The 57,671-nt window shown below is 72.7% G+C and carries 40 protein-coding genes and 3 tRNA genes (2 of these 43 cut by a window edge); 19 read left to right on the forward strand and 24 right to left on the reverse strand.

The window, feature by feature from the left end:
• Positions 1-735, forward strand: the 3' portion of a protein-coding gene (locus WMF36_RS19050) for a hypothetical protein (protein WP_437581039.1). The gene continues 804 nt to the left of window position 1, outside the view; only the last 735 of its 1,539 coding nucleotides appear in the window; its start codon lies off the left edge, out of view; it ends in the stop codon at positions 733-735.
• Between the two features lie 27 nt (positions 736-762).
• Here WMF36_RS19050 and WMF36_RS19055 read toward each other — a convergent pair whose 3' ends face one another.
• Positions 763-1,464, reverse strand: coding sequence for a PA14 domain-containing protein (locus WMF36_RS19055; RefSeq protein ID WP_437581040.1), 702 nt, complete (start codon positions 1,462-1,464; stop codon positions 763-765).
• A 254-nt stretch (positions 1,465-1,718) separates the two neighbouring features.
• On the opposite strand from WMF36_RS19055, the gene WMF36_RS19060 reads away from it, so the two are divergent.
• Entirely contained in the window at positions 1,719-6,131 is a 4,413-nt protein-coding gene (locus WMF36_RS19060; RefSeq protein ID WP_437581041.1) for a PAS domain S-box protein, read from the forward strand.
• 88 nt (positions 6,132-6,219) lie between these two features.
• Here WMF36_RS19060 and WMF36_RS19065 read toward each other — a convergent pair.
• The 3 genes from WMF36_RS19065 to WMF36_RS19075 all read right to left on the reverse strand — a co-directional run bounded on the left by WMF36_RS19065 (position 6,220) and on the right by WMF36_RS19075 (position 6,638).
• Positions 6,220-6,296: transfer RNA gene (locus WMF36_RS19065), tRNA-Asp, on the reverse strand.
• Positions 6,297-6,446: 150 nt separating this feature from the next.
• A tRNA-Asp gene (locus WMF36_RS19070) sits at positions 6,447-6,523 on the reverse strand.
• Between the two features lie 43 nt (positions 6,524-6,566).
• Positions 6,567-6,638, reverse strand: a tRNA-Val gene (locus WMF36_RS19075).
• Between the two features lie 293 nt (positions 6,639-6,931).
• Here WMF36_RS19075 and WMF36_RS19080 point away from each other — a divergent pair.
• The 3 genes from WMF36_RS19080 (at position 6,932) to WMF36_RS19090 (ending at position 9,886) form a co-directional block, all read left to right on the forward strand.
• The gene (locus tag WMF36_RS19080) at positions 6,932-7,915 is read left to right on the forward strand and encodes an ATP-grasp domain-containing protein (protein WP_437581042.1); all 984 of its coding nucleotides are present in this window, start codon (positions 6,932-6,934) and stop codon (positions 7,913-7,915) included.
• Positions 7,912-9,039, forward strand: coding sequence for a carboxylate-amine ligase (locus WMF36_RS19085; RefSeq protein WP_437581043.1), 1,128 nt, complete (start codon positions 7,912-7,914; stop codon positions 9,037-9,039). The genes WMF36_RS19080 and WMF36_RS19085 overlap by 4 nt, the downstream gene beginning before the upstream one ends.
• Before the next feature lie 82 nt (positions 9,040-9,121).
• The gene (locus tag WMF36_RS19090) at positions 9,122-9,886 is read left to right on the forward strand and encodes a hypothetical protein (protein ID WP_437581044.1); all 765 of its coding nucleotides are present in this window, start codon (positions 9,122-9,124) and stop codon (positions 9,884-9,886) included.
• 42 nt (positions 9,887-9,928) lie between these two features.
• Here WMF36_RS19090 and WMF36_RS19095 read toward each other — a convergent pair whose 3' ends face one another.
• Complete coding sequence (locus WMF36_RS19095; RefSeq protein ID WP_437581045.1) at positions 9,929-11,356, reverse strand: serine/threonine protein kinase; 1,428 nt, start codon at positions 11,354-11,356, stop codon at positions 9,929-9,931.
• Between the two features lie 499 nt (positions 11,357-11,855).
• Between WMF36_RS19095 and WMF36_RS19100 the strand changes: the two genes are divergently transcribed.
• Positions 11,856-13,496, forward strand: a complete 1,641-nt coding sequence (locus WMF36_RS19100) for a hypothetical protein (RefSeq protein ID WP_437581046.1) — start codon at positions 11,856-11,858, stop codon at positions 13,494-13,496.
• A 73-nt stretch (positions 13,497-13,569) separates the two neighbouring features.
• Positions 13,570-14,157 carry a GNAT family N-acetyltransferase gene (locus WMF36_RS19105; protein WP_437581047.1) on the forward strand — a complete coding sequence of 196 codons (588 nt, stop codon included), beginning with the start codon at positions 13,570-13,572 and terminating at the stop codon, positions 14,155-14,157.
• 853 nt (positions 14,158-15,010) lie between these two features.
• Here WMF36_RS19105 and WMF36_RS19110 read toward each other — a convergent pair.
• From WMF36_RS19110 to WMF36_RS19135, 6 genes are all read right to left on the reverse strand, one after another.
• Positions 15,011-16,282: an outer membrane protein assembly factor BamB family protein gene (locus tag WMF36_RS19110; protein WP_437581048.1), complete on the reverse strand. Its 1,272-nt coding sequence runs from the start codon at positions 16,280-16,282 to the stop codon at positions 15,011-15,013.
• Positions 16,269-17,624 carry a tetratricopeptide repeat protein gene (locus tag WMF36_RS19115; protein ID WP_437581049.1) on the reverse strand — a complete coding sequence of 452 codons (1,356 nt, stop codon included), beginning with the start codon at positions 17,622-17,624 and terminating at the stop codon, positions 16,269-16,271. The genes WMF36_RS19110 and WMF36_RS19115 overlap by 14 nt, the downstream gene beginning before the upstream one ends.
• Entirely contained in the window at positions 17,593-20,817 is a 3,225-nt protein-coding gene (locus WMF36_RS19120; protein ID WP_437581050.1) for a sulfatase-like hydrolase/transferase, read from the reverse strand. Before WMF36_RS19120 ends, WMF36_RS19115 begins: the two co-directional genes overlap by 32 nt.
• Positions 20,818-21,119: 302 nt before the next feature.
• Positions 21,120-21,596 (reverse strand): transcription elongation factor GreA, encoded by a 477-nt coding sequence (greA, locus tag WMF36_RS19125; protein WP_437581051.1) that lies wholly within the window; start codon positions 21,594-21,596, stop codon positions 21,120-21,122.
• Positions 21,597-21,713: 117 nt separating this feature from the next.
• Positions 21,714-22,028 carry a hypothetical protein gene (locus tag WMF36_RS19130; RefSeq protein ID WP_437581052.1) on the reverse strand — a complete coding sequence of 105 codons (315 nt, stop codon included), beginning with the start codon at positions 22,026-22,028 and terminating at the stop codon, positions 21,714-21,716.
• Positions 22,025-22,885 carry an outer membrane protein assembly factor BamD gene (locus WMF36_RS19135; protein ID WP_437581053.1) on the reverse strand — a complete coding sequence of 287 codons (861 nt, stop codon included), beginning with the start codon at positions 22,883-22,885 and terminating at the stop codon, positions 22,025-22,027. Before WMF36_RS19135 ends, WMF36_RS19130 begins: the two co-directional genes overlap by 4 nt.
• 117 nt (positions 22,886-23,002) lie before the next feature.
• On the opposite strand from WMF36_RS19135, the gene WMF36_RS19140 reads away from it, so the two are divergent.
• Positions 23,003-24,514, forward strand: a complete 1,512-nt coding sequence (locus WMF36_RS19140; RefSeq protein ID WP_437581054.1) for a sigma-54-dependent transcriptional regulator — start codon at positions 23,003-23,005, stop codon at positions 24,512-24,514.
• A gap of 54 nt (positions 24,515-24,568) precedes the next feature.
• On the opposite strand, the gene WMF36_RS19145 is transcribed toward WMF36_RS19140, so the two are convergent.
• Positions 24,569-26,113: an ATP-binding protein gene (locus WMF36_RS19145; protein WP_437581055.1), complete on the reverse strand. Its 1,545-nt coding sequence runs from the start codon at positions 26,111-26,113 to the stop codon at positions 24,569-24,571.
• Between the two features lie 223 nt (positions 26,114-26,336).
• Between WMF36_RS19145 and WMF36_RS19150 the strand changes: the two genes are divergently transcribed.
• From WMF36_RS19150 to WMF36_RS19170, 5 genes are all read left to right on the forward strand, one after another.
• Positions 26,337-26,987 (forward strand): transaldolase family protein, encoded by a 651-nt coding sequence (locus WMF36_RS19150; RefSeq protein ID WP_437581056.1) that lies wholly within the window; start codon positions 26,337-26,339, stop codon positions 26,985-26,987.
• Between the two features lie 39 nt (positions 26,988-27,026).
• Complete coding sequence (locus tag WMF36_RS19155; protein ID WP_437581057.1) at positions 27,027-28,553, forward strand: methyltransferase domain-containing protein; 1,527 nt, start codon at positions 27,027-27,029, stop codon at positions 28,551-28,553.
• Between the two features lie 195 nt (positions 28,554-28,748).
• Positions 28,749-29,717 (forward strand): hypothetical protein, encoded by a 969-nt coding sequence (locus WMF36_RS19160; RefSeq protein WP_437581058.1) that lies wholly within the window; start codon positions 28,749-28,751, stop codon positions 29,715-29,717.
• A 104-nt stretch (positions 29,718-29,821) separates the two neighbouring features.
• The gene (locus WMF36_RS19165; protein WP_437581059.1) at positions 29,822-33,973 is read left to right on the forward strand and encodes a hypothetical protein; all 4,152 of its coding nucleotides are present in this window, start codon (positions 29,822-29,824) and stop codon (positions 33,971-33,973) included.
• Positions 33,974-34,175: 202 nt separating this feature from the next.
• Complete coding sequence (locus WMF36_RS19170; protein ID WP_437581060.1) at positions 34,176-35,894, forward strand: hypothetical protein; 1,719 nt, start codon at positions 34,176-34,178, stop codon at positions 35,892-35,894.
• Between the two features lie 59 nt (positions 35,895-35,953).
• On the opposite strand, the gene WMF36_RS19175 is transcribed toward WMF36_RS19170, so the two are convergent.
• From WMF36_RS19175 to WMF36_RS19185, 3 genes are all read right to left on the reverse strand, one after another.
• Positions 35,954-36,196, reverse strand: coding sequence for a hypothetical protein (locus WMF36_RS19175; RefSeq protein ID WP_437581061.1), 243 nt, complete (start codon positions 36,194-36,196; stop codon positions 35,954-35,956).
• Between the two features lie 53 nt (positions 36,197-36,249).
• Positions 36,250-37,542: a hypothetical protein gene (locus tag WMF36_RS19180; protein ID WP_437581062.1), complete on the reverse strand. Its 1,293-nt coding sequence runs from the start codon at positions 37,540-37,542 to the stop codon at positions 36,250-36,252.
• Between the two features lie 139 nt (positions 37,543-37,681).
• Positions 37,682-39,049 (reverse strand): hypothetical protein, encoded by a 1,368-nt coding sequence (locus WMF36_RS19185; RefSeq protein ID WP_437581063.1) that lies wholly within the window; start codon positions 39,047-39,049, stop codon positions 37,682-37,684.
• A 305-nt stretch (positions 39,050-39,354) separates the two neighbouring features.
• Here WMF36_RS19185 and WMF36_RS19190 point away from each other — a divergent pair, with 305 nt between their 5' ends.
• Together WMF36_RS19190 and WMF36_RS19195 are read left to right on the forward strand one after the other, a co-directional pair.
• Positions 39,355-41,274, forward strand: coding sequence for a L,D-transpeptidase (locus WMF36_RS19190; RefSeq protein ID WP_437581064.1), 1,920 nt, complete (start codon positions 39,355-39,357; stop codon positions 41,272-41,274).
• A 226-nt stretch (positions 41,275-41,500) separates the two neighbouring features.
• Positions 41,501-42,526: a tetratricopeptide repeat protein gene (locus tag WMF36_RS19195; protein ID WP_437581065.1), complete on the forward strand. Its 1,026-nt coding sequence runs from the start codon at positions 41,501-41,503 to the stop codon at positions 42,524-42,526.
• A gap of 102 nt (positions 42,527-42,628) precedes the next feature.
• Here the strand turns inward: WMF36_RS19195 and WMF36_RS19200 are convergent, their stop codons facing one another.
• The 8 genes from WMF36_RS19200 to WMF36_RS19235 all read right to left on the reverse strand — a co-directional run bounded on the left by WMF36_RS19200 (position 42,629) and on the right by WMF36_RS19235 (position 50,691).
• Entirely contained in the window at positions 42,629-43,108 is a 480-nt protein-coding gene (locus WMF36_RS19200) for an ATP-binding protein (protein ID WP_437581066.1), read from the reverse strand.
• On the reverse strand, positions 43,105-43,689 hold the full coding sequence (locus tag WMF36_RS19205) for a SpoIIE family protein phosphatase (protein WP_437581067.1): 585 nt from the start codon (positions 43,687-43,689) through the stop codon (positions 43,105-43,107). The genes WMF36_RS19200 and WMF36_RS19205 overlap by 4 nt, the downstream gene beginning before the upstream one ends.
• A complete protein-coding gene (locus WMF36_RS19210) occupies positions 43,686-44,471 on the reverse strand; it encodes an anti-sigma regulatory factor (protein WP_437581068.1) in 786 nt (261 codons plus the stop codon). The genes WMF36_RS19205 and WMF36_RS19210 overlap by 4 nt, the downstream gene beginning before the upstream one ends.
• The gene (locus WMF36_RS19215; protein WP_157906757.1) at positions 44,452-44,847 is read right to left on the reverse strand and encodes an STAS domain-containing protein; all 396 of its coding nucleotides are present in this window, start codon (positions 44,845-44,847) and stop codon (positions 44,452-44,454) included. The genes WMF36_RS19210 and WMF36_RS19215 overlap by 20 nt, the downstream gene beginning before the upstream one ends.
• A gap of 23 nt (positions 44,848-44,870) precedes the next feature.
• Entirely contained in the window at positions 44,871-46,220 is a 1,350-nt protein-coding gene (locus tag WMF36_RS19220; protein ID WP_437581069.1) for an STAS domain-containing protein, read from the reverse strand.
• A 553-nt stretch (positions 46,221-46,773) separates the two neighbouring features.
• Complete coding sequence (locus WMF36_RS19225; protein ID WP_437581070.1) at positions 46,774-47,463, reverse strand: hypothetical protein; 690 nt, start codon at positions 47,461-47,463, stop codon at positions 46,774-46,776.
• A 204-nt stretch (positions 47,464-47,667) separates the two neighbouring features.
• On the reverse strand, positions 47,668-50,118 hold the full coding sequence (locus tag WMF36_RS19230) for a DEAD/DEAH box helicase (protein ID WP_437581071.1): 2,451 nt from the start codon (positions 50,116-50,118) through the stop codon (positions 47,668-47,670).
• A 39-nt stretch (positions 50,119-50,157) separates the two neighbouring features.
• Positions 50,158-50,691 (reverse strand): hypothetical protein, encoded by a 534-nt coding sequence (locus tag WMF36_RS19235; RefSeq protein WP_437581072.1) that lies wholly within the window; start codon positions 50,689-50,691, stop codon positions 50,158-50,160.
• Positions 50,692-50,920: 229 nt separating this feature from the next.
• On the opposite strand from WMF36_RS19235, the gene WMF36_RS19240 reads away from it, so the two are divergent.
• Positions 50,921-52,396, forward strand: a complete 1,476-nt coding sequence (locus WMF36_RS19240; RefSeq protein WP_437581938.1) for a hypothetical protein — start codon at positions 50,921-50,923, stop codon at positions 52,394-52,396.
• A gap of 15 nt (positions 52,397-52,411) precedes the next feature.
• Here WMF36_RS19240 and WMF36_RS19245 read toward each other — a convergent pair whose 3' ends face one another.
• Complete coding sequence (locus tag WMF36_RS19245; RefSeq protein WP_437581073.1) at positions 52,412-53,290, reverse strand: hypothetical protein; 879 nt, start codon at positions 53,288-53,290, stop codon at positions 52,412-52,414.
• Between the two features lie 325 nt (positions 53,291-53,615).
• On the opposite strand from WMF36_RS19245, the gene WMF36_RS19250 reads away from it, so the two are divergent.
• From WMF36_RS19250 to WMF36_RS19260, 3 genes are all read left to right on the forward strand, one after another.
• Positions 53,616-55,070, forward strand: a complete 1,455-nt coding sequence (locus WMF36_RS19250) for a TolC family protein (RefSeq protein WP_437581074.1) — start codon at positions 53,616-53,618, stop codon at positions 55,068-55,070.
• Positions 55,071-55,204: 134 nt separating this feature from the next.
• Positions 55,205-56,794 carry a 3,4-dehydroadipyl-CoA semialdehyde dehydrogenase gene (locus tag WMF36_RS19255; RefSeq protein ID WP_437581075.1) on the forward strand — a complete coding sequence of 530 codons (1,590 nt, stop codon included), beginning with the start codon at positions 55,205-55,207 and terminating at the stop codon, positions 56,792-56,794.
• A gap of 64 nt (positions 56,795-56,858) precedes the next feature.
• Positions 56,859-57,671, forward strand: partial view of a protein kinase domain-containing protein gene (locus WMF36_RS19260; protein WP_437581076.1) — the 5' portion only. It continues 744 nt past the right edge of the window; only the first 813 of its 1,557 coding nucleotides appear in the window; it begins with the start codon at positions 56,859-56,861; its stop codon lies beyond the right edge, outside the window.

Here is a 57,671-nt window from a genome sequence, read left to right on the forward strand (position 1 = left end):
GCGCTCATGAGCGAGCTCTACTTCAGCGACGCGGTGACCTTCTCGGGGCGCCGGTGCGAGACGCGGGCGGATCGGACGGCGCGCGACGTCTACGGCAGGCCGATCGATCCCGCCTGCCGCGACCTCAACCCCGCCACGATGCACGTCGCCATGACCGGGCTGCTCGGGGTCGGCGCGAAGCCGCTCACCGGCGAGTCGACCCAGAAGCAGCGGCTCATGTTCATCGTCGACCACACCTGGGACTGGGAGGTGTGGAGCTTCCCCGTCAAGCAGTTCGCGATCGACACCATCGAGGAGGTGGACCCACAGGAGGCCGCGCGGCTCATGTGCGGCGGAGCCTATATCGGCGCCGACTGTTACAATTACCGGTTCAACCCGGGCGCGAGGCGCTTCGTCCGCGTGGCCGCGCGCTTCTGGATGATCTCCGATTCGGTCACCGGCGAGACGCTCCTCCGCCCGCCCGCTCAGCGCGACGTCCCGCTCTCCGTCTCGGAGCTCCACTACGTGCTCGAGCTCGACAACGACCTCACGATCCTCGGGGGCGAGTGGATCAAGAACCCGTCGATCGTCAACGGGATCAACGGCAGGGAGCTCCACCCGGATTACCTGTGGATGCCGATCCGGGCCCAGGGCGCGGGCGAGGACACCGACGATCTCGGGGGCGAGGAGGACAACCCCTACATCTCGTACGCGAAGGTCAAGGCGCTGCTCGCGCTCGCGCAGCGCGGCGGCTGAGGGGGCGCGGCCCCGCCCGCGAGGGGCTCAGAGCACCCGGGAGATGTCGAGGATCTGCCGCGCGCCCTGCGGGGGCGTCACGAAGAGCTGCAGCGCGATCTCGAAGCGCGGCCCCTGGAAGTAGCCGACCCGGATCCGGTGCTTGCCAGGCTGGAGCATCACCGAGCCCTGCGCGCCCTGCGGCTCGTGCCGGCCGTCGTTCTCGACCACCAGGTGATCGTCGATGAAGAGCCTGGAGCCGTCGTCCGAGAGCAGCTCGAACTGGTGCGCTCCGCTGCGCGCGGTCACGAACTCTCCCTCGTACGAGATCTGGAACCACTCGTTGCGGCCGCCGGGCACGCCCGGGAAGCCGCTCTGCCAGGAGCGCGGCGAGATATCGAGCCGCGACGTGTAGAGGACCGCGACCGGGCTCAGCGAGGCGGTGTTCAGGAGGTGCGACGTGCCGTTCGGCACGAAGTACACGAGGCCGCGCAGCGCGTTCACCCCGGAGGCGTGGGGCCCGCCGAAGTCCGTCGCCTGACCGACCACGACGACCCCCGGCGGCGCGGCGGGCACCGCGTCGATCGTGATCACCGCGCCGCTCACGAGGACCGGCTCGGTCCGCTGCGGCTGCGTCACAGCGCAGCGCCCGACGAGCACCGCGGCGCCCAGGGTGACCACCACGACGCACGCCGCCGCGGCCTTCACCGTGACGGATGTCGCCTTCCACCAGATAAGAGATCGACTCATCAAGCGCTCCGTATCTCCGCGGCCGAGCCGGCCGCTCGGCGGCTATGCATGCGAAGATGATGTGATTTGTCAAGGAGAAGCGTCGCACTCGCGCCCGCGAAATGGATTGAAGCGTTCGAGCCACAGGCGCTGTCAGGTGGTCGTGCCACAGGAGATGAGGGTCGGGTAGATCCTTATGAAGCTCTCCTGGCGCGCTTTGTGCCGACGCTCTCTGGCTGTTGTCCCGGACGTGTACTAAACGTCGGAGCGCTTTGATGCGAAGTGACGGTGAGAGCCGCAATACCGCGACGGGCGCCCCGTCGCCCCAGCGACCGCAGGTGGCCGACAGCCTCATCGTCGCTCTCGGAGCGTCGGCGGGCGGCCTGGAGGTCTTCAGGAGCTTCCTCTCGGCGATGCCGCCCGACAGCGGGTTCGTGTTCGTGTTCGTGCACCTCGAGCCGCACAGCGCGGTCGTGATGTCGCAGCTGCTCGGGGCCCACACGGCCATGCGCGTGCTGGAGGCGGCGGACGGGCTGCCGATCGAGCCCAACCACGTCTACGTCACCCCCTCGAACGCCACGCCGACGATCCGGGACGGCGTCTTTCGGCTGAGCAGGCTCGTGGACCCGCGCGGGCCCCGCACGGCGATCGACGCGCTGCTCCGGTCGCTCGGCGAGGAGGGGAAGCAGCGGGCCGTGGCGGTGGTGCTCTCCGGCTCGGGGCACGACGGCGTGACCGGGCTCAAGGTCGTCCGGGAGCACGGCGGGCTCACGATCGCGCAGCACCCCGCGACGGCCGCCCACCCGGAGATGCCGCGCCACGCGATCGAGACGGGGCTCGTCAATTACGTGCTCGCCATCCGCGACATGCCCGCCGCGCTGCTCGAGTACGCGCGGCGCCTCCCCGTGGAGGAGGATCGCGCGAACCTCGTCGAGGAGATCGCCACGCGGCTGCCCGAGATCTGCGCCCTGATCATCGAGCGCACGGGGCACGACTTCCGCCAGTACAAGCGGACCACGCTGCTCCGGCGGGTGCAGCACCGGGCCCAGGTGGTGCGGGCGACCTCGATCGCTGACTACATGGCGCAGCTCCGGCGAGAGGCGGACGAGCCGATGCAGCTCGTCCGCGATCTCCTCATCGGCGTGACCGACTTCTTCCGCGACCCGGACACCTTCGAGGCGGTGCGGGCGGAGATCGTGCCGGCGCTCTTCGCGGACCGCGGGGCGGACAGCCCGCTCCGCGTCTGGGTGCCGGGCTGCGCCACCGGCGAGGAGGTCTACTCGATCGCGATGCTCCTCATGGAGCACATCGAGGCGCTCCCCGCGGCGCCGCGCGTGCAGATCTTCGGCACCGACCTCGACGACCAGGCCATCGAGATCGCGCGGCAGGGCCGCTACCCCAGGGAGGCGACGCGGCTCATCTCCTCGGACCGCCTCGCGCGCTTCGTCGTCGCCGAGGAGGGCGGCACCTGCTCGGTCGCCAAGGCGATCCGCGACGTCTGCGTCTTCTCCCGGCACGATCTCACGAAGGACCCGCCGTTCTCGCGGATCGATCTGATCTCGTGCCGCAACGTCCTCATTTACCTCGAGGGCGAGTTCCAGAAGCGCGTGCTCGGCCTCTTCCACTACGCGCTCGTCGAGGGCGGCTACCTGCTCCTCGGCCCCTCGGAGAGCGTGTCGCAGCGGACCGAGCTGTTCCGCGCGGTCGACGGCAAGCGGCGCCTCTTCCAGAAGAAGCGCGTCGTCGGGCACGCGCTGCCGCGGCTCCCGCTCGACGAGCGGACCGGGGCGGCGCGGCGCGCCAGCGAGCTCGTGCGCCGCAGCGCCTGGTCGCCGGAGCAGAGCATCGAGCGCACCATCGAGCGGTGCCTCCTCGAGCGCTACGGGCCGCCGTGCGTCGTCGTGAACGAGCAGGGCGACATCGTGTACCTGTCCGGCCAGACGGGGAAGTACCTCGATCCGTCGACGGGGGCGCTCGACGTCAACGTCTCGAACATGGTCCTGCGGGCGCTGCGCCCCGAGGTGCGGTCGGCCGTGCACCGCGCCGTCCGGATGCGCGAGCAGGTGGTCCACGAGAACATCGCGGTCGAGACCCGCGGGGGGACGCAGCGCCTCAACCTCGTCGTGCGGCCCCTCGGCGGCCTCGATGACGATCTCGGCCTGTTCGTCGTCCTGTTCGACGAGCTCCTGCCGGCGGCGCGAGGCGAGGCGCCGCCGCCCGGCCCGCGGCGGGAGAGCGCGCCGCTCCTCGACCAGCTCGAGCACGAGCTCAAGGCCACGCGGGAGCACCTCCAGACGACGATCGAGGAGCTCGAGACGTCGAACGAGGAGCTCAAGAGCTCGAACGAGGAGCTCCTCAGCATGAACGAGGAGCTCCAGAGCCTGAACGAGGAGTTCGAGACGCTGAACAGCGAGCTCAAGGCGAAGATCGAGGCGCTCGACGCGACGAACGACGACCTCCAGAACCTCCTGCTCAGCACGCAGATCCCGACGGTGTTCCTCGACGACGAGCTCCGGATCCGGCGGTTCACGCCCGCGGCGACGGAGGTCTTCCGGCTGATCGAGAGCGACGTCGGCAGGCCCATCCTCGACATCGCGGCGCGCTTCGACGCCTCGTCGCTCGCCTCGGACGCGCGCGACGTCCTGCGGACGCTCGCCCCGAAGGAGCGGGAGGTGCAGCTCGACGACGGCCGCTGCTGCTACGTGATGCGGGTCCTGCCGTACCGCACGCTGACGAACGTCATCTCGGGCGTGGTCATCACGCTCGTGAACGTGACCCGCGTGAAGGAGGCCGAGGTGCAGCGGGGCCAGCTCGCCGCGATCGTCGAGTCGGCCGAGCAGGCGATCCTCGGCGCGACGGTCGACGGGGCCATCACGAGCTGGAACGCGGCCGCGGAGCGGATGTTCGGCTACGGCGAGAAGGAGGTGACCGGCCGCCCCGTGCACCTCATCGTCGCGCCCGAGCGCGCCGACGAGATGCGCGCCGTCCTCGATCGGGTGCTCGCCGGCGAGCGCCTCGAGCCCGTGGAGACGGTGGGGATCGCGCGCGGCGGCGCCCGCGTCGACGTCTCGATCAGCGTCGCGCCCATCCACGACGCCGGCGGCCAGATCATCGGGGCGTCGGCGATGCTGACCGACATCACCCGGCGCAAGCGCGCGGAGGAGGCGCTCCGCGCGAGCGAGGAGGACTTCCGCACGATCTTCGAGAGCGCGGTGGTCGGCAAGGTCCAGTGCGAGCCCGGCGCGGGCCGCTTCGTGCGGGTGAACCGGAAGTTCGCCGACATGCTCGGCCACGAGGCGGCGGATCTGCTCGGGAAGGCGCTCCTCGACGTCACGGCCCCGGAGGACGCGAGCACCGTCGCCGAGCCGTACGAGCGGCTCCTGCGCGGCGAGATCAGCGACTTCGCGATCGAGAACCGCTACGTGACGAGGGACGCGAGGCGCCTCTGGGCGAGCACCACGGTGACGGCGATACGGGACGCGGGCGGCCGCATCACCCACACGATGGCGGTGGTGCAGGACATCACGCGCCGCAAGCAGGTCGAGGCCGATCTGATCACGGCGCGCGAGGCCGCGGAGCACGCGAACCGCACGAAGGACCAGTTCCTGGCCGTCCTGTCGCACGAGCTCAGGACGCCGCTCACGCCGGTCGTCACCGCCGCGTCGCGGCTGCTCCGCCGCGACGATCTGGTCGGCGATGTCCGCCGGAGCGTCGAGATGATCCAGCGCAACGCCGAGCTCGAGGCGCGCCTCATCGACGATCTCCTGGACCTGACGCGGGTGGTGCGAGGCAAGCTCGAGCTCATCACGCAGGCGGTCGCGGCGCGCACGGTGATCGAGCACGCGATGGAGATCTGCGCCGATGAGGTCGACGCCAAGAGCATCCGGCTGACGCTCGACGTCGCTCCGGGCGAGCACTGGGTCTCGGCGGACGTCGCTCGGCTGGAGCAGGTGATCTGGAACCTGCTGAAGAACGCGGTGAAGTTCAGCTATCCCGGGTCGCAGATCGAGCTGCGCTGCTACCACGAGGGCGCGCAGGTGGTCATCGAGGTGCGGGATCAGGGCGTCGGCATCGAGCCCGAGGTCCTGCCGCGGATCTTCGACGCGTTCGAGCAGGGCAACGCGGACACGACGCGGCACTTCGGCGGGCTCGGCCTCGGGCTCGCGATCTCGCGCGCCATCGTGCAGCTGCACGGCGGCACGATCACGGCGTCGAGCCCGGGGCGGGGGTCCGGGGCGACCTTCCGCGTCCTGCTGCCCTCCGCGAGGCCGCCTGCGGCCGTGACGCCGGCGCAGGCGAAGGCCGCCGGGACGGCCGCGCCGAGGCGCGCGCTGCGCATCCTGCTCGTGGAGGACCACGAGGACACGGCGGAGATGATGAGCGAGCTGCTCACGCTGACCGGTCACACGGTGCGCATCGCCCGGAGCGTGCGCTCGGCGCTCGACCTGGTCGAGGCGGAGGCGTTCGATCTGCTCGTGAGCGACCTCGGGCTACCCGACGGCAGCGGCACGGAGCTGATCGCCTCGATCCGGTCCGCCGGCAACGAGCTCAAGGCCATCGCGCTGAGCGGCTACGGGATGGAGGAGGATCGCCGCAAGACGATACGCGCCGGCTTCGTGGAGCACCTCATCAAGCCGGTGAGCTTCCGCGACCTCGATGCGGCCATCCAGCGCGTGATGGCGCGGTGAGCTCCGCGCGCTGGAACGCGGTGAGCTCCGCGCCTGCGGCCCAGTGGAAGGCGGCCTGACGGTCGAGCGTCGGAGATCCGAGACGTGCTGGCGGGGTGGACGGGACTCGAACCCGCGGCCTCCGGCGTGACAGGCCGGCGTTATAACCAACTTAACTACCACCCCAGATGTCAGTGATCCGATCGCCCAGCGAGCACCGGCGCTGCTCGGTGCGCGCTGCCCACGAGCCAGATCTCGTCGCTGCCCTGCATCGAGCGATGCAGGGCGACCGAGGGAAGCTCAGGTGAACGGCAGCTCGGAAATACGGAAGAAAGTTGGCGGGGTGGACGGGACTCGAACCCGCGGCCTCCGGCGTGACAGGCCGGCGTTATAACCAACTTAACTACCACCCCAGACTGAACTCATCACAGCTGACCCAGGGCCCTAGCCCTGGGGTGGGCGGGACAGGGGTCGAACCTGCGACCATCGGCTTGTAAGGCCGACGCTCTGCCGCTGAGCTACCCGCCCCGTCGGAGAGGTGCGCGACTCTACTTGCCGAACGGGTTCCGTCAAGATCTATTTTGAGATGGCCTCCGTCCCTGGCGAATCGGGCCTGGGTTTGCCGCCCGGGGCTGAGCGCCTGCGCGTGCCCGGCGAGCTCCATCGCGATGCACCGGACGGACCGGCGGACAGAGCCGTTGGTCCGCCCGCGCGGCCGACTCATCGATACAATTATAGCATAAATTTCCTGAGTATCCGCGCTACGCTGCGCGTCAATCGCGGGGGTCGCGAACCTGTGTGGTGGGAGGAGATAGCAGCGTATGGCGGACAAGATCGGCATCCTCGTCGGCTGGGAACAATCGTTCCCGCAGGCCTTCCTCGAGAGGTGCAACAAGGTGCCGGGCATCCGGGCGGAGATCGCGACGATCGGCGGGACGCCCGAGCGCTTCGAGAGCCCCTACCGGGTGCTCATCGACCGGATCAGCCAGGAGGTGAAGCACTACCGCTTCCACCTGAAGGCAGCGGCGCTCGGCGGAGCGTTCGTGATCAACGACCCGTTCTGGTGGAGCGCGGACGACAAGTTCTTCGGCTACTCGCTGGCGTCGCAGATCGGGATCGCGACGCCGCGCACCGTCATGCTGCCCCAGCGCGACTACATCCCGGGGATCGTCAAGGAGCGCAGCCTCCGCAACCTCGAGTACCCGCTCAACTGGGATGCGATCATCGACTACGTGCGCTTCCCGGCCATCCTCAAGCCCGCGGACGGCGGCGGCTGGAAGGACGTGTCGGTGGTGCGGAGCCAGGAGGAGCTGCTCGCCGCCTACAACGCCTCGGGGCAGAACGTCATGACCCTGCAGGAGTTCATCGACTTCGACGACTACGTCCGCTGCATCTGCGTCGGCAAGGATCGCATCCTCCCGATCCAGTACGACCCGAAGGCGATCGGCCCCACCGGGCTCCGCGGCTGCTACGTGCAGCACGAGGACGAGCGGTGGCTCCCCAAGCGGCTGCACGATCGCATCATCGAGGACGCGATCAAGATCAACAGGGCGCTCGGCTACGACATGAACTCGATCGAGTTCGCGATCCGGGACGGGGTCCCGTACGCGATCGACTTCACGAACCCGGCGCCCGACATGCACATCGAGCACCTGCGGGAGCGCTACTTCAACATCGCGGTCGACTGGATGGTCACGTTCGCCGTGGAGTGCGCGCGCGGCGACCGGCGGACGCGCGACGACTACGCGTGGTCGAGGCTGGTCCGGCCTTCCGTGCAGAAGGTGCGGCTCGGGGCCTCGTCGTGACCGCGGCCATGGGGCTCCTCGACGGCCAGTTCACGCTGGGCATCGAGGAGGAGTTCCAGATCGTCGACGCCGAGACGCGCGAGCTCAAGTCGTACGTGAGCCAGCTGCTCGAGGAGGGGCAGGGCCACAAGCTCCTGCGCGAGCGCGTCCGCGCGGAGATGCACCAGTCGGTCGTCGAGACGGGCACCGGCATCTGCCACGACGTCCGGCAGGCGAGGGGAGAGCTGACCGAGCTGCGCAGCAGCCTGAGCGCGCTCGCGCAGCAGGGCGGGATGCGCATCGTCGCGGCGGGGACGCACCCGTTCAGCGACTGGAAGAAGCAGGAGATCACCGACGGCGAGCGCTACCGGTGCATCGTGGAGGACCTGCAGGACGTCGCCCGGGCCAACCTGATCTTCGGGCTGCACGTGCACGTGGGCGTCAAGGACCGCGAGGTGGCGATGGCCCTCGCGAACCAGATCCGCTACTTCCTCCCGCACATCCTCGCGCTGTCGACGAGCTCGCCGTTCTGGCTCGGGCGGTCCTCGGGCCTGAAGAGCACGCGGAGCGAGATCTTCAAGCGCTTCCCGCGCACCGGCATCCCGGGGCTCTTCGAGTCGTACGGCCACTTCCAGCGCTTCGTCGACCTGCTCGTGAAGACGGGCTGCATCGACAACGCGAAGAAGATCTGGTGGGACGTGCGCGCCCACCCGTTCTTCGACACGGTCGAGATCCGGATCTGCGACATGACCACGCGCCTCGACGACACCGTGGCGCTGGCGGCGCTCATCCAGGCCGTCATGGGCAAGCTCTACCTGCTCTACCGGCGCAACCTCGGGTTCCGCGAGTACCGGCAGGAGCTCATCGAGGAGAACAAGTGGCGCGCGGTGCGCTACGGCATCGACGGGCAGCTCATCGATTTCGGCAAGCAGGAGCAGGTCCCCGTCCGCCTCCTCGTCGGCGAGCTGCTCGAGTTCGTGCAGGAGTCGGCCGAGATCTTCAGGTCCCAGGACGAGCTCGAGCGGATCCGGGCGATCCTCGACGAGGGGACGAGCGCGGATCGCCAGCTCGCGGTCTACGCCCGGACACCGCGCTTCGAGGCCGTCGTCGACGACCTGATCGAGCAGTCGAGCCTCGGCCTCTAGACGAGAATTTCTGCTCGCGCGCCGGCTCTGCTACCGTGCGGCCGTGGGAATCGCTCCGCATCGCTGCGCTTTCGCTCTCTCGGTGGGCTGCCTGGTCGCGCTGTCTGTCACCGCGGGCGCCGCGGGCTGCGCGTCGACCGAGTACGTCAACGAAGGTCCGGGGCAGCCGACGCCGCGGGCCTCCGGCACGCTGCCCCCCGGCTCGACGGGCGTCTGCAAGCAGCCGCAGACGAAGCGGCCGCCCATCGTGAGCGAGGAGCTCTGGGCGCACACGAAGCCGTGCACGCCGCGCACGCCCGCGTCGTACATCCGCCTCGGCTACGCGAAGGACGGCGCGGCGGGCGCCGACCCGGAGGCGGAGCAGCTGGTCGAGCGGGTGCTCACGGCGCTCGCCGAGGGGACGAAGCCCGAAGACGGCAACAACCAGGTCACGAGCGCGATCCGCGCCGTGCGGGCCTACGCGGCGAGGAAGGACGAGCTGCGCGCCCGGATCGTGCGGGAGTCGGCCGACGGGCAGGCGTGCGACGTGACCTACCTGCTCAACACGATGTCCGCGGCGCGGAGCAAGCTGTCCGGGGGCGAGGCCTGCACCGCCGAGGTGTTCGACCCGGAGACGCGCGGCGACGCGTGCCTCTTCGACACGAAGCGGCCCGAGGGGCTGTGGCTCTCGAGCGGCTGGTCGTGCATGACATTCACCGGCGCGCTCGGGAACGAGGCGTCCTGCCATCAGCTCTGCGGCTACGACGATTACTGCGCGCGGCAGGTGTACTGCGCGGCCGGCGACGTCAACCTCCTGCTCTGCACACTCGGGGTCTGCCTGCCCGAGCCGTCTGCCGGCATCAAGTGACGGCCGCCGGCCGGCGCTGACCGAACGCCCGGCGGGCCGGAGCTAGTCGGCCAGGAGGGCGCTCAGCCGCTCGAGCACGCCGCGGAGCAGGTCGCGCGCGCCGCGCAGGAGCAAGCGCCCGTCGCGCAGGACGTCCTGCACTTCGCTGGGTACGGGCAGGAGGCCCGCGCGGGCGGCGAACGCCGCGCCCGTGAGCAGCAGCAGGATCACGAGCAGGGTCAGAAAGACGCGGCGGCGCCACTTCCGCCGGGCGCGGGGCGCCGGGGTGACCAGGGACGGCGGCGCGGACGCGACCGGCAGGGCGAGGCTACCGGGCGGCGACTGCGACGAGGGCTTGGAGGAAGGCTCGTCGAGGGAGACGGGGAGGATGCCGGCGAAGGTGGCGGGGAGGGGCGTGTTCCCGGCCGGCGCCCGCTTGGAGCGCCGCTCGCCCCTCACCGAGGACGCGGTGCGGCTCTCCCCCCGCGACGACATGCGGCTGTCCGCGAGCTGGATCGCCGTCGCGAGCTTCTTCCGCCGCTCGGACACGATGTCTCCGAGCGTGTCGCGGACGAAGTGACCGACGTCGCCGTCCGAGACCGCGATGCCGAGCGAGATCGCGATCTGGTCGATCGTGCGCTGGAATGAGGCGCAGTCGTTCCAGCGGTCCGCCGGATCCTTGGCCAGCGCGCGCTCGATGGCCACCGCGAGATCGAACGGGACGTCCGGCACGAGCTCCCGGAGGGGGACCGGGGCGAACCGCAGGATGTTCTCCATCGTCTTGGCGTCGCTCCGGCCGCGGAACGGGTGGTAACCGCTGAGGGTCGTGTAGAGGAGGACACCGAGCGAGAAGATGTCGGAGCGGCGATCGACCTTGCCCGACGTGAGCTGCTCCGGCGAGAGGTACGGGATCTTGCCCTTGAGCTGGCCGGCGACGCGCGTCTCGTGCAGCCGGCCCGTGGCCTTGGCGACGCCGAAGTCGACGATTTTTACGATGCCGTCGAACGACACCATGACGTTCTGCGGCGAGATGTCGCGGTGCACGAGGTCGACGAGCTTCCCGTCGTCGTCGCGGAGCTCGTGCGCGGCGTGGAGGCCGGCGCAGATGCTCGAGGCGATGCGCAGGAGGATCGGCAGGGGGACGCCCCCGGTCGATTTGACCTGCTTGTTCAGCGAGGAGATCGTGTCGCCGTCGACCCACTCCATCACGATGTAGAGCACGCCGTTCTCGTCGCCGAGCTCGACGATCTCGACCGCGTGGGGGTGCCGGATGCGCGACGCGAGGCGCGCCTCGTCGAGGAACATGGCCTCGAAGGCCGGGTCGTCGCCGAACTCCGGCAGCATCGTCTTGATGGCGACGATCTTCTGGAAGCCCCGGGAGCCCACGAGGCGCGCCGCCCAGACGGCCGCCATCCCTCCACGGGCGACCGGCATGAGGATCTCGTAGCGGCCCAGCGTGTCTCCAGGCTTGAGGTCCGACAAGAGCTGCACGCGGTGATCCTAGATGGGGAGGCGGAGTTTGGAGGGGTGGGGCTCGAGTGCCGCCGTTACGTTCGTGGAGGCACGCAGCCTCGACGTCTGCCGGAGCGACGCAGCGCCATCGCGCTCGCACGTCACGAAGGAGGTCCCGCGAAGCCAGGGTGCCACGAAGGGGACACCGACCTCAAGTTCGGGGGCGCCAGCGCCCGAGGGGAAGGATCTCCGGCGCCCGGCGGGCAGGAGCGCAGGCGCCGAGGAGGCGCGAGGCGGCCGCGCGGAACGGCGGAGGCAGGTGCACGGCGCGAGAGCGGCTCATCGCAGCGGATACTACGCGAGCACCGTCGGACAGGAAGAATGCAGCGAGCGCTGCCGGAGCGATCGACGGGGCGCATCGAGGAGAGCGGCACCGCGTGAAAGGGAATGATTCGTAGCGAAGAGTGCGCCAGATCGCGCTGGAGACGCGGGCGCTGGAGTCGTGATACACGGGGAGCGACCTGCTCGACGAGGCCTCATGGAAGCCAATTTGCGCCCGATCCCGCCGCCGCACGACGAAGACGACGAAGACGTGCACTGGGCGCTGTCGACCGCGACGGCGCTGTGGGGGCGCGGCGAGCGTGATGAAGCGCTGAGATGGCTGCGCCGCGCCGCGGAGCAGGCCTCGGATGCCAACGCCGACCTGCGCGCCCTCGAGCTCTTCAAGGCCGCCGCGGAGGTCGCGCAGAAGATCTCGGCGACCGACGCGGATCCAGGCTCGGCCACGGCGACGGACTCGCCGCCGGCGATCGCGAGCGCGCCGCCGAAGACGCCCTTGAGCGCGCCTCCCCAGGCGCCCGGCGCGGCTCCTGCCACGGCGAGCGCGCCGCCGCCCAGGTCGGGCGCGTCGGGGGCCGGGTCCCACGCGACGCCGTCGCGGCCGCCGGGCGCGGAGGCAGGCCGGGCCGAGCGCGGCGGCGCGGGCACGAGCGCGCCGCCGGCCGCCGCGACGCGGGCGCCCTCGGTCCGCGCGCCTGCGGGCGACGCGCCGGCGGGGCCGATGACCTCGGCGATGGCGTCGTCCCGCGACGCCGGCGCGTCCAAGCCCGTCGGAGGGCTGGGCCGCGCGGTGCCGCTCGCGCCGGGGCGCGCGCCCGCGCCGGCGAGGTCCGTGGCCGTGCACGAGGTGACCCCCACGCAGCTGTCGCCGGCCGCGCGCATGGCCGGCTCCGCGCCGGGGCTCCCGACGCGGCCCGCCGCCGGACCGCAGGCGACCGAGGCGGCCGGCCGTGCTGTCCCGGCAAAGGCGCGCCCGATCGCCAGCTTCACGGCGACCCACACGAGGGTGTCGTCGACCACGGCGGTGACCGAGGAGGTCCCGGCGGTCAAGCTCCCGGGCGCGCTCGCGGGCCAGGAGCCGGGGCAGGGCACGTCCGGCGCTGCGCCCCAGAGCACGACCGGTGAGCAGGTCTGGGCGGACGGGGACCCCCCGCCCGATCAGCGCGAGACGGTGCCGACGGCCATCGCCGTGGCATCGACGCGGCGGCAGGCGGTCCCGCTCGGCGCGAGCTCGTCGCAGGAGGCGACCGAGCGGCGCCCGCGGCTCTGGCCGGATGACGAGGGCACCATGCGCCGGCCGCTGACCGCGCAGGAGCAGCGGGTGCTCATGGAGCACCGGCTCGAGGACCTGGACGAGGAGACGCCGACGCTCGGCCTGGAGCAGGCGGGCGACGACGAGCCGTCCGCCGCGGTTTCAGCGGAGGCGCCGGCGGGGGCCCACGCGTCCGACGATCGCGCCGACTGGACCGAGGCCGAGCCGGACGACGACGATGCCGGCGTCGCCTCTGCGCATCAGCAGGGAGACATGACGCTGGCGGCGGAGCCCTCGGGGGCGATGCAGGCGCGGCCGTCCGAGGGGACGGCGGTGGATTCGGCGTGGAGCGATCCGCCCTACGAGGGCGAATGGCAGGCGCCGCCGCCGCGGCTGCCCGCGTCGCAGATCGAGCCGCTGCCGGCGCTGCGGATCGCGGTGATCGGCATCTCCAGCACGGGGGAGCTCCGGCTCGTCCCGATGGATGGAAGGAACGCTCCGCCGCGGGGCGCGGCGCTCGGGATCCTCGTCCCGCTGAGCCCCGGGGACGGCGAGACGATCGCGCGGTTGCTCCAGCTGCGCGGCTGAGGCGTCGCGGCGCTGCGACGCGCGGGATCGGCAAGAAGTGGGGCATCCCGCGCAATGGCGGTAGCCTCGGGGGATGCATGACGAACGGACCGCCCCGAAGCGCATCCGCGTGACAGGACTGCAGGAAGCCCAGCTGCCGGCGCTTGTCGCGACGGAGCAGGCCTGCACGGCGATGTACCACGAGATCGGCGTTGACGCGGCGGAGGTCCCGGCGCGGACGCACTCCGACATCATCGCGCTGACGCGGCAGCACGACGTGCGCGTGGCGGAGGCGGACGAGGAGGTGGCCGGCTACCTGGCGTGGCGTGACGAGGCGCCCGGGGTCGCGTACCTGGAGGAGCTCTCGGTGCATCCGGACCACCAGCGGCGAGGCATCGCCACGCGGCTGCTCGCGGAGCTGGAGGAGCGGGCGCGGGAGCTCGGCATGGAGCAGATCGTGCTGCGATCCCGGGAGAGGGCGAGCTGGGCGCAGGCTTTCTACAAGAAGGCGGGCTTCGCGCCGCTCGGTGACGACGCGCCCGCGAAGGTCCGCGCGTGGCGGAGCGAGCAGGAGGCCGCCGGGAAGCCGCTGACGCGAAGCGGCGAGGTCGTCCTGTGGGCGGCCATCGCGCCGAAGGCGGCTGATGCGCAGGACGAGGACGAGGCGCTGGGCGACGGCTGAGCCTGCCGGAGGCGGCCGGTGGAGGGCCGCCGTGGGGCGGCGCGCGCCCGATGGGAAGGTGCGCGGCAGGGAGCGCCGGCGGTCGACCGGGGTCGGTCGACCGGGGTTGCCGCGTTGCGGAGCGTGCGTGCGCAGGCGGGGTCCGCTGGGTGAGGGGCTGACCTGGGTTCGGACACCGGCGGGGGCGCCGTGAACCGGCGCGGGTTCGCCGACGGTGCCGTGGACCGACCCAGGTTCGCCGACGGGGCTCGCTCGGACGGGTTTGGCTCTGGCCGAAGGTCAGCCTAGACGCCCGACGACGCAAGTTGACATAATGTTTCTTATGCGATCCAAGACCGGTCCGGGGGCAGGGGGATCAGAACTTGGTTTCACGAGTAATTTCATGAAGTTGGGCTGGATCTGCAGCTGTCGCCGCCGCCGCCGCCCTCAACCGGGGTCGCCGCCCTCAACCCGGGTCGGCCTCGTCGCAACCCACCCCGGGTCAGCTTCGCCACCGCCCTCAACCCGGGTCAGCTTCGCCACCGCCCTCAACCCGGGTCGGCCTCGTCGCAACCCAACCCGGGTCGGCTTCGCCGCCGCCCTCAACCCGGGTCGGTAGGACCCAACCAGAGTCCGTTAAATATGTGGGCCTAGTTCGCTTTTGGCGCACAAGTGGGCACATGTCGCACCGCTCTTCGGCGCGGCCCCCCCAGGCGCCGCGTCGGAATCGCGAGGCACGGCCTCGGATCGTCGCTTCTGCAACGCCGCCCGGAGCCCCAGCCCCCCGTACCGCGCCGACCGCAGGCCTTTCCGACGACGCCAGGACGCCCTCAGCGCGCCGGCTTCAGAACCGTCCCCGAGGCTGAACGAACGCTCAGCCCTTCGGAACCGGTGGCGTCTCGACGTCCAGGCTGAGCAGCGCGCCGCCGTTCGTCAGCACGAACGCCCGCCGACCGTAGGCCGCCGGCGTCATCGCGATGCCGCCGCCGGTCTCGATGCCGTCGATCACGGCCCCGTCCAGCGGTGAGAACAGGAAGATCCCGTAGCGCGTGGTCGTCACCAGCAGCGCCCCCGCGAACGGCACCGGAGCCGAGATGCCACCGTCCGGCAGATCCCGGCGCCAGATCGTCCGGCCGTCCTCCGGATCCAAGGCCCACAGGCCGGTCAGGCCCGAGGACGCGAGGAGCACCTTCCGCTCGGGCACGATCGGGCCGCCTCCGCTGCGAGGCTGGTGCGCAGGCTGATGCCACAGCACAAGCTCGGTGACGCCGACCGCCGCCTCGTTCGCCCAGGCCCGGGTCCCGTTCTCGGCGTCGAGCGCGAAGATACCGCCCGCATAGCCCGCCACGAAGACCACATCGCCCGAGGCGATCTGGCCGAAGACCGGCGTGGTGTCCGTGTCGAGGTACTTCGGCGTCTGGCCACCCGCGCTCTGCTCGGCCTCGGCAGCCAGGTCGACGAGCGCCCACTGCTCGGACCCGTTCTTGAGGTCGTAGGCCATCACGACGCCGTCGGAGAACGCGGTGTAGACCTTGTCCCGCCCGAGCGCCGGGCCGGCGTGCCCGGAGATCTCCATCCCGAACGCCGGCGTCCGGTGCTGGTGCCAGCGCATCGCGCCCGTCGCCGCGTCGAGCGCGATCAACGTGTCGTTCGAGTTCGTCACGTAGAGCACGCCGTCGCGCAGCACCGGCCGCCGCGAGATCTTGGCGTTGGTCATGAAGCGGTAGAGCAGCTGGCCGTCCGAGGCGCGCACCTTGTAGAGCGCGCCGTCGTTCGAGCCGAAGTAGACCGCGTCCGACACCGCGTCGTAGAGCGGCTCGCTCTGCACCGGGCCGAGCGTCTCGAACCGCCAGATGACGTCGCTCGTGTCGGCGCGCACCGCGTACAGGCCGTGATCGCTCGACCCGACGAAGACACGCCGGTGCGCCGCGTCGATCTCGGGGCGGCCGCGCTCGTAGGCCTCGCCGACCTTGCGCGTCTCGGCCGTGAGGTCGCGGCGCATCGTGATGCCCAGCGCGCTCCCCGGATGGTGCAGCCAGAGCGGCGCGTCGGGCGCCGCGGCGACGCCCAGGTTGCCGCAGCCGCCGAGCGACGCGAGGGCCAGCCCGAGGAGCGCAGCGCCCACGGCGCGACTAGTGCGGCGCATCGCCCGCCTTCTTCTCCGCGTTCTCGCGCGCCCGGCGGATCAGCTGCTCGATCTCCTCCGGCGTCATCGTCTGGCCCTTCGGCCCGCCGAACGCGGCGCGGGGCGGCACGGCGGCCGGATCGATCTTGCGCAGCATCTCCTCGACCACGGCCTCGAGGAACTGGAACGAGCGGCCCTCGGCCGACGGCGCCTGGAGCTTCTCGTGCGCGCTCTTGAGCAGCTCCTTCGCCTTGTCGCTGTCGCCCTTGGCCAGGTGGATCCGCGCCTGGTGGTAGAGCGCGAGCTCCTTGTAGCCCCTCATGTCGATCGCCTCGAGCTCCTTGAACGACGCGAGCGCGCCGTCGAGATCGCCCTTGCCCTCCCGCGCGAACGCGATGCCCTCGATGGCGCGCCCCTTCACGTCGGGATCGGCCCCCGCGAGCGGCGACGAGACCACGGCGCTGTACGCGTCGAGCGCGTGCGCGTAGTCCTTCTTGTCGAGCAACACCCCGGCCTGCCCCAGCTTCGCCAGGATCGCCGCACCGGTGCCGCCGTGCTCGTCGATGACCTTGTTGTACGCGGCGAGCGCGGTGTCCGACCGCTCCTCCGCGGTCTTGAAGGTCCTCGTGGCGTCGAGCTCCTTCTCCTCCTCGCTGCGCGTGTCCTCGGCGACCACCCTGCCCCGATCCGCAGCGACGGCCGCCACGAGCGCCGACGACGACACGGCGTCCTTCTTCTCGACCCGCGACAGGTAGAACAGCACGCCGCCGGTCGCGACCAGCGCCGCCAGCGCGCCCCACTGGACGATGTGGAAGTTGCTCTTGAGCCACCGGCCGGCGCCGCTCGTCATGCGGCTGAGCGCGTCCTCGACCATCTCGCCCGGCAGCAGCTGGACCGGGCGACGCCCCGCAGCCTGCTCCTTGCGGCGCGCGAGCAGCTCCTTCGCGCGGGCGTTCTTGTCCTTGGGCAGCTCGTCGCCGGCCGCCTTCTTCTTGCGACGGCGCACGGTGGCCTCGTCGCGGCGACGGGCCGCGCGGTTCGGCGCCGCCTCGACCGCCGCGTCGCCCGCAGCCTCCGCCGGCGGCGCCTCGTCCGGCTCGCCGACGCCAAGCGCATCGGCGACGCGCTGCGCGGCGTCGTCGTCGCCCTCGCCGCCGGCCTCCTTCACCGGAGCGTCGCGCGGCGGCCGCTCCGGGGCCGCCTCCGCAGCCCCGCCCTCGTCGCCATCGCTCCGCGTGGCTTCGTCCTTGTCACTCCCCGCGGATTTCGCTTCGGCCTGCTCTCGGTCCTTGTCCGACACGCGGCGGACTCTAGTCTCGCGGCCTGCGGCGTCAATCTGGCCGGTGAGCGGCAGGCGCTTCATCCCCCGAGCGCGGCGGCGGCGCTCGCTCATCGCGGGCGTCGCGGGCGCCGCCGGGCGACCAGGGCGCAGGCGGCGGGGGCGGGATCTCGTCGCTCAACGGGACGACGGCGCACGCGAACACCTCGACGTTCTGGGTCGCGTACACCACGAAATCGGCGTAGGCGCCCGGCTTCGCGCCCACGGCGAGCGGCAGCGTCGCGAACGCCTCGGTCGGCTCGCTCCCCGGCGGGATCGCGAGCGTGACCGCGCGCTCCGGATCGAGCTCCGGCGCGCTCGCCGGGACGAGCGACGCGCCGTCCCGCTTCGGCGGGCGCGCGCCGCGCCTGGGGCTGCCGAACCGCACCTCGCCGGGGCGGCCATCGTCGGTCCGCGCGCGGCAGAGGACGCGCACGCCCTTGCCGTTTCCCGCCTTCGGGATCACGACGCCGAGCCCCACCCCGCTCTTCGCGAAGCGGCGCAGGCGGCCGAGATCGCGCTCGCGCGGCCCGCCGAGCAGGTCGAGGATGTCGGCCCGGAGCGCGAAATCGAGCCCCCCGGGCAGCGGATCGGGCGTGCCGAGCATGCGCAGCAGCGGCGTCCACAGCTCCGGGCCGGCGCCGAGCTTCACCAGCGCCTCCGCGATCGCGACGCGCGCGGTCTGGTAAGGCTCCTGGCTGAGCCGCTCGGCGAGCGCCGGCCGCGCGGCGTCCTCGCCGATCGCCGCGAGCGCGGCGGCGGCGTACGGGCGGAGCCGCACGTCGCCGAGCGCCGCGATGAGCGGCGGCAGCGCGGCCTTCACCCGGATCTTGGCGAGCGCGTCGACGATCTCGCGCGCCCGCTCGAACGACGTCGCCTCGCCCGCGTCGGCGCCGCCGTCCTGCTCCGGGCCCCGGACCACCTGCCTGAGCCACGCCACGAGCACGTCGTCGCCGCGGCGATCGCCCGCCTCGGCCAGCGCGAGCGCCGCGAGGCGCCGCCACTTGCGGTCGCGATCGACGAGGAGATCGCGCGTGAGCGGCGCGCCCTCGCCGAGCCGCGTGAGCGTGAGCGCCGCCCACCGCCGCACCTCGTCGTCCTCGTCGCGCACGAGCGCGAGCCGGAGCGACGGCGCCGCCTCGGAGCGGCGCAGATCGAAGAGCACCTCGCCCGCCTTGCGGCGGATCGCCACGTCGGCGTCGTCGAGCAGCGCCGCGACCTCCACCACCGCGTCGGCGTCGCCCGCGATGCCGCGGCGGAGCGCGTCGGGCCAGCCCTTGCCCTCCCTCCGGAGGCCGCGGACCTCGTAGCGCCCGTGTGACGCCTCGACGGCGCGCAGCTCCGACCGCATCGCGCCGAGCTCCGCCGGGCGCAGCGCGGAGATGTCCTGCTGCTGGCGCGGATCGGTCGCCACGTCGTAGAGCGCGCACGCGCCGATCTTGCGCGCGCAGACGAGCCGCAGCGTGCCCTTGGCGAGCAGCGTCTGCGTATCGGTCTCGGCGAACGCGAAGCCCGGGAGCGAAGGAGGCCCGCCCGGCGACGCCTCGCCCTGCTCGGCCGCCGCGTCGCCGGAGGCGAGCAGCGGCCCGAGATCGGCGCCGCGCACGCGCGCGGGCCTCGGGATGCCGAGCCCCGCGAGCACCGTCGGCAGCAGATCGACGAGCTGCACCGGCGCCCGCACCACGCGGGGCGAGAGCAGGCCGGGCGCGCTCACGATGAGCGGCACGCGCGCCTGCTCCTCGTACACCGTCGTGCCGTGGTAGCGCCCGCCGTGCTCGCCGAACTCCTCGCCGTGATCGGCCGTGACGATCACGACCGCGTTCGGCCGCTCCTTGCGGATCTCGTCCACGATCGCGCCCACGCCCGCGTCCGCCACGGCGATCTCGGCGTCGTAACGGTCGATGTCGCGGTCGCCGAGCGGGTGCTCCGGGTGCGCCTCGTACGGCTCGTGCGGCTCGAAGAGGTGCACCCACATGAACGAGCGCTGCTCGGGCCCGAGCCCGGCGAGGTAGCTCCGCACCTGCTCCAGCCTGAGCTGCGCGCTCGCGAACTCGATCTTCTGGTACTCGAAATCGAGCGCTCGATCGCGCAGCGCGCCGAAGCGCTCGCCGTCGATGAAGAACACCGCCGGCGGGTAGAAGCCCGCCGTCTTGTAGCCGTAGCGGCGGAGGTGCTGCGCGAACGTCTCGGAGTCGTCCCCGAGCCCCTGCAGCACCAGCGGGCGGATGTACTTGCCCGTCATGAGCGACGAGACCGCGTACGACGTGTGCGGCGTCGGCGTGTACGCCGCCTCGAAGCGCACGCCGTCGGCCGCGAGGCGATCGAGGTTCGGCGTGATCTTCCTGTCGTAGCCGTACGCCCCCACGTGATCGGCGCGCAGGGCGTCGATGCTGATCAGCACGATGTCCCGCTCCCGCAGGTCGATCGCGTGCCCGCTCGCGCGCTCGTCGAGCGGCGCGGCGTCGAGCGGCTCTGGAGGCGACAGCACGGCGGCGAGCTCGACCACGTGGCCGAGCAGCGGGCCGTGCGTCGCGTAGATCAGCCGGATGTTGTCCGCGAGCGCGAGCCGATCCGCCGCGCCGGGCGCGAGCGCCGCGCCGAACGCGAAGAGGACGAGGGCGAGCGCCGCGCGCACGAGCCTCGGGGAGCGCCGCTCGCGCCCGTCGCCCTGGCGGGCCGCCCGCGTGGGCAGCGCCGGCGTGGCGAAGGTCGCCGCCGCGAGCGTGAGCGCCGCGAGCCCGAGGTGGAAGGCGAGATAGAGGCGCGGCAGGATGCGCACGTTCGCGACCTCGAGCAGGACGACCGCGCAGGCCGCCGCGAGGACGAGCCACCTGCCGGCGGCCGCGGCGCGCGCTCGCTTCAGGGCGCGGGCCACAGACGGCGCCGCCGCGAAGGTCACGCCGGCGGCGAGGAGCGAAAGCGCCGCGACGAAGGGCGCGCGCCGGCCGCCCTCGAGCATGCGCCCGGCCGAGACACCGAAGGCCACCGCGCCGCCGAACGCCCCGGCGAGCAGCGCCGCCGCGGCGCGGAACCCCGTGCGCTCGGAGCGTGTGACGATCTCGAGCACCGCGCCGAGGAGGGCGGCGCACGGCGCCGCGGCCGCGAGCGCGAGCGGCAGGAGGTCGCGCACGGCGCGGCCGAGCTCGTGGAGCCCGAGGAGCTCACGCCACCGCAACGCCCCGACGACCAGGAGCTCGGCGAGCGCGAGCGCCGCGAGCGCGAGGTAGGCGTCCGCCATGCGCCATCCGATCTCGGTCTCCAGCTTGCGCGGAGGAGCGTCGGAGCTCCCGCTCGGGAACGTCGCGCGGCTCGGCGCCGGCGCCGGCGTGGACGGGCGCGCCGATCCGGATTGAAGGCGCGGCGCCGAGGGAGCCCGGTGCCCCGGCGCTCCCGGCGCGGCGCCCGCGAGCCCGTCCGCGGCGACGGTCGTGTCAGGCCGGCTCCCGTGGGCGGATCGACCGGGGGGCACGGACCCCCCGGGAGGTCGGCCGGAGCCCCCATGGCCCCGCGGGCGCATCGGAGCCGCCCCGTTGCGATCGGTCATGCGTAGGAGACTTCGAGGATCTCGTAGGTGCGCGGCCCTGCCGGCATCATCACGCGCACCTCCTCACCGACCTCATGGCCCAGCAGCGCGCGCGCGAGCGGCGAGGCGATGGAGATGCGCCCGACCTTGAGATCGGCCTCGTCGGGCCCGACGATCCGGAAGCTCTGCTCCTCGTCCGTGTCCACGTTCGCGAGCTTGACCTTGGCGCCGAACTGGACCTTGCTCCCGCTCAGCTTGGACGGATCGATCACCTCGGCGCGCGAGAGCGTCTGCTCGAGGTAGCTGATGCGGGCGACGATCATACCCTGCCGCTCCTTGGCGGCGTGGTACTCGGCGTTCTCGGAGAGATCTCCGTGCTCCCGGGCCGTTCCGATGTCCTTGACGACCTGCGGCAGGTCGCTCTCTTTCAGCCGTCGCATCTCTTCGCGGAGCCGCGCTTGTCCCTCGGGCGTCATCGGTACTTTCTCGGACATGGTGGGGACGCTTTTAGCATGGCTTCCGGCCGGTCGACGACGGCGCGAGACGCGCCGATCGCTCAAAGCGCCGGACGCCCGGGCCGCAGCGCGCGCTCCGCCCTGCCCCCCGCCGACCTACCCCCGCCAGCGCACGATCTTCCGCGGGGGCCGCCGCGCGTGGGCGTCCGCTGACTTCGTCGCGCTCCGGACGAGGGCCGCCGCGGTCCGGGAGAGCTCCTCGGGGTGCGGCCCGCCGTGCGGGACGGCAGCGGCGTCCACCGCCGCCGTGGCCGCGCCGGTCGCCTCGGCGACCCGCACCTCGACCGGGACGTCCGCGTCCGGGAGCCGCACGAGGCCGCGGTAGATGAACTCGCCCGGCGAGTCGCCGGCGTCGGTCTGCTCCAGCACGTAGCGAGCACCGGAGGACGGCCGCCCGACGGCCTGCGTCACAGCCGCGGCCCCGAGCGGGCCGGGCCCGACGCCGCCTTGGCGGGCGCGCGGCGCTGCCCGCCGGGGCCCATCTCGTCGAGGAAGCGCCGCGCGGTCACGGCGAACGGGCCGCCCCAGTCCCGGATGACCGACTCGAACACGGCGCGCGCCTCGTCCGGCTTCTTCATCTTGAGGAGCGTCTCGCCCTTGAGGACGAGCGCCTCCGGGTCGAGCCCGGAGCCCGGGAAGGTCCGCAGCGCGTAGTCGATCCGCGCGAGGGCCGCGTCGAACACGTCCTCCTTGAGGTAGTAGCGCGCCACGTAGAGCTCGTGGCGCACGAGCCGCCCCGTCACGACCTCGAGCATGTAGGCCGCGTCCTCGCGGTAACGGCTGCGCGGGAACTGCCGGAGGAACGTGCGGATCTCCCTGTGGGCCTCGATCGTGGTCGCCTGGTCGCGCTCCTCGGCCGGCGGCAGGAAGACCGTGTCGTCGATGTCCAGGTAGAGCGCCTTGGCCATCCGGTACTTCGCATACTCGACGTTCCGATCCGTCCGGTGCTCCTGGATGAACGCGCGGTACGCCGAGATCGCCTCGGGGTACTTGCCCTGCTCGAACTCGAGGTCGGCGATCCGGAGATCGGCGAGCCGGGCGTAGCGGCTGTACGCGAAGCGCCGCTTCACCTCGGAGAAGAGGGCGCGCGCGTCCTCCCAGTCCTTGGCCTCGAAGGCGGCCATCGCCTCGTTGTACGCGGCGCGCGCGTCCTCGGTATACGTGAGGGTGGCGGTGCGGCCGTCGTTGAATTCGAAGTCGCAGCCCACGAGCCCGCCCAGGGCAGCGAGGCACCCGGCAAGGGCGAGGACAGCGGCGGAAGGTCTCATCGGGCACGCCTCGTACCCAATCCGGCGCCGGCGCGCCAGGGCTTCCGCCGCGGGCCGCGCCTCCGCGCCCCTGCTCCCGCGTCGTGGCGCACGGGTGAGCTGGGGTATGGTCGGCCCATGCCCGCTTCCCCTCCAGCGCCCCCCACCCCGACGCTGCACCCGGGAGGCGCGGCCTCGCCCACGGTCCTCATCGTGGACGACGAGCGCAACATCCGCCGCACCCTCGCGCTCGTGCTGCAGGGCGAGGGCTACAGGGTCGCCGAGGCCCCGAGCGCCGAGGCGGCGCTGGAGCTGCTCGCGCACGGCGACAGCCCCGTCGACCTCGCCCTGGTGGACCTGCTCCTGCCCGGCATGAACGGCCTCGACCTCCTCCAGCGCGTGCGCCAGGACGACGCCACCCGCGAGCTGCCGGTCATCGTGATCAGCGGCCACGCGACCGTCAACGACGCGGTGAAGGCGGTCAAGCTCGGCGCCTGCGACTTCTTCGAGAAGCCGCTCAACCGCGAGCGCGTCCTCGTGGGCGTCAAGAACGCGCTGCAGAACTCGCGGCTCGCGCGGGAGGTCGAGGATCTGAAGGCGCAGGTGCAGTCGCGTTACGAGATGATCGGCCAGAGCGCCGCGATGCAGCGGCTGTTCAAGGAGATCGATCGCGTCGCGCCCACGAAGGCGAGCGTGCTCATCACCGGCGAGAGCGGCACGGGCAAGGAGCTCATCAGCCGCGCCATCCACCGGCTCTCGCCGCGGGCGCGGGGGCCCTTCGTCCGGGTCAACTGCGCCGCGATCCCGCGCGAGCTCATCGAGAGCGAGCTCTTCGGCCACGAGCGCGGCGCGTTCACCGGGGCGAGCGGACCGAAGCGGGGCCTCTTCGAGCAGGCCCACGGAGGCACGCTGTTCCTCGACGAGATCGGCGACATGGACCTCGCCGCCCAGGCCAAGGTGCTGCGCGCGCTGCAGTCGGGCGAGATCTGCCGCGTCGGCGGCGAGCACAGCCGGCACGTCGACGTCCGCGTGCTCGCCGCGACGAACAAGGACCTCTCGCGCGAGGTCGCCTCGCTGCGCTTCCGCGACGACCTCTTCTTCCGCCTCGCGGTGTTCCCGATCAAGAGCCCGGCGCTTCGCGACCGCATGGACGATCTGCGAGCGCTCGCCGACGCGTTCATGGCGGCGTTCTGCAACGAGAACGGCCTGAAGCAGAAGGCGATCGATCCGGTGGTCTACGCCGCGCTCGAGCGCCGGAGCTGGCCGGGCAACGTGCGCGAGCTCAAGAACGTGATCGAGCGCGCCGCGATCCTCTCGAGCGATGTCGTCACCATCGCCGATCTCCCGGAGGATCCGCACGAGAACCCGTTCGAGGACGACGCGCAGGGGGCCGCCGGGGAGGGCTCGATCGCGCCCCCCGCCCCCGGCGCGGCCGAGCCGCACGCGGGCGCGGCCCGCCACGAGCCGGAGCGCCCTCGCCTCACGCTGCGGGAGTTCCGCGATCGGGCCGAGCGCCGCTACATCGTCGAGGTGCTGGCCAGCCTCGACTGGAACATCTCGCGCGCGGCCGTTTTGCTCGGCGTCGAGCGCACGAACCTCCACAAGAAGATCCGCGCGTACGGCATCAAGCGGGGCGAGGCGCCGCAGTAGCGCCGACGGACCGCGCGCGCGGCTTTGCAGCGAGGCTGCCGCGGCCTTGCCGCGCTACGCGGCCCCCCCGAGCGCCCTGCGGACGGCGCGGAGGAGCGACTCGGCCGTGAACGGCTTCCCCAGCACCGCGGCGTCCGGCCGGGCGGCGAGCGGGCCGTCGAGCGCGTCGCCCGTGTAGCCGGACATGAAGAGCACCCGCATGTCCGGCCTGAGCTTCACGAGGCGCTCGGCGAGCTCGCCGCCGGACATCTCGGGCATCAGCACGTCGGTGAGCAGGAGGTCGACGCGCCCGCGCTGCGCCTCGCAGACGCGCAGCGCCTCGCCCGGCCCGCGCGCCGTCAGCGTGGTGTAGCCGTGCTGCGCGAGGATCCGGCTCGCGAGGGTGACCACCGCGTCCTCGTCGTCGGTGACGAGCACCGTCCCGCCCTCGCCCCGGCGCGGCGCGGCGTGGGGCGCGCGCCCGCGCCGCGAGGCCGCCGCCCGCGCCGAGAGCGGCAGGTAGATCTCGACGCGCGTGCCCTCCCCGGGCTGGGACGCGAGCTCGATGAAGCCGCGCCACTGCTTGACGATCCCGTACACGGTGGCGAGCCCGAGGCCGGTCCCCTTCCCCCTCGGCTTCGTCGTGAAGAACGGCTCGAAGGCGCGCGTCCGCACGTCGTCGCTCATCCCGCTGCCGGTGTCGCTCACGACGAGGCGCGCGTACCGGCCGGGCGGGATCGCCGGGTGCGCGTCGTGCAGGCTCCCCGCGGCGCCGACGCGGACCGCGCGCGCCTCGATCGACAGCCGGCCGCCGTCCTGCATCGCGTCGCGCGCGTTCAGCGCGAGGTTCATGACCACCTGCTCGATCTGCCCCGCGTCCGCCAGCACCCGGCAGCCCGAGGGGCCGAGCGCGATCGCGAGATCGACGCCGCCCCCGACGACGGCGCGGAGCGCGCCCTCCATGCCGCGCACGACGTCCCGCAGATCGAGCACGACCGGCTGCGCGAGCCCCCGCCGGCTCACCGTGAGCAGCTGGCGCGTGAGCGACGCCGCCCGCTGCGCGGCGCCCTTGATCTCGGCGAGGTCCTTCTGCACCGGGCTCTGCTCGTCGAGCTCCTCCATCACGAGGCTCGTGTAGTTCAGGATGATCGCGAGCAGGTTGTTGTAATCGTGGGCGATCCCGCCCGCGAGCCGCCCGACCGCCTCCATCTTCTGCGCCTGGCGGAGCTGCTCCGAGAGCTCGCGCCGGCGCTCCTCGGTGCAGCGCGAGGACGAGAGATCGACGATCGCCCCGACCACGAGCCGCTCCCCGCGCCGCTCCGTGAGCGCCTCGGTCCGCATCACCCGGACCGTCGACCCGTCGCGACGCGTGAGGCAGGTCTCGAGCGGGCTCGCCGGCGGCGGCTTCGCGCCCGCGCCGCCCGCCACGCACCCGCCGAGGACGAGCTCGGCCGCCGCGAGCGCCTCCTCCCGCGAGCCGTAGCCGAGCAGCCGGGCGAGCACCTCGTTGCAGTCGACGAGGCGGCCGTCGAGCGAGGCGACGTAGAGCCCGGCCGGCGAGCAGGACGCGAGCAGCGGGCTGTGCTCCACCGGGTCTCTCGACGATCGTCCGCTGCTCATCGACGCGCTATCCGTGCGGAAACGTTCAGTCGGAGGGAGATCCCCGACTACCCGAACTGAAGCGCGGACTCCCCTCGACTGCAACGCCGTTCACACCGGCAACACGCATGCGTCGCGGGAGGGACGGCCGGCGAGCCGCGCAGCGTGGACGGTTTCTTCTTCTCCATCCCGGCAAACTGGCCTAGACCCCGCCGGGGCTCGGGCGAGCCCTCAGGAGCGCGGCATGTTCTTCCTCGACAGCTCGAACCCGGCCGAGATCAAGGAGATGTTCTCCTGGGGCGTGCTCGCGGGCGTGACCACGAACCCCCTCATCCTCTCGCGCGACGCGGGCTGCGTCGATCTCGAGCAGCGCATCCGCGAGGTGCTCTCGGCGTCGGCCGGTCCGGTGTCGGTCGAGCTGACGAGCGAGACCGAGGCGGCGATGCTCGAGGAGGCCCGCGGCTACCACGCGTGGGCGCCCGAGCGGATCTGCATCAAGGTGCCGTTCAGCGACGTCGGCCTCAAGGTAACGCACGCCCTCGCGAAGCGCGGCGTGCGCACCAACGTCACGTGCGTGATGAGCTTCAATCAGGCGTACCTCGCGGCGCTCGCCGGCGGCGCGTACGTCTCGATCTTCAGCGGGCGCATCCGCGACATGGGCTACGCCGCGACCCCGGTCATCGAGCGCACGCGCGTGCGGCTCGAGCGCGAGCGGCTAAGCGCCGAGATCATCGTCGGCTCGATCCGCCACCTCATGGACGTGAACGAGGCGCTCGACGCCGGCGCGCACATCGTGACCGTGCCGCCGGTCATCCTGCGGAAGATGCTCCACAACCCGAAGACCGAGGAGACGATCCGCGAATTCAACGCCGCCTGGGAGAAGCGTGCTAAGTAGCCGCGCGTGAACGCCGAGCCCGGCCGCGCGCGAGGAGAAGTGGAAGCTCGAGGGCCGCGCCCCCCCGGAGACCTGAGAGACGAGGACAACCCCGGCCGCCGCGCGCCGCTCCGCGCCCCGGAGGAGGCCCCCGCCGGACGCAAGTACGCGGTCGAGGAGGTGAACCGGGCCCTCGTCGCCGTCGCCGGCCGGCCCCGGACGGTGCTCGACGTCGGCTGCGGGATCGGGCTCAACGGCGCCGCCGTCAAGCGCACGGGCGCGCGCGTGACCGGGATCGAGATCGCGCCCGGGTCGCGCGCGCGCGCCGGGGAGGTGCTCGACGAGGTCCTCGCCGCCGACATCACGAGCGACGCCGCCGTGCGCGAGGCGCTCGGCGACCGGCGCTTCGACCTGCTCCTGTTCGCCGACGTCCTCGAGCACACCGCCGACCCGCTCGCGGTGCTCTGCCGCTTCCTGCCGCACCTCGAAGAGGACGGTCACGTCATCGTCTCGCTCCCCAACGTCGCGGCGTGGCCGGTGCGCCTCGGCCTGCTCGCCGGTCGGTTCGACTACGCGCCGAGCGGCATCCTGGACGACTCGCACCTCCGCTTCTTCACCCGCGCGTCGGCGCTCCGGCTCGTCGAGCGGGCCGGGCTCGAGGTGCTCCGCGTCGAGCAGAACCCGATGCTCGTCCGCGCCGCCAAGGGGCTCATCCTGAGCGGCCTCGGCGCCGGCGAAGACCCCACCGATCTCGCCCGCTCGCTCCCCTACAAGGCCTACCAGGCGCTCGTCCGCCCGCTGGAGGACGTCGTGGCCGACCGCGCGCCCGGCCTCCTCGCGTTCCAGCACGTGATCGTCGCCAGGAAGCCGCCGCGCCCCCGCCGGATGCGGCTCACCGTCGGCATGCTCACGATGGATGAAGAGGAGAGCGTCGGCGCCATGATCAGCGAGATCAGGAAGGCCGCGCCCGACGCGGAGATCCTGTGCGTCGACAGCTCCACGCGGGACAGGACCGCCGAGATCGCGGCCGGTCTCGGCGCGCGCGTGCTCCGCCAGGTGCCGCCCCGCGGCCACGGCCCGGCGATGGAGCTCCTCATGTACAGCGCCGCTGCCCGGAGCGAGCTGCTCATCTACCTCGATTGCGACTTCACCTACCCCGCCGAGAACATCCCGGTGCTCCGGCGGCTCGTCGAGGAGGAGGGCGCCGACGTGGTGAACTGCGCCCGCACCCGCACCAGGCCCGCGGCCATGCCGGTCCCGAACTACCTCGCCAACCGCGCCTTCGCCGCCATGGCGCACGCGATGCACGGCATCCCCACCTCGGACGTCCACAGCGGCATGCGCGCTTACCGGTGCTCGGTGATTCGCGCGTTCGACTTCGACGGCGAGGGGGACGCGCTGCCCATCGACACGCTGCTCTTCCCGGCCAAGTGCGGCTATCGCGTGGTGGAGATGCCCATCGAGTACAACGAGCGCGTCGGCACCTCGAAGCTGCGCAAGGTGGCTGGCACCGTGTGGACCATGATTCGCCTCCTGCGCGCGCTCCCCGTCGGCGACCGCCTCGGCGATCGCTACGAGCGCCGCTAGGCGTCACGTCGCGCGCGTCACGTCGCGCGCCGTCAGGCATCGCCGCTTCGGAGATCAACGGCCATGAAGCGGTGGCGACGCGGTGCGGCGTCACCGCTCCCGCGTGGTCATCGCATTGCGGTCGCCTATACTCCGCATCTTTGACTCCAGAGGAGGCAAGAGATGCGGTTTCTGAAGGTAGTTTACGTACTAGGTGTGTCCGCGCTGACGGGCGCGGCCGCGGTGGCGGGCTGCGGAGGCGACGACGCCGGCGGGACGAGCTCGAATTCTCCGGGGGCGACCAGCGGCGGGGCCGAGCGCGACTGCTCGCTGAAACACCCGGTCTGCACGGCGGTCACCTCGGACTGCGTCGCCGTCCACGACAATCAAGGCGCGACCACGCTCGGGCTGCGCATGGCGCAGCTCACGATCACGAAGCCCGACGTGCTCGCGAGTGGCTATGTCGCCGGCCTCGTCACCCAGGGCCTGACGATGAACCTGCCCCAGTGTAATCTGAACGGCACGGGCACCTTCTCCTGGCTGCTCGAGTTCGACACGACGACGGGCAAGCTGCGCACCGGCGGCGCGATGCCCACGGTTGACCCGCGCGAGGGCTACTGCTTCGCCAACATGACCGCCGGCGAGTTCGAGATCGCGCCGACCGAGATCGACGCCCCCCTGACCGACGGCGCGTGGAGCGGGGAGGCCGAGACGCTCAACGTCCCGATCTTCCTGGAAACGAGCCCGGAACCGATCATCCTACCCCTGCACCAGGTGCGGCTCACCGACGCGAAGGTGTCGGCGGACAACAACTGCATCGGCCGGTACAACGTCGAGGGGCTCGAGTGGGACAACGCCTGCCTTCCCGGCCAGGACGGCGATCCGCCGGCGTTCATCAACGGCGGCAAGCTCGCCGCCTTCATCACGCTGGAGGAGGTCGACCGGGTGATCGTCGACGCTGTCAAACAGAGCCTCTGTGTCGTGCTCTCGGGCGATATCGTAAAATACGGGACCGGTGCGGACACCAACACCTGCAAGCGCGACGAGAACGACCAGATCGTGCTGAAGGGCGACTGGTGCAGCGCGACGAACTCGCCTGCGACGGACGACTGCGCAGACGCCTATGCGCTCGGCGGCGAGTACGCGGCGAGCGCCGTCAAGATCAACGGTCTCTGCCCCCAGTAGCGCTTGCGGGCGGCTCTCCGGGGAGCGTACGCTCTGTCGTGGCGTCCTGATGCCCGCGTTCAGCGGGCTCGGCGCTGCGGGTCGCGCTCCTCGGAGGGTTCCTTATGCCCCGCGTCATCAAGCACTTCTCCTCCATCCTTGTGCTCCTTGTCATCGCCGGATGTGCCGCTTCGGGCGGCGGGTGCTCCGGCTGTGGAATGACCCCCCTCCCCGCCGGCTTCAAGCCCGCGGACCGCGTCGAGAACGCCGGCGCGGCGCGGCTCACGCAGTCGGGCATCGAGTTCCTCGAGCAGAACCTGGGTGTCCTCGGGCGCGCGCTGCTCGGCGGCGGGGACAGCGGCGTGATCACGTTCTCCGTCCCCCGGACCCCGGGCTCCGTGCTCGGTGGCATCATCGATTACACGCTCTGTCCCGGCGGGGCCGATGCGGCGGCGACGCCCCCGGCCTGCACGGCCGAGATCGACGTGGGGCGCGCGGCGCTGCAGATCCAGCCCAAGGCGCCGCACAACCTGGTCATCCGAGGGCCTCTGCCAGTGCGAATGCAGAGCCTGCCCATCTTTCTGGACGGCGGCATCCTCGGAGAGAGCACCCAGTACGTCACCCTCAACGGCAACGGCGCGTGCCCGCCCGACGAGCAGACCTTCACGAACATCGATGTCGAGGTCGATCTCTCGATCGAGATCGACGTCAACCCGCAGCACTCGAGGCAAGGCTACTCGCGCGTCAAGGTCGTCCGGCTCTCGATCGACGAAGATCAGCTGGAGTCGAGCCTGCACCTCGACTGCGGGGGCACGTGGGTCGGCGATGCCCTGGATTTCGTGAAGCCGATCATCACGAGCTTCATGGGATCGATGTCCGACACGCTGAAGGCCCAGCTCGATCAGCAGCTCTGTCAGAAGGCGGATCCGACCCTGGACCCGGCCTGCCCGGACGGAACGAACGACATCGGCGGCGTCTGTCGCTACGGCACGCAGGCGACCGACGAGTGCGCCTCGATCCTGCTCGGCGTCGAGGGGCACCTCGACCTCGGCCGGCTGCTCGCGGGCATCTCTCCCGGCACCCAGGGCGGGTTCGACCTCCTGCTCGCCGGCGGCGGCATGAGCGAGCGCGACGACGGCTCCGATCTCGCGTGGGGCGACCTCAACCCCGTCGGCAACGGGGTCACCCTCGGCCTCTACGGCGGCGCCGAGCCGCTGCCGACGTCGAAATGTGTGCCGCTGTCGGACATCAAGCTGCCAGCGGGCATCCCGATTCCCGATGAGCTCGTCGCAAACACCCTCTCCGGTTGGCCCGCCGACCTCCCCGGCCCGCACATCGGTCTCGCGATCTCCGAGCGCTTCGCGAATTACGCCATGAACGGTCTCTACAACAGTGGACTGCTCTGCCTCGGGATCTCCACGGAGACGGTGCCTCTCCTCAACTCCGGCACGCTGGGGCTGCTGGCCGCGTCGGCGAAGGACCTCACGCTGCAGCGCGAGTCGCAGCAGGTCGCGCTCGTCATCCGCCCGCAGGCCCCGCCGCGGGTCACCTTCGGGAATGGCACGAACGCCAGCGACGATCCGCTGATCCGCATCCAGCTCGACCGGGCGAGCTTCGATTTCTACATCTGGTCGCTCGACCGGTTCATCCGGTTCATGACGGCGACGTTCGATCTCGATGTGCCGATGAACCTCGCGGTCACCCCCGAGGGGCTGACGCCGGTGATCGAGACGCTCGGGGTCACGAACGGCGAGGTGACGAACAGCGGGCTGCTCCGGGAAAACCCCGAGTCGATCGCGGACGCGCTCGGCAGCCTCATCGGCAGTCAGGTCGGGCAGCTGATCGGCAGCGGCCTCCCGGCGATCGACCTCGACGGGCCGCTCGCGGGGCTCGGGCTCTCCCTGGTCGTCCCGGAGTCGGCCGAGGGGGCGGGCTCCCCCGGCCTGCGGAAGCTCACGAAGGGGCAGGACAACTACCTTGGCATCTTCGCGTCGTTCGGCACCGCGGCGCAGCAGCGCGCGATGCGGAGCGAGACACAGGCCGAGCTGAGCCGCAAAGAGGTGCGGGCCGAGGGGCTCCGCCTGCCGACGATGACCCGCGACAACGCGCCCACGGCCCGGCTCGTCATGGGCTCGCCGCTCGACGACGGCACCCGGGTCGTCGAGTACTCGTACCGTGTCGACAGCGGCGTGTGGCGCCCGTTCACGCGCGAGCGCATCGTCGACCTGCGCGACGACTGGCTGCGGCTCCCGGGGCGTCACGTGATCTCGGTGCGATCGCGGATCGCGGGCGACCCGCTGTCGCTCGATCCCACGCCGGCGACCGTGGAGATGGTGGTCGACGTCGATCCGCCGGTCATCTCGGTCGGCGCGGCGGTGGACGGCTGGGTGCCGCTCGAGGTGCGCGACCGGGTGTCGGACGCCGAGCGCGCGAAGGTGCGCGTGCGGCTCGACGGCGGGGCGTGGTCGCCCTGGTCGACGGCGGCGGAGATGCGATCGGTGGACGTCGGAGACGCCGCCGACATCGAGGTCGAGGCCGTGGACGAGGAGGGGAACGTCGGCGCGGCGCGGCAGGCGATCCTCCGCGGCCGCGTCCCCATCGACCCGTCGGCCGGCTGCGGCTGCGTCGTGGCCGGCGGCCCGGGCGAGGGCCCGTCGGGCGGCCTCTGGCTCGGCCTCGCAGCCGCCGCAGCGGCCGTGCGGCTCGCGCGGCGCGGCGGTTCCCGAGGCGCCGCGCCTGCCCGGGGCGATGCGCCGTCGCGCGCCCGGCGTGGCGTGCGCGGCGTGCGGGGCGCGCTGGCCGGCGTCGCCGTCACCGCGCTCCTCGGCTCGCACGCGGGCTGCTCGTGCAGCGATGAGCCGGTCGTGGAGGACCCGGGGTGCGTCGCGCCCGGCTGCATGACGCTGGAGCACGGGCTCATCGGGGCCTACACGTCGGTCGCGGTCGCCGCCGACAAGCGCACGGTCTGGGTCGCCGGATACGCGGAGGCCGACTGGCACAACGCGTTCCAGTGGGGCGACCTCGTGGTCGGCACGTGGGACGGCGAGTCGGTCGCGTGGGAAGCGATCGACGGCGTGCCCGCGGAGCCTCCGGTCGACCCGGCCAGGTTTGACGTGAGCGGGTTCCGCGGAGGCCAGACGGATCCGGGCGACGACGTCGGCCTCTGGACGTCGATCGCGATAGGTCCGGACGGCGAGCCGGCGGTGGCCTACTACGACCGGACCCACCGCGGGCTGAAGCTCGCGCAGAGGCAGGGCGACACGTGGGCCGTGAGCTCCGTGCAGCAGGCGCCGAACAGCGACATCGGCCGCTACGCGAAGCTCCTCTTCGTGAAGGGGCTGCCCGTCATCGCCTACCTCGCGATGGAGCCAGGCGAGGACGGCGCGGTCACGTCGAGCGTCCGGCTCGCGACCGGGGAGAGCGCCACGCCCGGGGAGGGCGCGTGGCGGTTCGAGGATGTGGCGACGGACGAGGCGACGCCGTGCCGGGAGTTCCTCTGCGACGAGGGGACGAAGTGCATCCGGGCCACGGGGCGCTGCGTGAAGCCGCTCGCGAGCGGCGACTGCGCGCCGGCGTGCGCCTCGGGACAGGTGTGCATCGACGAGGGCGGCTCGCCGGCGTGCGCCGCGATCTCCGACGGGAACCGGACCGACACGTACCCCGAGGCGATCGGCGACTACATCGCGATGGCGCCGGACAACGCGGGCGGGTTCGGCCTGGCGTTCTACGATCGCATCCACGGCGACGTGGTGATCGCGTCGCGATCGGCGGGGGCGTGGGAGACCCGGATCGTGGACGGCGCGGCGCCCGACGGGACCGACACGGGCGACGTGGGCATGGGGGCGTCGCTGTTCATCGATCGCGCCGGGGACTGGCACCTCGCCTACGCCGACGGCCGCTCGGAGGGGCTCCGGTACGCGCGGGTGAAGGGCGGCGCGGACGTCGAGCCGTCCGAGGTGGCGGACGACGGGCTCGGGATCGAGGGCGTCCCCTTCGAGGACGGGCAGCACCTCGTCGGCGACGACGCGAGCGTGTTCGTGACGGCGGCCGGGGAGGTGCGCATCAGCTACCAGGACGCGACGAGCGGGACCCTGCGGCTCGCGATCGGAACGAAGAGCGGCGACGGCCACAGCTGGCTCGTGCAGGAGATCGAGCAGGAGGGGTTCGCGGGCGCGTTCTCGCGGATCGTCGAGGTGGACGGGCAGCTGCTCATCGCGAACTGGTGGCGCGTCGGCGGCCAGACCACCAAGGGCGACGTGGCGCTCGTGGCCCCGTGAGGCGCCCGCCCGGGTTGCGGCGCTGTCCCGCGAGGGCGCGGGGCGCCGCGCGCGGAGCCCGCCGCGAGCGCTCCGTCGGCAGATCGCCCTTGATCCGGCGATCCGCCGACTGAGTATGCTCCGGTCGGCGCGACCAGGGCGCGGTGCGTCTTCTGCAACGATGTGCAGGCAGAGCGGAGCGTCACAGGAAAGGCTTGGGACGATGAGAGCGACGGAACGGACGAGCAGCAAGGCGGTGAGCAACGCATCCCCTCTCCCCTCCGGCGGAGCGCAGGACAGGGTCGGCGCGCCGGCGCGGCGCGCCGCGCGCCGGCGGAGGGTCGGCATCCCCTTCTCCTTGTGGATGCTCCCCGCCGCGTCGGCGGCCGTGGCGTTGCAGCTCGCCGGATGCTGGCCGCTGTCCTACTCCGAGGACTGCGAGGACGACTCCAGGTACTGCCCCCCCGCCGGGACCGGCGGCACCGACACGCCCGAGCCCACCTGCGACGCGGATCCGACCCAGGATGCGAGCACGGTGACGGACCAGTGCGCTGTGTTCGCCAGCGCGGGCGCGGCGTCCGGAGGGGACGGGACGAAGGGGAGGCCGTACGCGACGCTCGCGGAGGCGATCGCGAACGCGAACGGCAAGCGGGTGCTGGCGTGCTCGAGCGAGGCGTTCGAGGAGAGCGTCACGATCAAGGCGGCCGTCGAGGTGATCGGCGGGTTCGACTGCGCCGCGGGCTGGACGTGGAGCGATCAGGCGCGGAGCGCGATCGAGGGCCCCGCGAACAAGGTGGCGCTCACGCTGGCGGAGGACGCGAGCGGGGTGAAGCTGCAGAGCTTCGCGATCCGCGCGGCCGACGCGACCGAGCCGGGCGGCTCGTCGATCGGCGTGGCGGTCGCGGACATCGAGGCGGAGCTCGTGCGCGTCGACGTGATCGCGGGCGACGGGATGGATGGCGCGAGGGGCGAGACGCCGGCGGTGGCGCAGGACGGCGTGAGCGCGCCGGATGACGTCTCGGATACGTGCGTCGGAACCGTCTACGGCGGCGTGCCCGGCGTGACGAGCTGCGACGATGGCGAGACGCGCGGCGGCATCGGGGGGCTCGGTGGAAAGACCGTGGAAGACGAGGGGCGCGGGCAGAACGGCACGGACGGCACGCCGCTACCGGGAGAGAACCCCGGGGGGACCGGCCTCGGCGGCATCGGATACGGACAGCCGGATGCGCTGAACAACTGCACGCGCGGCGAAGAAGGCGCGCCTGGCACCCATGGCCAGACCGGCGACCGTGGCAGCGACACCCTGCTGACGCTCGCCAGCGTCAGCGGGGGCGACGGCAGAAGCGGCACGAGCGGGGCGCGCGGCCAAGGTGGAGGGGGCGGCGGGGGCGCGAAGGCGGGGCAGTTCTGCGCGGCCGGCGAAGGGAGGTACGACGACGGCGTGGGCGCCAGCGGCGGCGGGGGCGGGGCCGGAGGCTGCGGGGGGAAAGGAGGGGGCGGCGGCAAGGCCGGCGGGTCGAGCCTCGGGATCCTCAGCCTCGGGACCCGGCTGGTGCTGACCGAGGTGAACATCACGGTCGGCGCTGCGGGCCACGGAGGGACCGGAGGCGACGGAAAGCGCGGCGGCAACGGCGGCAACGGCGCTGCGGGTGGCTCCGTCGATGCGGATACGGGTCCGGGCGCCCGGAAGGGCTGCGACGGAGGCCCGGGCGGCGCGGGCGGCGACGGCGGCCCCGGCGGCGGCGGCCGAGGCGGCCACGCGGTGGGCATCGCCTACAAGGTCACGCCGGCCTCCGCGCCCGCCGAGCTGCCGTTCGAGGGAGGCCCGGCCGGAGACGGCGGTCCCCCCGGGTTCAGTGGCGCGGAGGTCAGCGCCGGCGCGCCCGGGGTGACCGGCGCATGCTGGGACTTCGCCACGAACACGAGCTGCGCGCCGCAGTGAGCCGCGCAGCGGCGCCGTCACGTGCTCACAGTGAGCCGCGCAGCGGCGCCGTCACGTGCTCACACGGACGCCGAGCGGATCTCCGCCGTCGCCGGGCCGCTCACGCGTGCGCGCTCGGCGGCCACGAGCTCCAGGAGCTCCTGCCGGGTCGCCTGCCCGCTGTCGAGCAGCTCGCGCATGGCGCCGTCCACGTAGCCCTTCGTGCGCGCCAGGCGGGGAGCGCTCTCCCCGCCCTCCCGCGCGGTCAGCATGTCGTGCAGCATCCGCCTGAGCCCCGTCATCGCCTCGGTCTTCGAGCGCATCGCCATCACCTCGCCCGATCGGCCTAACGAAGGCGGCGCGATCCGGCCAAGTTTCAGGCGCGCGGCAGCCTGCTCAGCGCGAGATCCGCGGCCGGGCGCTCGACCCCCGCGAGCGCGACCCCCGGCCCCTTCCGCGGGACGAGGACCACACGGCAGCGGCCGCGGGTCGCCGTCTCCGCGTGGGACAGCCCGAAGTCGAGCGCCGCGCCGATGGCGAAGACGAGCGCGCCCATGCCAAGCAGCTCGGGCGACCCCGCCCGCGCGCCGTCGACGAGCAGCGAGACGCCGAGGTATGTCCCCAGCCCCAGCGCGACGAGCCCCGCGTAGAGGCCGAGCCGCGGGTAGCGCACCTCGCGCGTCGCGCGGAGGAGCGCCTCGACCGGGATGTACGTCTCCTGCTCCCGCAGCGTCCGGCCGAACAGCTCGGTCCGGCTGCGGACGGTCACGCCTCTCGGGCCGATCTCCACCGAGGCGGGCCGGCGGTACCGCAGGAGGAGCCGACCGGCGAGCCGGGCGACGTGCGTCACCAGCAGGATCCCGGTCGCGGCCAGCAGCACGAGCGCCACCGGCCCGCGCGGCGGCGGCGACAGCTCGCCCGCGAGCCGCCCCGGCGCCCGGCCGTCGGCATCCGGCCCGCCGGCCGCCCAGCCCTCGCCGCCGGTCGCCCCGGCGCCGCCCAGCGCGGCCTCGCCGTCTGCGGCCGAGGCGCCCGGCGCGCGGCTCGGCCGCCTCCCGGGCGACACGGCGTCGCGCAGCAGCGAGCGCACGATCGGATCGCGCACCTCGTCCACCAGCGCCGCGGCCTCGGCGCGCGCGTCCGGCGAGGCGCTCCCCCGCAGCGCGGCCGCGGCGATCAGCGCGCCCGCCCGGCCGAGCTGCGGCAGCGCGCCCTGGTCGGCGCGCCGCACCAGCGCGGCGACCGCCCGCCAGAGCCCCGCGGCGCGCTCGCCCAGGGCCGCGTCCAGGGCGGTCAGCGCGTCGACCGAGGTGTACGTCGCCAGCCAGACGAGCGCCTCGGCGACGCGCCCTTCCGCCTCCGGCCCCTCGGGCGGCGAGAGGGCGACCCCGCGGGCGAGCAGCGCGGCGAGGAGCACCCGGGTGGCGCTCCCCGCGCCCTCGCTGGTGCCGCGCTCGAGCGCCCGGATCACGTTGCCGAACCGGGTCTCCGCGTCAGCGACCGACAGGCCCGCGCGGTCCACGAGCTCCGCGAGGCCGCCCTCCAGGGTGGTCCGCCGCTCGTCCGCGGCGGCGAAGGCCGCCGTGTGGACGACCCGCGCGAGGTCATCGCCATGGGGGTGTCCGGCAAGCTCATCGAGCGCGGCGTGCGGAGAGTGTTCGGGCGTCATCGGCGCGGGCTGGTCGGATTAACTGAACGCCGCCCCTTTGGCTAGTGTTCCGCGCGGCCCCCGGCGCCGCGGCCGGCGCTCCGCCCCCCTGGCGCGGCCGCCCCCGCCCCGCGCGCCGCCTCATTCCGCGGCCCGCGCGCTACTTCCTCCGCGCTGCGGCCTGGTCCCGCAGCGCCTGCTCCACGAAGCCCATGATCAGCTTGAGCTGCCGGTTCGTGACGTGGAGCTTCGACCAGATGACCTTCCCGTCGGTGTTGAACGTGACCTCATCCACCACGTCGATCTTCGTGATCCCCAGGTTGATGCTCCGGATCGCGTTCAAGGTCCTCGTGAGCTCCTGCGCGTGAGCCAGCGCATCTTCAGGGGATTCGTCGCCCGCCGTGACGGCCAGGTCGGCGCCCCCGTCCTGGGTCGGCGTGACGGTGAGCCGCATCCACGCGATGCTGCGCGGCAGCGCCTGGACCCCGCGGAAGGCGTTCGCCGGCGTGAGCATCGAGATGACGATGCCCGCCGTCGACGATTTATTGAAGCCTTTCATGGACTTCAACTTGGATAGCTGATCTTCTTCTTCAGCAGGAAGGACCACGAGCAGCCGCCGGTTCGGGACCATCGCGAAGATGCGCTCGCTGCGGTCGGCGGTGGCCCGGGCGGCGGGGACGGGGGCGCCCTCGATCCACGACCCGTTCGATCGCTGGACGACGACGTCGACGGCCGCGCGCATGGCCGCCTCGGGTGCCCGGTAGTCCATGACGGCGACGACCTTGCTGGAGTCGCGGAGCTGCGGCCCGGCGATGAGGAGGTGGTCGATGTCCCGGATCGGGTCGATGGTGGTGTCCTGGAAGAAGGACTGCCACTGGGGGATGGTCGTCAGGATCCGGCCGAACCAATCGCCGAGCTCGTGGCTGCGCAGCCGGTCGCCGGCGATGAGCACCTGCACGTTCGGGTCCTTCGACGCGAGCTTGCCCGGCGCGCCCGCGACGCTCAGCGGGGTGCGCAGGTTCGGTTGATCGCCGTCGTCGCCCGTGCCCGCGTCGCCCGCCGCGTCCGGGCCCGCGTCGCCCGGCGGCCGGCGGCGCGGCGGCTTGGGCGCGCCGGCGTCCGGCGCCTCGGGCGCGGCGCTGGCCGACGCCGCGGGAGGAGACGGCGCGGGCGGCGGCGTCGCGCTCGCCGCGGCGCCCGCCCCGCCGGGCGTCGCCTCGCCGCCGGTCGCGGAGGGCGCCGCGGCGACCGCGCTGGGGTCGTCCGCGAGCAGGTCGAGGTCGATCGGGACGATCGTCTCGCCGGCGTCGTAGTCGGTCAGCTCGCCCCGCAGCGCGAACATGGCCTCGAGCCACGAGAACAGCGGGGTCGGGAGCAGGGGCAGGTGCAGGAGCAACGCGACGGCCGCCGCGGTCGCCAGCGCGCGCCTCGATGCGGCGCGGACGAGCGGGATGACCCCGGTGCCCAGGCCCGCGCGCCGGGCCGCAGTCGTGTTGTTCAAGCCACGCCCCGGGGTCCGTTCCGCCACGGCGGTACCCTAGCAGCAGCCGCTCGAACGGCATCCGCGCTGCGGACGGCGCGCCGCCCGCGCGTGCGCCGCGCGTGCGCCGCGCGTCGCGGCTGCGTGGCATGTCGTTCGCTCTGGCGACGGTCATGCGATGCCGCCTGCCCCGGCGCCCGCCGCGGTGAACCGAGGGGCGCGCGCTCCGCAGAGAAGTGGATCGACACGTGAGTGACCAGGTACTAAGACCGCCGAGCCGACCCGACCCTACGGGTCGATCACCAGACCGCGAGGACCGGGAAGGCCAGTCCTCGCCCAACGCTGTGGATGCGATGAACCGCTCTCAGGCGCCCCGACCCCGCGGGCAGAACGACCCCGCACGATCGCACGGCAGCGGCAACGTCCGCACCGGCGGCGCGCGGAAGCCGCAACCTGCGCCGGATCCCGGTCGCTCCGGGGGCGGCGCCAGGCGCACCTCGCTCGTCTCGAGCGCGCTCGGGTTCATCGCCGCGGCGGCCTTCGCCGGCACGGCGGCGTGGGCGAGCGGCTGCCAGGGCGAGGCGCCTCCCGGCCCCTCCACCGAAGGCAAGTCGCCGCCCGAGCGGACGTCGTCCCTCCCCCGCCCGTCGCCCACGTCCGCCGCCCGCGCGCACGCGTCCGCCGAGGCCCCGAGCCCGAGCGCCGAGCCCTCGGCGGCCCCGGAGCCGCCCGCGCCCGACAAGCCCTACACGGGGCCGCTGCTCGGCTCGATCGTGCCGCAGGCGTCGGTCTACCCGACGATGGAGTTCTCGAAGCAGCGGCTCGGCTACATCCGGCTCGGCAGCAAGGTGCCTGTCGATCCGAAGCCGATCAAGGGCGGGAGCTGCGCCAAGGGCTGGTACCGCCTCCTCGACGGCGGCTACGTCTGCGGGAGGTCGGCCACGACCGATCTGTCGAACCCGCAGGTCCGCCTCGGCATCACGCCGCCGAACCTCGAGGAGGTCCTCCCGTACAAGTACGCGTTCAACACGACGCACGGCACGCCGCTCTACCGCTCCGTCCCCTCGAAGGACGAGATGACGCGCTACGAGCCGTACCTCGAGTCCTCGAAGCGCAAGAAGAAGGAAGAGGAGAAGCAGCGCGCCGAGGAGCTCTACGAGGAGACCGAGAAGGAGGTCGCCGCCGCGGCCGCAGCCGCCGCCGCTCGCCCCTCGGCGAGCCCCCCCGAGGCGGGCGCGACCCCCGTGGCCGCGGTCACCTCGGAGGCATCTGCGACGGGGGACAAGGCGGCGGCCGTCGCCGCGGCCGCGTCGCTCGGCATCGCCCCGGCGCCGGTCGAGGAGGAGCCCGAGAAGCCGTGGTGGGAGAACGTCGACGACAAGGGCAGGCCGCTCAACGTCACGCTCGCCGATCTCGACAAGGACGCCGACTCGACGGTCGCGAAGCGGATGGTGAAGGGCTTCTTCGTCGCGGTCGACAAGACCTTCGGCTGGAACGGCCGCAGCTGGTACAAGACGACCGCGGGGCTCGTCGCGCCGAGCGACCGCATGTACGTCATCAAGCCGCCGTCCTCGCAGGGCATCGACTTCCCCGAGGGCGCGAAGTCGGTCGGCTTCATCCTCGCGAAGTCGGCGAGCAAGTATCAGTTCGACGACGAGATGAAGTCGGTCTCCGTGGCCGGCTCGCTGGAGCGCTTCGCGGCGTTCGGCCTCACGGGGGAGTCCCACAAGCACAGGTCGGTCGTCTACCGGAAGACCACCGAGGGCTGGTGGATGAAGGGCGCCGACGGGACGTACACCGAGCTCGGCGCCCCGCCGCCGGACCTCGCGCCGGGCGAGAAGTGGATCGACGTGAACGTGTCGCGCAAGACGCTGATCGCGGTCGAGGGCGACAGGCCCGTCTTCGCGGCGCTCATCTCCCCGGGGAGGCGCTCGAAGGACAAGAAGAAGGACCACCCGACGCTCACGGGGGTGTTCCGCATCCGCGAGAAGCACATCGCGACCACGATGGACGGCGACGGGACGGTCGCGGGCGACCTGCCGTACAGCATCGAGGACGTGCCGTTCGTCGCGTACTACGACGGGTCGTACGCGTTCCACGGCGCCTTCTGGCACTCCAACTTCGGCCGGGAGATGAGCCACGGCTGCGTGAACCTCTCGCCGCTCGACGCGAAGAAGGTCTTCTTCTGGAGCGAGCCCAGCCTGCCCCGCGGCTGGCACGGGGTCTGGGCGACGCCGGAGAACCGCGGGACGCTCGTGTCCATCCACGAGTGAGCGGGCCACGAGTGAGCGGCGGCGGTCCCTCGCCTCGAGTGAGCAGGCCACGAGTGAGCGGCGGCGGTCCCTCGCCTCGCCCGGACGACCGGCCGCCTGTCACCCAGCGAGCGCCGGGCTCGTCGCTGGAAATCCGGGTAGGTCGTTCTCGGAACAGCTTGAACGGTCGCTTTGACGGGGCTCCCTCTTGACTCTGGAGCCCCCTTCGCACACTTGTGGAGCCGCCATGGACCAGTTCTCGGCGCACCTCGATCGCGGGTGGGATCTTGTCCAGCGCGGCGACACGCGCGGAGCAGAGGCGTCGGCCCGGCGGGCGCTCGAGCTCGATCCGAACTCGCCGGAGGCTCACAACCTGCTCGGCTTCGTCGCGGCCCTCGAGGGCGAGGGCGAGGAGGCCATCGAGGCGTACCGCCAGGCGATCGCCCTCGATGACACCTACCTGGAGGCGATGCTCAACGCCGCCGAGGTGTACATCCACCCGCTCGGCGATTTCGATCAGGCGATCGAGATGTGCGACCAGGCGCTCGATCTGGCCGAGGTCGATGAGGAGATCATCGACGCGCTCCTCCTCAAGTTCGACGCGCTCCTCGGCAAGGGCGATCTCGACGAGGCCGCTCAGGTCGCCGCCAAGATCCCCGAGGGCCCCTACGACAACCCGAACCACACGTTCCTCGTGGGCCGCGCCTTCTACGAGATCGGCCAGGCCGACAAGGCCGCCGCGCTCATCGAGGAGGCAGCGCTCAAGGATCCGCGGCACGCCGAGGCCCACTACTACCTCGGGCTCATCCGCGACGAGCGCGGCGACGTCCGCGGGGCGACGCAGGCCTTCCTGCGCTCGCGCGAGCTCGACGTCGAGCTCGGCATGCCCCCCTGGGCGCCGAGCCGCGACGGCTTCATGGCGCTCGCCGAGAAGACGATCGCCGCGCTCAACCCTGTGCTCCGGCGCTACGTCGAGGGGGCGGAGCTCTACATCTCCGACGTGCCCGGGATGGAGCTCGTGGCCGAGGGGGTCGATCCGCGCGCGCTGGTCCTCCTCGACGGCCTCAACGCCGACGAGCGCGAGCGCGGCCTCCGCGGCAACGTCGAGGTCCACCCGTGCGCGCGGGTCTTCGTCTACGCCCTCAATGTCGCGCGCCTCGCGGGCAGCATCGAGGCGCTCGACCGCGAGATCAACCTCGCGCTCGAGCGCGAGATCACCGCGACGTTCCTCGAAGCCGAGCAGAACGAGCGGACCGAGAAAGAGCTCAACTGACGTCGGCGGCCGTCAGCTGACGGCCGCACGGCCGCACGTCCGCACGCGAAAACGGCTGCGGGCGCCTGCGCGCCGTGGCGTCAGGACGACCGGCGTCGCCGCTTACTTCCACTTGATGGCGATCACCTCGGTGCTGATGCCGGGCGACGAGCGGATGACCACGGAGCTCATCAGCCGGTGCACGGCGCCGAGCCCGAGGCCGAGCCCCTGACCGGGCATCCTCGGCACGAGCCGCGCGGAGCTCGACGAGGACGGGCTGCGATCGCTCTTCGGCCCCACGTCCTCCAGCATCGCGATCTTCGGATCCAGGCCGGGGCCGGAGTCGCGCACGATCACCTCGACGCCCCAGCGGCCGCTCCCCGCCGGCGCGTCCTCATGGATCGCGCGGATGCTGATGCTGCCGCCGCCGCCGTGGCGCACGGCGTTCGACACGAGCTCGGCGATCGCGATCGCGAGCTCGTGCTGCGCGCGCTCCGAGAGCCCCGCCCAGCGCGCGATCTGCGCGCCCTCGGCCGCGCAGGCGAAGCGATCCTCCTCGCGCGTGACGGGGATGCTGAAGGCTGGCGGGGTCCGCTGCGTCACGCCGCGCCCCTGTCGCGGAGCACGGCGACGACGCACGTCGCGTCGTCGAACGACTTCTTGTGGGCCTCCACGATCCGGCGCGCCATCTCCTCCGGATCGAGGTCGCGGAACGCGCCGAGATCGAAGCCGCTGGCGATGCCGTCCGAGTGCAGCAGGACGACATCGCCCGTGGCCACAGGGAAGCGAAAGCTGCGGAGCCGCCGCACGCGCCGCCCGAGGATCCCGGCGGAGCAGAAGATCGGCATGGCCGTGCGCGTGATCGCCTTCATCGCGATGTTGCCGACGCCCGAGAACTCGAGCTCGCCCGCGCTCTCGTCGATGCGCAGGAGCGCCGCCGCCGCGCCGCGCGTCGACGCGATGTGCTCCCCTGCCCCTGTCAGGAGATCCTCGAGCGGCATCGAGGCGTGGTCCTCCACGTAGCGACAGAAGGCGGAGGCCGCCTGCGCCGCGTGAGGACCGTGGCCGAGCCCGTCCGCGAGGCCGATCAGCACCCAGGGTGCCTGCCGGACCACCACCACCTCGTCGCCGGCAACCTCTTCGCCGGCCGCGACGCAGCACGCGGTCCCTATCGCGATCGTCATCCGAGATACTTCCTGACCGTCACGGTCGTCCCCGCACCGGGCGCCGTCTTGACATCGAACGCATCCATGAGCGCCTTCGTGCCGCGGAGGCCCGCGCCCATGCCGTGGCGCGAACGGTACTTGCCGCTCAGGATCTCCTGCAGGTTCGAGATCCCGGGCCCGTGGTCCTGCGCGATGATCTCGATCGCCCGCATCGGCGAGGTGAGCGAGCGGACGACGATCTGCCCGCTGCCCGCGTACCTGACGATGTTGCGCCCGAGCTCGGAGATCGCGGTGACGATCTTCGTCTGCAGGACGTCGCTGACGAGGTGCTCGATGCAGAGCTCGCGGCCCGCTGACCGCGCGCGCAGCACGTCCTCCTCGTTGCGCACCTCGATGGTGATCTCGCGCGGCGCCGGGGCCGCGTGATCGAGCTCGCCGAGCTCGGTGATGCACCGATCGAGCTGCGCCTGGTCGCGGACGAACAGCTTCACCCCGCGCTTGACCTCGACGAGCAGCCGCCGCAGATCGCCCTCGCGCGCGTAGAGCGGGTCGACCTTCGCCTGCCGAATGCCGCAGTCGATCACGCTCTTCCTCACCGCGGGCGAGAGGAATTGCGCCAGCACCGTCTCGATCTGATCGGTGATCGAGCGGCCGACGATCTGCGGCGACGACGGCACAGGGCCGCGCGCCGACTGCGGCGAACTCGGCAAGCGCGTCGACACCGGTCCACCGGACCGGCTCGACGGCGGCCCCGTGGCGCCGCCGCTGGAGGGCGGTCCGTCACGAGGAGGGATCTTCATGCGACACCTCGTTCGTGAGCTCCGGCGGCATCATGTCGTCCTCGGCGGACGGCGCGAGCATCTCGACGGCGCGCTCCAGGTTCAGCGCGGTCACGACGCCAGGTATCTCGAGATCCATCTCCACGAGGGCGATCGCGACCGCGGGACGCAGGCCGCACACCGCCGTCCGGACACCCATCAGCCGGGCCGTGAGCGCGATGTCACGGATGGCGCGGGTGAGATAGCTGTCGAGAATCTCGACGCCGGAGAGGTCGACGATGAGACCGCGGGGTGAGCGCGCTTCGATCGACCCCGTCACGTCGTCGCGCAGCTGCTCGACCTGGCCGTCGGTGAGCCCGCCCTGCACCGAGACGATTAAATTCCCGAAGAGGCCCACGATGGGGACCCTACCCGCTTGCATCAAGTGGACGTCTCCTTCCTCGCGCTGAGCTGCAGCTGTGATGTGGTCATCGGACCGCTGCCCGACGGATCGAATGCGGCCTGCATGCCACCAGAGGTGAACGGCTGGCCTGCCTGCTTCTCGTCGCCGTTGGCCGCGCCGCGACGGCCGCCCATGAGGGACGAGAGCGTCGGCTTCTGGCCGGCGAGCGCCAGGCTCTCGCGCAGCGCGTGCTTCAGGTTGCGCGCGGCGCGGACGGTGCCGAGGTTGATGCCGAGCTCCACCATCGTCTGCGCGACCGCGGGCCTGACCCCGGTGATGCGACACCGCGCGCCGAGCAGCTCCACCGCCTTCATCAGCTTCATGAAGTGGTCGGCCGTCTGCGTGTCGATCACCTCGACGCCCGTCACGTCGATGATGACGTAGCGCGACTGGCGACGGACGATCTCGTCGAGCAGCCGCTCCATGATCTGCGCGCTCCTGCGCGAGTCGACGACGCCGATGATCGGCAGCGCGAGGACGTCGTCCCAGAGCTCGAGGATGGGCGTCGAGATCTCGTCGATGGCGTAGCGGAGCCGCTCGACGAGCTCGCTCTTGGCGCTCTCGCTCTCGACCAGATCGCGGTTCTTCCCCTCGAGATCCTCGATGAGGCGCTTCTTCTCGGTCGCGTCGCGGAAGACGGCGACGGCGCCGGAGATCGAGCCGTCCTTGCCCCGCATCGGGCTCGCGCTGACCGTCAGGAACAGCCCCGTCGCGGGGCCGGCCTCGATGCGCGGGTCGGTGAACACCGGCGGCACGCGGACCGAGCGCGGCTCGGCGTCCTCGCCCTGCGGCCCCGAGGCCGGGGCGAGGGTCGGCATGGCGTTGCCCGGCATGCCCTGATGCCGGCGGGCGACCCGCGCGTCGTGCTCGGCGGACCTCCGCGCGAAGAGCTCCACCTGATCGACCGTGTCGCCGCGCAGCGCGCGCGCGAGCGGGTGCTCGGACGCAGGCCAGGGCGTCGCCTGGTCCGGGAAGAACAGCGTGGCGTCGCCGGGCCCCGGGTCGTCGCCCGACGCGAGGTCGAGCGGCGCGCGGCCGAGCATGTGCTCCGCGGCCGGGTTGCGCATCAGGAGCTCGCCCTTGTGGTCCACCACGGCGACGCCGTCCGCCATGCTGTCGAGCACGAGCTTGAAGATGCCAGCCTGCCGCCGCAGCTCGTCCTCCGAGCGGGCCAGCTGCTCGCTGCGCTCGCGCGCCTCGCGCATCGCCCGGTCGAGCTGCGCGGCCTGCTCCTTCGCCGCGCGCTCGTGCCCCTCGATCTGCTGCTCGAGCGTCACGATGCGCTCCGTGAGCCTCGTAACCTCTTGCCGCAGAGCTTCTTCGCTCATCGCGAACTCTCCGTCCTGAGCCCGCGCTCGCCGTGCGCAGCGCTGGGCAGCGCGTCTCTCCGATGCGCGCCGCGACGAGCCGCCTTGCAGGCTCGCCCGCGATCTGCGCACCGGGAGGATGAGCCGCGCGGGCCGGACGAGACGGCCGCGGAGAGCGCCTGGCGCTCCGCCGTCCTGTCCGTCCTTTGCACGCTCGTAACGCTCATGTCTTCTCCTCGCAGGGTGCCCTCGCCCGAACGGGGGCCGTGTCCAGCACCAGTCGAGAAACACAGCTTATCGCTAACCGGGCAACCTACCGTCAAGCTTCGCGTCGGCCGTGCGTGTCGCTTGTGGCGACGGCATCCGCCGTCGCCCAGACGAGGTAGCCCGTGCCCATACAACCTCGCCGTGCTCTGCGTCACGACGGACGTCGTCTGCCGCGCCGCAGCGAGGCCGAGCTCGGCCGCCAGGCACCTTGGATTCCGCTCCGGATGAGCGGATGGAAGGTCCGAACGCACGTGAGGTTCCTCGCGTGGGGCGCTCTGCGTGGGGCGCGTAGAAGCGCGCGGGCCGATCAGTCGCCCAGGCTCTGGCGCTCGCGGGTGCGCCGACGCTTGGCCTTGCGCTTCGAGTCGACCGGGCGCTTCGGGTCCGGCCCGCTCTCGCCGGTGGTCGGCGCGCCGGCGTCGAGCCAGCGCCACAGCGCCATCTGGTCGGCCGTCGCCCCGTGGCGGATGGCGCGCTTCAAGATCTTCTTCGCGAGCACCAGCTTGCCGCACCGGGCGAGCGCGTGGGCGTAGCTCGCGGCGATGTCGGCCTCGCCCGTCTGCGCCTCGGTGGCCTGCGCCAGGAGCGGCAAGGCGTCCTGGGGGCGGTTCAGGGCGACGTCGTAGAGGTGGCCCAGGTTGTGGGCGTACCACGGGTTCTCGGGCGCGATCGCCAGGGCGCGCTCGTAGGCGCGCGCGGCGTAGCGGTAGTTGCCGAGGAGCGACTGCGCCAGGCCGAGCACCGCCCACGCCCCGTCGTCCTCCTCGTGGAACTGCAGCACGCGGCGCGCGAAGAGCGCGGCGCGCCACGGGTCGTGCTCGACGCCCATCTCCGCGAGGTGGCGGTGCGCATAGAGCCACGGGTCGCTGCCGGGCGCCGTCGCGCGGGCCAGGCGCGCGAGCAGCGGGAGGACCCTATCCGCGTCGAGCTTGTCAGCAAGCGCTCGATCGATGTCCCGTCGAAGCCGGTCGATATCCTCCGCTCCACTGCGCGCCATCCCTTCCGTGATACGACCAGTGGGCGAGCTTGGCTAGCGCGTTGCGCGCCGGGAGGCGCCGCCTGGACGGCGTCGCACGCGAGCGCCCACCGACGTACGCTGGCGGGCGGTGTCTGGCGCGCGCGGGGACGGCGGGGAACGCCTGCGCGGAGCCCGGTCCGCCGCCTCGTCGCGGCGGACCGACACGCCGGCGGCGCGCCGCGCTCAGGCGTCCTCCGCCACCTCTTCGGCGCTTGACGTGCGCTCCCGAGCCTGCTCCGCGCGCGCCTCCTTGCCCGCGATCGTCGCGCCGTTCAGCGCCGCCACGACCCGCGCGAGCTCGGCCTTCGGGACGCTGACGAACGCGTTGCGCTCGCGCACCCGGATGCGCCGGATGTCGCCCTTGGACATCCCGGCCTGCTCGATGAGCACGCGCTGGAAATCGGCCGCGCGCGCGCCGTCGCGGCGACCCAGGTTGATGAAGACCTCGACGAACTCGCCGTCCGCCTCGTCGCGCGAGGGCTCGGCGCGCGGCGCCTCGCCGGGCTCGCCGCTCTCGATCTCGACCGCGGGCTCGCCGGGGGGCGAGGGCGCAGCGCTGCTCACGCTCACGCGCTCGCGATCGCCGCCGCGCGACGCGGGCGAGCCGGGCGGCGGGGACGGCGGCTCGCCGAGGATCGGCTCGTCGTCGCCCTCCTCCTCCGGCGGCTGCCACATGGTGAAGTCGGCATGGCGGGAGAACGGCTGGCCCGGCGCACCGCCCTGAGGCCGGCCAGGTGCGGCGGCGACGCCGGCCGCGGCGGGGCCTCGGCGCGCCGACAGCAGCGTCGCGGTGCCGGGACGGTCGCGCAGGCGCTCCGCCGGGCCGCGACCCGGCGCGCCCTCGCCCCGCGGCGACTCGAGCCGCATCAGCGGCTCCGGCCGCGTGAGCGGCTCGACCGAGACGGGCCCCTCGTCGCGCGCCCTCGTCACCTCGGGCCGGCGCGGCTCGAGCCGCAGATCGTCCCCGGCCGGCGCGTCCGCGCCGCGCGGCCCGCGTCGCCCCTCGTCGCGCCGGGGGCGCAGCGATCTGCGATCGCGCTCCCGCGCGCGGTCCCGCTCACCCTCGCGCGCGAGATCGCGCTCGCTGCTGCGCTCCGTCTCCGGCGGACGCGGATCGGCGGAGTCGGCCGCGCGCGGGATCGCGTCGCGCGGCGCGCGCCCTTCGCCCCGCGCGCTCGCGCGCGCCGCTGGCTCGGGCCTGGTCGAGGGCTCGGCGCCCTCGCGCGCCGCCGCGCGCTGCGGCGGCTGGGCGCGCCGCGCCGCGCTCGCTTCCTCCTGCGCCGTCGGCCGCGCGCCGAGGTGGTCGCGCAGGAGGCCCGCCACGATCGCCTCGGCCTGGTCGTGCGTGAGCAGCCGGCGCGCGAGCGAGAGATCGGCGGGGTGCGTGCCCTTCGGCAGGAACGCCTCGGCGAGCATCGCGACGAGATCGGCCTCGGCGCGCGTCTTGAGCTCCCCCTCCGTGGGGAGCTGCTTCTCGAGCGGCCGGATCTTGTACGTCAGCCGGAGGATGTAGAGCGGCCCGACGTCCTGCGGCGTGATCAGCGCGATCGCCGTGCCGGTGCGCCCCGCGCGGCCGGTGCGGCCGGTGCGGTGCACGTACCCCTCGGCGTCCTGCGGGAAGTCGTAGTTGATGACGTGCGTGAGGTGCGAGATGTCGATGCCGCGGGCCGCCACGTCGGTGGCGACGAGGAAGCGCAGGCGCCCCTCGCGCGTCGCGCTCATCACCTTCTCTCGATCCGACTGCGGCAGATCGCCGTTCAGCCAGTCGGCGTCGTAGCCCTGGCGCTTCAGCGCCCCGGCGACGGCCTCCGTCTCGTCCTTTGTGTTGCAGAAGACGACCGCGTTCTCGGGGTTCTCGACCTCGATGATGCGGATCAGCGACGTCAGCTTGTCGCCCGTGATGAGGTAGACGTAGTGCTGGATCTGGAGCGCGCCGACCGCGTCGCCCGAGAGGGTGATGAACTCGGGCGAGCGCAGCTTGCTGCGCGCGATGCGCTCGATGTCGGGCGGGAGCGTCGCCGAGAACAGGAGCGTCTGCCGCTCCGGCGGCAGCTCGGCGAGGATCGCGGTGAGCTCGCGCTCGAAGCCCATCGAGAGCATCTCGTCGCACTCGTCGAGCACGAGCAGCCGGATGTGCTTGGCGACGATGGTCCCGCGGCGCAGGTGGTCGAGCACGCGGCCCGGCGTGCCGACGATGACCTGCGCGCCGGCGGCGAGCGCGTCGATCTGCCGCTGCATCGGCGCGCCGCCGTACACGGCGACCACCTTGATGCCCTTGCGCTTGCCGAGGCGCTCGACCTCCGTGGAGACCTGGACCGCGAGCTCTCGCGTCGGGCACAGCGCGAGCACCTGCGCCTGCGCGAGCGAGCGCTTCACGGCGTGGTCGACGATCGGGAGCCCGAAGGCCGCCGTCTTGCCGGTGCCGGTGCGCGCCTGCACCACCGCGTCGCGCCCGCGCGTGACCGGCTCCCACACGGCGAGCTGCACCGGCGTCGGGTGGACGTAGCCAATCTCCGCGAGCGTCTCGCGCAGCTCGGACGACAGGGGCAGCACATCGAATGTGGGAAGCGGCTGGGGCTTTTCGCCGGTCGGCGCTTCACCCGCCACTGCGGCAGGGGGAGAAGGAACGGTCATGTCGGTCATATCGTCCTGCGTGATCGCCGCGTCGGGGTATTATCTCGGGGACACGGGCCCAAGCTGGCCATCGACGATCGCCCGGACCCGACGCCGTAGCGGAGCCAGATCGCCTGCCTCGCGCCGCGCTGCGTGCTCCTCCGCATAGCGGAGCCGCTCGATGGCGTCGAGAGCGCGCTCGTTCTCCGCGGAGCCCCGGCACGAGGCGGCGACTCCGTCCCGGTAGGTCCACTCCGGAGCGAGCGTGCTCCGGAACCGGGCGAGGGCGGCGTCCTCCCCGTCGGTCCCGGGGGCGGCCTCCCTGGCGCGCTCGACGGCCCGGACCAGCGCCAAGAGGCCCTCCTCGCAGCTCCCGTAGGGCGACGGCGCGGCCGGCAGGAAGAAGACCTGCCGGATCAGCTGGAGGGTGCACGAGACGATGATGAGCGCGGCGAAGCTGTAGTAGGCGACCAGGGCGATGCGCCGGCCGCGGGCGCGAGGCCCGCTGGGGCGCCGCCGCCCGCCGGGCGATCGCGCCTCGGTCCCTGGCACGGCCGGGGCAGGAGCGATGGGCGCGGGAGCTTGGGCGGGCATGAGAGCTGCGATTCCTTGGGCGGGAAGTGGTGCGCGGGTGGCGCGCGGCCAGGCGCGCGGGCCGCTCTTCATTATTTCGTTTAGGTTGTGAGCCGGGGAGCCCTGGAGCCCGGCCCGGCCACCGCAGGTCGGGCTCGCTTCCGCGGTCCCTTCCATGCGGGCCAGTGCTATCACCTCGCCGCGGGCGCGACGAGATGCTGTTGGACCGGAGCAGCGCGAGGTGACCGAGATGACCGCGGCGCGCTGTGCCGCCCGCCGCCCCGCTGCGGCGCTCGCTGCGATGGCCCTCGTCCTCGGCCCGCCGCAGGCCGCGCCGGCCCAGCCGCTCCGGGACAACGCCTACACCATCGACCTCTTCCAGGGGCCGATCCTGGCGCCGCTGCGTGTGACCGGGATCGCCGGCGCTTACGCCGGTTACGCCGAGGGGATCGCCGGTATGGTGGCCAACGCCGCCGCGCCCGCGGTCCGCGAGCCCTTCAGCGTGAAATGGCTCGAGGCCGACGTCGCCGCGTCGATCTCGATACCCATCGAGCTCTTCGAGAACAACGACTTCGATAACAGCGGCGACATCGACCTCGACTACTCGAACTTCGTGTACCTGACCCTCGGCGGCCAGCTCCAGGCGGGCGATTTCGGCGTCGGGGTCAACGCCGAGCTGCAGCGGTACTCGTTGAGCGACGCCGACGGGGTCGAGACCACGGTCGTGACCGGCAAGTACCATTTCCTCGGCGGAGTCCGCCTGCTCGGCGACGCGCTCGTGCTGGGCGCCGGCGCCCGCGCGGTGACGCTCAGCCTCGGCGCGGAGCAGAGCGACCTGACGATCGCCGGCATCGCCCCGGAGCTCGGGATGCTCCTCCGCCCCGACTGGGCGTCCTACCGGCTCGGCGCCACGTTTCGCTTTCCGGTGAACGCGGGCCGGCTGCTCGGCGAGGACGTGGTCGTGGACGGGCAGGTCTGGCGCGCCGGCGGGCTGATCCTGCCGGACGAGGTCGTCCTCCCGTGGGAGCTCGAGATCGGGCTCGCCGTGCAGGTCGGGCCGCGGCCGCTCAACCCGGCGTGGATCGACCCGCGCGATCAGGAGCGGGAGCTCCGCGACGCGATCGCGCGCCGGCGGGCCGCGCGGGAGGCGCAGCGGGAGCGCGAGCTCGGCGCGATCGCGGAGCCGGAGGAGCGCGCCCGGCGGGAGCGGATCTTCGCGCTGGAGCGCGCGCGCGAGCGCGAAGCCGACGAGCGCGAGCTCGCCGCGGGGCCGGACGTCCTCGAGAGGGAGCGGCGCGCCCGCTACTGGAACTGGCCGCGCGAGCACCTGCTCATCACCGCGGAGCTCCTCGTCACGGGCGCGGTGTCGAACGGGGTGAGCCTCGAGCACTTTCTGGCGCAGCACCAGTCGGAGCGGGAGAACGACGCCTCGGTGGTGGGCACCTCGGGCGCGCACGTGAGCTTCTCGCCGCGGTTCGGGATCGAGACGGAGCCGATCCCGGGCCGCGTGCACACGCGGTTCGGGAGCTACTACGAGCCGAACCGCTACGGCCGCCTGGGGAGCGGGCGCCTGGGACGGCAGCACTTCACCTTCGGCGCGGACCTCCGCGTGCTGTCGACGACCCTCTGGGGGCTGCTCCCCGAGGTCGCCTACACGCTGCAGGCGTCCATGGACTTCGCGCCCCGCTACGACAGCGTGAGCGCCGGCATCGGCGTCTGGCACTGAGCGCCGCGCGGCGGCTCACGCCGAGAGGGCGCGCTGGCGGTGCTCCGCGAGGAGCACGCGGAGGTGGCTCATCCGGGCGGGGTCGCGCTTGCCGAACTCGTCGAGCGCCGCGGCGACCGCGACCGGAGCGCCGCCGCGGGGCTCCTTCCGGAGCGCCCGCGCCGCCAGCGCGAGCGCGCGCGGGCGCAGCACCTCGTCGATGCAGAGCCGCACGGGCGGAGGCCGCCACGCGGCGTCGCGGTAAGCCCCCGGCCGCGCGGGCTCCACGACCGACGCGAGGCCGTCCGCCTTGGCCTGCATGGCCGAGAGGAGCTCGCGCTCGATCGCGCTGCCCTCCTCGCGATCGCTGGAGCGCTCGATGGTGAAGATCGCGTGGGGCGCGCCGCGCCGCGCGCCGCCGAGCCAGTCTTTACGCCACCGCACCGCCGTGGCCCTGCTGATGGTCGCCTCGCCGCGCGCGACGAGGCCCGTGAAGGCGCTGAGCATCAGCACCTCGAACGGCGAGAACGCGTCGCGGCCCTGCGCGCCGGCGATGCGCGAGAGGTTCGCGGCGACGACCGGGAGCCCCGCGTCGATGGCGTCCGAGGAGCAGAAGAGCGTCGAGCCCGCGCTCGTGGGGCGGAACTCCGTCAGGCTCACGCCCTCGCCGGCGCCGTACCATCCGAAGAGCGTGCTCACGGTGCCCCAGCGGGCGCCGTCGGCGGAGCAGTACGACCACGTGGTGCCCCAGAGATCGAACAGCGAGCGCACGATCCACCGCGAGAGCTTCATGCCGACCGCCAGGATCGCGACGAACAGCGTCGCGGAGGCGAGAGAGCTGTCCGCGGACTCGGCGAGGCCGGTCAGGAGCAGCAGGTAGAGCGCCGTGTACGCAAGCAGCAGGCCGCTCGTCATCGCGCTCAGGAACAGCTCGATCCTCGGCGAGGCGCCGTGCTGTTCGGACCGTCGCCACACGGCGCGGTGCGGAGGCTCGCCGCAGCGGGCGCAGGGATCCGCGGCGCCGCCTCGCCGCCTCTTTCCACAGCCGAGGCAGATGTCATTCGGGGGCAACCGGCTTGGCATCGGTGATCCAGAATAGTGGCGCATCCGTGTTCCGTCGCCATCACTTGGCCTGCCCCCTGGCCCTCACCTACGGTTTCGCACACGCGCGCAGGCCCGGACCCAGCCCCCGTCCGCTTCGGGCTTGTCGTCGCGCGATGGACAGCGCATCGAGTCGCGCATGCCCCGTCGCCGGCTCCGCATGGTCGCTGTCCGCACCCTCGCCTTCCTCGCCCTTCATCAAGGCGTCGCCCTCGCGCAGCCGGCGCCTCCCCCGGGCCGACCGGGCCAGCAGGCCCCCGCGGCGGCGGCCCCCGCGGCGACGCCGACGCTGCGGCGCATCGAGGTGAACGACCCGACGCTCGCGCCCGTCCCGCCGCCGGCGCGCACGCTCACGAGCTGGAACGAGGCGCGCGCGATCATCGACCAGCGCTCGGTCGATCTCGTCATCGCCGTGCAGGAGGTCGCCCGCGCCGAGGGCATCGCGCGGCGGGCGCTCGCCGCGGCGCTGCCGAGCCTCGACGCGACGGGCAACCTGAACCACCGCCTCGCGGGCGACGAGACGATCGTGGGCGCACCGGCGGGCCCGACGCCCACGGGCCCCTCGCTATCCTATGACTTTCCGACCAGCGCCTCGGCGTCGCTGAGGCTCAGCCAGCCGATCCTCGCCCCGCGCGCGTGGTACGGCATCGGCACCGCCAACCTGTCGGTCGAGGTCGCCAAGCTGAGCCTTGAGGATCGCCGCCGCGTCATGGTCGGCGCGGTCGCGGACGCCGTCGTCTCGATCGTCACGGCCGAGCGGGTCAGCGAGGTCAACCGCGTCGGGCTGCGCAGCGCGCTCGAGCTGCTCGAGCTCACGCGGCGCCGGGAGCGCCTCGGCACCGGCACCAAGCTCGACGTGGTCCGCGCCGAGCAGGACGTCGCGCTCGCCCGCGCGACGCTCGTCACCGGCGACGAGTCGCTGCGCAGGTCGCGCGAGGCGCTCGGGGTCGTGCTGGGCGAGCGCGGCGAGGTCGGCGTCCCGCAGACCTTCTCGCTCAACGGGATCGCGGCGGAGATGCAGGCGCAGTGCGCCCAGGGGCGCTCGGATCAGCGCGCCGACGTCCGCGCGGCCCGGGCCGAGCTGGAGATCGCCGAGCGCAACCTCACCGACGTGAAGCTCGCGTTCGCCCCGTACGCCGAGCTGTCGAGCACGCTGCAGACCCAGACCCAGTTCGGGAACGATCAGGGCATCAGCCGGCGGTCGTGGGACTGGTCCATCAGCGCCGTGCTCACCATCCCCATCTGGGACGGCGGCGCGCGCTACGGCGATCTCCGGGTGAACCGGGCGCTTGTCGAGCAGCAGCGGGCGCGCATCGGCCTGGCGGAGCGCGCGGCCGAGCTCGATTCGACGCAGGCGGTCCGGAGCGTCGTCGTCGCCGAGCAGGCGCGCGCGGTCGCCGAGCAGTCGCGCGACCTCGCGCGCGAGACCGCGCGCCTCACGCAGGTCGCGTTCGAGGCCGGCACCGTCACGAGCTTCGATCTCGTCGAGTCCGGCCGCAGGCAGCGCCAGGCCGAGATCGACCTGGCGGTGCGGGAGTTCGAGGTGGTGAAGGCGAAGATCTCGGCGCTGCTCGCGTCCGCCTCGTGCAAGTAACCTCGCGCGTGGAACGAAGCGGCGCGAGGGGACGCGCGACGCGGCCGCGCGCGTGCTCCACGCAACCGGCGAGGCGGCGATCCGTCCCGCGTGGGGGTTGTGCCGAGCGACCGCGCGAGTAGGCTACGCGCCCCATGGAGCGGCTCGAGAGCTACGTCGAAGGGCAATGGATCGCCGGTCAGGGAGCGCCGCGCGCGCTCGTCAACCCCGCGACAGAGGAGCCGCTCGCCGAGACGAGCACGGACGGGCTCGACCTCGCGGCCGCGGTGGCGTTCGCGCGCGCGCAGGGCGGGCCTTCCCTCCGCGCGCTCACGTTCGCCGAGCGCGGCGAGCTGCTCCGCGCCATGTCGCGCGCCGCGCACGCGCACCGCGACGCGCTCATCGACGTCGCCATCCAGAACGGCGGCAACACCCGCGGCGACGCCAAGTTCGACGTCGACGGCGCGATCGGGACGCTCGCCTACTACGCCGACCTCGGCGCCCAGCTCGGCGACGCGCGGCTGCTCGCGGACGGCGAGGGCGTGCAGCTCGGACGCTCGCCGCGGTTCTTCGGCCAGCACATCCTCGTCCCGCGCCCCGGCGTCGCGGTGCACATCAACGCCTTCAACTTCCCCGCGTGGGGGCTCGCCGAGAAGGCCGCCTGCGCGCTCCTCGCGGGCATGCCCGTCATCACGAAGCCCGCGACGAGCACGGCGCTCGTCGCCTTCCGGCTGATGAAGATCTTCACCGAGCGCGCCCCGCTCCCGCGCGGCGCGCTCTCCTTCGTCGCCGGCCCGCCGGGCGACCTCCTCGCGCACCTCGGCGGCGAGGACGTCCTCGCGTTCACCGGATCGAGCGCCACCGGCGCGGCGCTCCGGCTCCTGCCGGGCCTCGCGCGGGAGAGCGTCCGCGTGAACGTGGAGGCCGACAGCCTGAACGGCGCGGTCCTCGGCCCCGACGCCGCCCCCGGCTCCGAGACGTACGCGATGTTCCTCCGCGACGTCGCGCGCGACATCACCCAGAAGGCCGGCCAGAAATGCACGGCGATCCGGCGCATCTTCGCGCCCGCGGCCGTCGTCGACGCGGTGCGCGACGACCTCGTCGACCGCCTCCGCGACGCGCGGGTCGGCGATCCCGCGCAGGACGGCGTCACCGTCGGTCCGCTCACCACGGCCGAGCAGCTCCGCGGCGTGCGTGCGGGCATCGAGCGCCTCGCGGCGGGGGCGTCGGTGGCGCTCGGCGGGACCGGGCCGTTCGAGAAGATCGGCGTTCCCGACGGCAAGGGGTACTTCGTGCCGCCGACGCTGCTCGTCGCGAGCGGCCCCGACGGCGCGCCCGCGGCGCACGAGCACGAGGTCTTCGGCCCCGTCGCCACGCTCTTTCCTTACGACGGCGGCGCGGCGCACGCCGTCGCCCTGCTGCGCCGGGGCCGCGGGAGCCTCGTCTGCGCCGTCTACAGCGACGACCGCGCCTTCGCGGCGGAGGTGCTGCTCGGCGTCGCGCCGTACCACGGCCGCGTCCTGCTCGGCAGCGAGAAGGTCGCCGATCAGGCGCCCGGCCCCGGCACCGTGCTCCCCCAGACGATCCACGGCGGCCCGGGCCGCGCGGGCGGCGGCGAGGAGCTCGGCGGTCTGCGCGGGCTCCACCTCTACTCGCAGCGCACGGCGGTGCAGGGATCGCGGCCGATCCTCGAGGCGATCCTCGGGACGAAGGGGGACCCCCGACCCGCGCCGGCGAGGCCGTAGATCGCGAACGCCGGGGGTAGCCCTTCTAGAAGGACGCAGAGGACTCTATGGTGCAGTCTCGCTCATGAGCGCGGGCCCGGAACTCATCGGCCGAACCATCGCGGGGCGCTTCCGCGTCACGGGCTTCATCGGCGAGGGCGCGATGGCGGCGGTCTACCGCGGCGTTCAGGACGGCGAGCCGCGCGACGTCGCCATCAAGATCATGCACCCGCAGCTCCTCGGCGACGAGACGTTCATGACCCGCTTCTACCGGGAGGCGAAGGCGGCGTCGCGCCTCCGCCACCCGAACACGGTGCAGATCCTCGACTCGGGGGTGGAAGGCCACCTGCCGTACATCGTGATGGAGCTCGTCTCGGGGCAGGATCTGTTCGATGTCCTGCTCGCCGAGCGCCGCCTCTCCGAGGCCCGCGCCGTGCGGATCCTGATCGGCATCGCCGACGCCCTCGCCGCCGCGCACGCGCGGGCCATCGTGCACCGCGACCTCAAGCCCGAGAACGTGATGATCCTGCGGGATCCGGCGGATCCGTCGCTCGAGCGCGTGAAGGTGCTCGACTTCGGGATCGCGAAGATGGTCGAGGGCGGCACCCGGGCCGGCGACGACGGGCCGAACAGCGCGCCGATGAGCGTCTGGGGCTCGGTCACCACGGTCGGCATGGTCGTCGGCACGCCGGCGTACATGTCCCCGGAGCAGTGCCGCGGCGACGCCGTCGACGGGCGCAGCGACGTGTACGCGTGCGGGATCCTCCTGTTCCTGCTCGTCACCGGCCGGCTCCCCTTCCCGCCCACGTCCCTCGTGTGGGAGGTGGCCATGGATCACCTCCGGAAGCAGCCGCCCGCGCCGAGCCTGTTCCTGCCTCAGATCCACCCCGCGCTGGAG

It is taken from the genome of Sorangium sp. So ce887 (assembly GCF_051521455.1).
GTDB lineage: Bacteria > Myxococcota_A > Polyangia > Polyangiales > Polyangiaceae > Sorangium.

Coding starts and splice junctions, on each gene's coding strand:
- WMF36_RS19230 (WP_437581071.1), bottom strand. CDS start 50,118: ATGACCGTTCCTTCTCCCCCTGCCGCAGTGGCGGGTGAAGCGCCGACC.
- WMF36_RS19175 (WP_437581061.1), bottom strand. CDS start 36,196: ATGCGCTCGAAGACCGAGGCGATGACGGGGCTCAGGCGGATGCTGCAC.
- WMF36_RS19150 (WP_437581056.1), top strand. CDS start 26,337: ATGTTCTTCCTCGACAGCTCGAACCCGGCCGAGATCAAGGAGATGTTC.
- WMF36_RS19080 (WP_437581042.1), top strand. CDS start 6,932: ATGGCGGACAAGATCGGCATCCTCGTCGGCTGGGAACAATCGTTCCCG.
- WMF36_RS19105 (WP_437581047.1), top strand. CDS start 13,570: ATGCATGACGAACGGACCGCCCCGAAGCGCATCCGCGTGACAGGACTG.
- WMF36_RS19205 (WP_437581067.1), bottom strand. CDS start 43,689: ATGACGATCGCGATAGGGACCGCGTGCTGCGTCGCGGCCGGCGAAGAG.
- WMF36_RS19115 (WP_437581049.1), bottom strand. CDS start 17,624: ATGAAGCGCCTGCCGCTCACCGGCCAGATTGACGCCGCAGGCCGCGAG.
- WMF36_RS19245 (WP_437581073.1), bottom strand. CDS start 53,290: ATGACGAGCGGCCTGCTGCTTGCGTACACGGCGCTCTACCTGCTGCTC.
- WMF36_RS19195 (WP_437581065.1), top strand. CDS start 41,501: ATGGACCAGTTCTCGGCGCACCTCGATCGCGGGTGGGATCTTGTCCAG.
- WMF36_RS19190 (WP_437581064.1), top strand. CDS start 39,355: ATGAACCGCTCTCAGGCGCCCCGACCCCGCGGGCAGAACGACCCCGCA.
- WMF36_RS19210 (WP_437581068.1), bottom strand. CDS start 44,471: ATGAAGATCCCTCCTCGTGACGGACCGCCCTCCAGCGGCGGCGCCACG.
- WMF36_RS19055 (WP_437581040.1), bottom strand. CDS start 1,464: ATGAGTCGATCTCTTATCTGGTGGAAGGCGACATCCGTCACGGTGAAG.
- WMF36_RS19180 (WP_437581062.1), bottom strand. CDS start 37,542: ATGACGCCCGAACACTCTCCGCACGCCGCGCTCGATGAGCTTGCCGGA.
- greA (WP_437581051.1), bottom strand. CDS start 21,596: ATGTCCGAGAAAGTACCGATGACGCCCGAGGGACAAGCGCGGCTCCGC.
- WMF36_RS19145 (WP_437581055.1), bottom strand. CDS start 26,113: ATGAGCAGCGGACGATCGTCGAGAGACCCGGTGGAGCACAGCCCGCTG.
- WMF36_RS19235 (WP_437581072.1), bottom strand. CDS start 50,691: ATGCCCGCCCAAGCTCCCGCGCCCATCGCTCCTGCCCCGGCCGTGCCA.
- WMF36_RS19135 (WP_437581053.1), bottom strand. CDS start 22,885: ATGAGACCTTCCGCCGCTGTCCTCGCCCTTGCCGGGTGCCTCGCTGCC.
- WMF36_RS19100 (WP_437581046.1), top strand. CDS start 11,856: ATGGAAGCCAATTTGCGCCCGATCCCGCCGCCGCACGACGAAGACGAC.
- WMF36_RS19255 (WP_437581075.1), top strand. CDS start 55,205: ATGGAGCGGCTCGAGAGCTACGTCGAAGGGCAATGGATCGCCGGTCAG.
- WMF36_RS19225 (WP_437581070.1), bottom strand. CDS start 47,463: ATGGCGCGCAGTGGAGCGGAGGATATCGACCGGCTTCGACGGGACATC.
- WMF36_RS19110 (WP_437581048.1), bottom strand. CDS start 16,282: ATGCGCCGCACTAGTCGCGCCGTGGGCGCTGCGCTCCTCGGGCTGGCC.
- WMF36_RS19250 (WP_437581074.1), top strand. CDS start 53,616: ATGCCCCGTCGCCGGCTCCGCATGGTCGCTGTCCGCACCCTCGCCTTC.
- WMF36_RS19170 (WP_437581060.1), top strand. CDS start 34,176: ATGAGAGCGACGGAACGGACGAGCAGCAAGGCGGTGAGCAACGCATCC.
- WMF36_RS19240 (WP_437581938.1), top strand. CDS start 50,921: ATGACCGCGGCGCGCTGTGCCGCCCGCCGCCCCGCTGCGGCGCTCGCT.
- WMF36_RS19165 (WP_437581059.1), top strand. CDS start 29,822: ATGCCCCGCGTCATCAAGCACTTCTCCTCCATCCTTGTGCTCCTTGTC.
- WMF36_RS19140 (WP_437581054.1), top strand. CDS start 23,003: ATGCCCGCTTCCCCTCCAGCGCCCCCCACCCCGACGCTGCACCCGGGA.
- WMF36_RS19120 (WP_437581050.1), bottom strand. CDS start 20,817: ATGGCGGACGCCTACCTCGCGCTCGCGGCGCTCGCGCTCGCCGAGCTC.
- WMF36_RS19060 (WP_437581041.1), top strand. CDS start 1,719: ATGCGAAGTGACGGTGAGAGCCGCAATACCGCGACGGGCGCCCCGTCG.
- WMF36_RS19220 (WP_437581069.1), bottom strand. CDS start 46,220: ATGAGCGAAGAAGCTCTGCGGCAAGAGGTTACGAGGCTCACGGAGCGC.